The sequence below is a fragment of the Pseudomonas sp. H3_A02 genome (genome assembly GCF_054671965.1).
The window spans coordinates 806,495-861,529 of record NZ_CP162807.1; the positions used below are offsets into that span (position 1 = coordinate 806,495).

General features: G+C 60.7%; 55 protein-coding genes, 2 tRNA genes and 3 pseudogenes (2 of these 60 only partly in view). 34 read left to right on the forward strand and 26 right to left on the reverse strand.

Features of this window, described 5'->3' with window-relative positions; all coding sequences use genetic code 11:
• On the forward strand, window positions 1-401 hold the 3' portion of the coding sequence (trmL, locus tag AB4N80_RS03365; RefSeq protein WP_053117534.1) for a tRNA (uridine(34)/cytosine(34)/5-carboxymethylaminomethyluridine(34)-2'-O)-methyltransferase TrmL. 55 nt of this gene lie to the left of the window's left edge; the window shows 401 of its 456 coding nt (coding positions 56-456); the start codon falls outside the window, past its left edge; its stop codon occupies window positions 399-401.
• A gap of 166 nt (window positions 402-567) precedes the next feature.
• On the opposite strand, the gene secB is transcribed toward trmL, so the two are convergent.
• The 3 genes from secB to AB4N80_RS03380 are packed head-to-tail and all read right to left on the reverse strand — an operon-like array spanning window position 568 to window position 1,759.
• Window positions 568-1,050, reverse strand: a complete 483-nt coding sequence (gene secB / locus AB4N80_RS03370; protein WP_122565250.1) for a protein-export chaperone SecB — start codon at window positions 1,048-1,050, stop codon at window positions 568-570.
• Between the two features lie 39 nt (window positions 1,051-1,089).
• Window positions 1,090-1,344 carry a glutaredoxin 3 gene (gene grxC, locus AB4N80_RS03375; protein ID WP_305469301.1) on the reverse strand — a complete coding sequence of 85 codons (255 nt, stop codon included), beginning with the start codon at window positions 1,342-1,344 and terminating at the stop codon, window positions 1,090-1,092.
• Window position 1,345: 1 nt separating this feature from the next.
• On the reverse strand, window positions 1,346-1,759 hold the full coding sequence (locus AB4N80_RS03380; protein WP_109751986.1) for a rhodanese-like domain-containing protein: 414 nt from the start codon (window positions 1,757-1,759) through the stop codon (window positions 1,346-1,348).
• 152 nt (window positions 1,760-1,911) lie between these two features.
• On the opposite strand from AB4N80_RS03380, the gene gpmI reads away from it, so the two are divergent.
• The 4 genes and pseudogenes from gpmI to AB4N80_RS03400 all read left to right on the forward strand — a co-directional run bounded on the left by gpmI (window position 1,912) and on the right by AB4N80_RS03400 (window position 7,089).
• Window positions 1,912-3,441, forward strand: a complete 1,530-nt coding sequence (gene gpmI / locus AB4N80_RS03385; protein WP_460080688.1) for a 2,3-bisphosphoglycerate-independent phosphoglycerate mutase — start codon at window positions 1,912-1,914, stop codon at window positions 3,439-3,441.
• A gap of 227 nt (window positions 3,442-3,668) precedes the next feature.
• Window positions 3,669-4,959, forward strand: a pseudogene (locus AB4N80_RS03390) (murein hydrolase activator EnvC family protein).
• Between the two features lie 32 nt (window positions 4,960-4,991).
• Complete coding sequence (locus AB4N80_RS03395) at window positions 4,992-6,308, forward strand: S41 family peptidase (RefSeq protein WP_122565246.1); 1,317 nt, start codon at window positions 4,992-4,994, stop codon at window positions 6,306-6,308.
• A 1-nt stretch (window position 6,309) separates the two neighbouring features.
• The gene (locus AB4N80_RS03400; protein WP_460080690.1) at window positions 6,310-7,089 is read left to right on the forward strand and encodes a divergent polysaccharide deacetylase family protein; all 780 of its coding nucleotides are present in this window, start codon (window positions 6,310-6,312) and stop codon (window positions 7,087-7,089) included.
• Window positions 7,090-7,896: 807 nt separating this feature from the next.
• Here the strand turns inward: AB4N80_RS03400 and AB4N80_RS03405 are convergent.
• The 7 genes from AB4N80_RS03405 to AB4N80_RS03435 form a co-directional block, all read right to left on the reverse strand.
• The gene (locus AB4N80_RS03405; protein WP_122565243.1) at window positions 7,897-8,643 is read right to left on the reverse strand and encodes a substrate-binding periplasmic protein; all 747 of its coding nucleotides are present in this window, start codon (window positions 8,641-8,643) and stop codon (window positions 7,897-7,899) included.
• A 63-nt stretch (window positions 8,644-8,706) separates the two neighbouring features.
• Window positions 8,707-9,477 (reverse strand): imidazole glycerol phosphate synthase subunit HisF, encoded by a 771-nt coding sequence (gene hisF / locus AB4N80_RS03410; RefSeq protein WP_003196830.1) that lies wholly within the window; start codon window positions 9,475-9,477, stop codon window positions 8,707-8,709.
• 9 nt (window positions 9,478-9,486) lie between these two features.
• On the reverse strand, window positions 9,487-10,224 hold the full coding sequence (gene hisA, locus AB4N80_RS03415) for a 1-(5-phosphoribosyl)-5-[(5-phosphoribosylamino)methylideneamino]imidazole-4-carboxamide isomerase (protein WP_014336098.1): 738 nt from the start codon (window positions 10,222-10,224) through the stop codon (window positions 9,487-9,489).
• Between the two features lie 42 nt (window positions 10,225-10,266).
• Window positions 10,267-10,521 carry a DUF2164 domain-containing protein gene (locus tag AB4N80_RS03420; RefSeq protein ID WP_122565242.1) on the reverse strand — a complete coding sequence of 85 codons (255 nt, stop codon included), beginning with the start codon at window positions 10,519-10,521 and terminating at the stop codon, window positions 10,267-10,269.
• A complete protein-coding gene (gene hisH / locus AB4N80_RS03425; protein ID WP_024619262.1) occupies window positions 10,521-11,159 on the reverse strand; it encodes an imidazole glycerol phosphate synthase subunit HisH in 639 nt (212 codons plus the stop codon). Before hisH ends, AB4N80_RS03420 begins: the two co-directional genes overlap by 1 nt.
• Window positions 11,159-11,752, reverse strand: a complete 594-nt coding sequence (gene hisB, locus AB4N80_RS03430) for an imidazoleglycerol-phosphate dehydratase HisB (RefSeq protein WP_003186751.1) — start codon at window positions 11,750-11,752, stop codon at window positions 11,159-11,161. Before hisB ends, hisH begins: the two co-directional genes overlap by 1 nt.
• 287 nt (window positions 11,753-12,039) lie before the next feature.
• On the reverse strand, window positions 12,040-13,701 hold the full coding sequence (locus tag AB4N80_RS03435) for an OFA family MFS transporter (protein WP_122565241.1): 1,662 nt from the start codon (window positions 13,699-13,701) through the stop codon (window positions 12,040-12,042).
• A gap of 479 nt (window positions 13,702-14,180) precedes the next feature.
• Between AB4N80_RS03435 and AB4N80_RS03440 the strand changes: the two genes are divergently transcribed.
• From AB4N80_RS03440 to AB4N80_RS03485, 10 genes and pseudogenes are all read left to right on the forward strand, one after another.
• The gene (locus AB4N80_RS03440) at window positions 14,181-16,406 is read left to right on the forward strand and encodes an AsmA family protein (RefSeq protein WP_122565240.1); all 2,226 of its coding nucleotides are present in this window, start codon (window positions 14,181-14,183) and stop codon (window positions 16,404-16,406) included.
• Window positions 16,403-17,470, forward strand: coding sequence for an A/G-specific adenine glycosylase (gene mutY, locus AB4N80_RS03445; protein ID WP_305469290.1), 1,068 nt, complete (start codon window positions 16,403-16,405; stop codon window positions 17,468-17,470). The genes AB4N80_RS03440 and mutY overlap by 4 nt, the downstream gene beginning before the upstream one ends.
• Window positions 17,467-17,739: an oxidative damage protection protein gene (locus AB4N80_RS03450; RefSeq protein ID WP_122565238.1), complete on the forward strand. Its 273-nt coding sequence runs from the start codon at window positions 17,467-17,469 to the stop codon at window positions 17,737-17,739. The genes mutY and AB4N80_RS03450 overlap by 4 nt, the downstream gene beginning before the upstream one ends.
• A gap of 102 nt (window positions 17,740-17,841) precedes the next feature.
• Window positions 17,842-17,917, forward strand: a tRNA-Phe gene (locus tag AB4N80_RS03455).
• Between the two features lie 116 nt (window positions 17,918-18,033).
• Entirely contained in the window at window positions 18,034-18,363 is a 330-nt protein-coding gene (locus AB4N80_RS03460; protein WP_122565237.1) for a DHCW motif cupin fold protein, read from the forward strand.
• 61 nt (window positions 18,364-18,424) lie between these two features.
• Window positions 18,425-18,832, forward strand: a complete 408-nt coding sequence (locus AB4N80_RS03465) for a hypothetical protein (protein ID WP_460080696.1) — start codon at window positions 18,425-18,427, stop codon at window positions 18,830-18,832.
• Window positions 18,833-19,032: 200 nt separating this feature from the next.
• Window positions 19,033-19,389, forward strand: a pseudogene (locus AB4N80_RS03470) (DUF1016 N-terminal domain-containing protein); the annotation flags it as partial.
• Window positions 19,390-19,582: 193 nt separating this feature from the next.
• A complete protein-coding gene (locus AB4N80_RS03475; RefSeq protein WP_122565235.1) occupies window positions 19,583-20,188 on the forward strand; it encodes a biliverdin-producing heme oxygenase in 606 nt (201 codons plus the stop codon).
• Window positions 20,185-22,419 carry an ATP-binding protein gene (locus tag AB4N80_RS03480; RefSeq protein WP_354338019.1) on the forward strand — a complete coding sequence of 745 codons (2,235 nt, stop codon included), beginning with the start codon at window positions 20,185-20,187 and terminating at the stop codon, window positions 22,417-22,419. The genes AB4N80_RS03475 and AB4N80_RS03480 overlap by 4 nt, the downstream gene beginning before the upstream one ends.
• A 40-nt stretch (window positions 22,420-22,459) precedes the next feature.
• The gene (locus AB4N80_RS03485) at window positions 22,460-22,906 is read left to right on the forward strand and encodes a hypothetical protein (RefSeq protein ID WP_122565233.1); all 447 of its coding nucleotides are present in this window, start codon (window positions 22,460-22,462) and stop codon (window positions 22,904-22,906) included.
• A gap of 9 nt (window positions 22,907-22,915) precedes the next feature.
• On the opposite strand, the gene AB4N80_RS03490 is transcribed toward AB4N80_RS03485, so the two are convergent.
• Window positions 22,916-23,353, reverse strand: coding sequence for a flagellar hook assembly protein FlgD (locus AB4N80_RS03490; RefSeq protein WP_122565232.1), 438 nt, complete (start codon window positions 23,351-23,353; stop codon window positions 22,916-22,918).
• A gap of 377 nt (window positions 23,354-23,730) precedes the next feature.
• On the opposite strand from AB4N80_RS03490, the gene AB4N80_RS03495 reads away from it, so the two are divergent.
• From AB4N80_RS03495 to AB4N80_RS03525, 7 genes and pseudogenes are all read left to right on the forward strand, one after another.
• A complete protein-coding gene (locus AB4N80_RS03495; RefSeq protein WP_014336086.1) occupies window positions 23,731-24,504 on the forward strand; it encodes an ABC transporter ATP-binding protein in 774 nt (257 codons plus the stop codon).
• Between the two features lie 13 nt (window positions 24,505-24,517).
• Complete coding sequence (locus AB4N80_RS03500) at window positions 24,518-25,267, forward strand: ABC transporter substrate-binding protein (protein ID WP_122565231.1); 750 nt, start codon at window positions 24,518-24,520, stop codon at window positions 25,265-25,267.
• A 77-nt stretch (window positions 25,268-25,344) separates the two neighbouring features.
• Window positions 25,345-26,040 carry an ABC transporter permease gene (locus AB4N80_RS03505; RefSeq protein ID WP_122565230.1) on the forward strand — a complete coding sequence of 232 codons (696 nt, stop codon included), beginning with the start codon at window positions 25,345-25,347 and terminating at the stop codon, window positions 26,038-26,040.
• Window positions 26,037-26,726, forward strand: coding sequence for an ABC transporter permease (locus AB4N80_RS03510; RefSeq protein ID WP_122565229.1), 690 nt, complete (start codon window positions 26,037-26,039; stop codon window positions 26,724-26,726). The genes AB4N80_RS03505 and AB4N80_RS03510 overlap by 4 nt, the downstream gene beginning before the upstream one ends.
• A complete protein-coding gene (locus AB4N80_RS03515; RefSeq protein WP_305469278.1) occupies window positions 26,707-27,939 on the forward strand; it encodes a methyltransferase in 1,233 nt (410 codons plus the stop codon). Before AB4N80_RS03510 ends, AB4N80_RS03515 begins: the two co-directional genes overlap by 20 nt.
• A gap of 216 nt (window positions 27,940-28,155) precedes the next feature.
• Window positions 28,156-28,831, forward strand: a pseudogene (locus AB4N80_RS03520) (FkbM family methyltransferase).
• Between the two features lie 75 nt (window positions 28,832-28,906).
• Window positions 28,907-28,982, forward strand: a tRNA-Thr gene (locus AB4N80_RS03525).
• Window positions 28,983-29,148: 166 nt separating this feature from the next.
• On the opposite strand, the gene AB4N80_RS03530 is transcribed toward AB4N80_RS03525, so the two are convergent.
• Window positions 29,149-29,790, reverse strand: coding sequence for a BRCT domain-containing protein (locus tag AB4N80_RS03530; protein WP_460080704.1), 642 nt, complete (start codon window positions 29,788-29,790; stop codon window positions 29,149-29,151).
• A gap of 519 nt (window positions 29,791-30,309) precedes the next feature.
• Between AB4N80_RS03530 and AB4N80_RS03535 the strand changes: the two genes are divergently transcribed.
• The 4 genes from AB4N80_RS03535 to AB4N80_RS03550 all read left to right on the forward strand — a co-directional run bounded on the left by AB4N80_RS03535 (window position 30,310) and on the right by AB4N80_RS03550 (window position 34,265).
• The gene (locus AB4N80_RS03535; protein ID WP_460080707.1) at window positions 30,310-30,588 is read left to right on the forward strand and encodes a DUF3077 domain-containing protein; all 279 of its coding nucleotides are present in this window, start codon (window positions 30,310-30,312) and stop codon (window positions 30,586-30,588) included.
• 266 nt (window positions 30,589-30,854) lie between these two features.
• Window positions 30,855-31,106, forward strand: a complete 252-nt coding sequence (locus AB4N80_RS03540) for a helix-turn-helix domain-containing protein (RefSeq protein WP_122565370.1) — start codon at window positions 30,855-30,857, stop codon at window positions 31,104-31,106.
• The gene (locus tag AB4N80_RS03545) at window positions 31,099-32,364 is read left to right on the forward strand and encodes a type II toxin-antitoxin system HipA family toxin (protein ID WP_122565226.1); all 1,266 of its coding nucleotides are present in this window, start codon (window positions 31,099-31,101) and stop codon (window positions 32,362-32,364) included. The genes AB4N80_RS03540 and AB4N80_RS03545 overlap by 8 nt, the downstream gene beginning before the upstream one ends.
• A 293-nt stretch (window positions 32,365-32,657) precedes the next feature.
• Window positions 32,658-34,265, forward strand: a complete 1,608-nt coding sequence (locus tag AB4N80_RS03550; RefSeq protein ID WP_122565225.1) for a methyl-accepting chemotaxis protein — start codon at window positions 32,658-32,660, stop codon at window positions 34,263-34,265.
• A gap of 141 nt (window positions 34,266-34,406) precedes the next feature.
• Here the strand turns inward: AB4N80_RS03550 and AB4N80_RS03555 are convergent, their stop codons facing one another.
• From AB4N80_RS03555 to AB4N80_RS03570, 4 genes are all read right to left on the reverse strand, one after another.
• A complete protein-coding gene (locus AB4N80_RS03555; protein WP_460080710.1) occupies window positions 34,407-35,084 on the reverse strand; it encodes an RES family NAD+ phosphorylase in 678 nt (225 codons plus the stop codon).
• Window positions 35,084-35,494 (reverse strand): MbcA/ParS/Xre antitoxin family protein, encoded by a 411-nt coding sequence (locus AB4N80_RS03560; protein ID WP_354338003.1) that lies wholly within the window; start codon window positions 35,492-35,494, stop codon window positions 35,084-35,086. The genes AB4N80_RS03555 and AB4N80_RS03560 overlap by 1 nt, the downstream gene beginning before the upstream one ends.
• 96 nt (window positions 35,495-35,590) lie before the next feature.
• Window positions 35,591-35,905, reverse strand: a complete 315-nt coding sequence (locus AB4N80_RS03565) for a type II toxin-antitoxin system YafQ family toxin (protein WP_122565222.1) — start codon at window positions 35,903-35,905, stop codon at window positions 35,591-35,593.
• Window positions 35,871-36,161, reverse strand: a complete 291-nt coding sequence (locus AB4N80_RS03570) for a type II toxin-antitoxin system RelB/DinJ family antitoxin (protein ID WP_122565221.1) — start codon at window positions 36,159-36,161, stop codon at window positions 35,871-35,873. The genes AB4N80_RS03565 and AB4N80_RS03570 overlap by 35 nt, the downstream gene beginning before the upstream one ends.
• A gap of 447 nt (window positions 36,162-36,608) precedes the next feature.
• Between AB4N80_RS03570 and AB4N80_RS03575 the strand changes: the two genes are divergently transcribed.
• Complete coding sequence (locus AB4N80_RS03575) at window positions 36,609-37,535, forward strand: LysR family transcriptional regulator (protein ID WP_122565220.1); 927 nt, start codon at window positions 36,609-36,611, stop codon at window positions 37,533-37,535.
• On the opposite strand, the gene AB4N80_RS03580 is transcribed toward AB4N80_RS03575, so the two are convergent.
• From AB4N80_RS03580 to AB4N80_RS03620, 9 genes are all read right to left on the reverse strand, one after another.
• The gene (locus AB4N80_RS03580; protein WP_122565219.1) at window positions 37,452-37,769 is read right to left on the reverse strand and encodes an AzlD domain-containing protein; all 318 of its coding nucleotides are present in this window, start codon (window positions 37,767-37,769) and stop codon (window positions 37,452-37,454) included. The genes AB4N80_RS03575 and AB4N80_RS03580 overlap by 84 nt on opposite strands.
• Window positions 37,748-38,461: an AzlC family ABC transporter permease gene (locus AB4N80_RS03585; protein WP_122565218.1), complete on the reverse strand. Its 714-nt coding sequence runs from the start codon at window positions 38,459-38,461 to the stop codon at window positions 37,748-37,750. Before AB4N80_RS03585 ends, AB4N80_RS03580 begins: the two co-directional genes overlap by 22 nt.
• Window positions 38,458-38,895: a GNAT family N-acetyltransferase gene (locus AB4N80_RS03590; RefSeq protein ID WP_205929580.1), complete on the reverse strand. Its 438-nt coding sequence runs from the start codon at window positions 38,893-38,895 to the stop codon at window positions 38,458-38,460. The genes AB4N80_RS03585 and AB4N80_RS03590 overlap by 4 nt, the downstream gene beginning before the upstream one ends.
• A 13-nt stretch (window positions 38,896-38,908) precedes the next feature.
• Window positions 38,909-39,655, reverse strand: a complete 747-nt coding sequence (locus AB4N80_RS03595; protein ID WP_122565217.1) for a 2OG-Fe dioxygenase family protein — start codon at window positions 39,653-39,655, stop codon at window positions 38,909-38,911.
• 355 nt (window positions 39,656-40,010) lie between these two features.
• Complete coding sequence (locus AB4N80_RS03600; protein WP_122565216.1) at window positions 40,011-41,297, reverse strand: OprD family porin; 1,287 nt, start codon at window positions 41,295-41,297, stop codon at window positions 40,011-40,013.
• 249 nt (window positions 41,298-41,546) lie between these two features.
• Window positions 41,547-42,218 carry a DsbA family protein gene (locus tag AB4N80_RS03605; RefSeq protein ID WP_122565215.1) on the reverse strand — a complete coding sequence of 224 codons (672 nt, stop codon included), beginning with the start codon at window positions 42,216-42,218 and terminating at the stop codon, window positions 41,547-41,549.
• A 216-nt stretch (window positions 42,219-42,434) separates the two neighbouring features.
• Window positions 42,435-42,635: a hypothetical protein gene (locus tag AB4N80_RS03610; RefSeq protein WP_003196752.1), complete on the reverse strand. Its 201-nt coding sequence runs from the start codon at window positions 42,633-42,635 to the stop codon at window positions 42,435-42,437.
• Window positions 42,636-42,878: 243 nt separating this feature from the next.
• On the reverse strand, window positions 42,879-43,985 hold the full coding sequence (gene aguA / locus AB4N80_RS03615; protein WP_354337999.1) for an agmatine deiminase: 1,107 nt from the start codon (window positions 43,983-43,985) through the stop codon (window positions 42,879-42,881).
• A 259-nt stretch (window positions 43,986-44,244) separates the two neighbouring features.
• Window positions 44,245-47,157 carry an aminotransferase gene (locus AB4N80_RS03620; RefSeq protein WP_460080720.1) on the reverse strand — a complete coding sequence of 971 codons (2,913 nt, stop codon included), beginning with the start codon at window positions 47,155-47,157 and terminating at the stop codon, window positions 44,245-44,247.
• Window positions 47,158-47,365: 208 nt separating this feature from the next.
• Between AB4N80_RS03620 and rfbB the strand changes: the two genes are divergently transcribed.
• The 7 genes from rfbB (at window position 47,366) to AB4N80_RS03655 (ending at window position 54,500) form a co-directional block, all read left to right on the forward strand.
• Entirely contained in the window at window positions 47,366-48,448 is a 1,083-nt protein-coding gene (gene rfbB / locus AB4N80_RS03625; RefSeq protein ID WP_460080723.1) for a dTDP-glucose 4,6-dehydratase, read from the forward strand.
• On the forward strand, window positions 48,445-49,320 hold the full coding sequence (gene rfbA / locus AB4N80_RS03630; RefSeq protein WP_460080726.1) for a glucose-1-phosphate thymidylyltransferase RfbA: 876 nt from the start codon (window positions 48,445-48,447) through the stop codon (window positions 49,318-49,320). Before rfbB ends, rfbA begins: the two co-directional genes overlap by 4 nt.
• Window positions 49,317-49,862 (forward strand): dTDP-4-dehydrorhamnose 3,5-epimerase, encoded by a 546-nt coding sequence (gene rfbC, locus AB4N80_RS03635; RefSeq protein WP_122565209.1) that lies wholly within the window; start codon window positions 49,317-49,319, stop codon window positions 49,860-49,862. The genes rfbA and rfbC overlap by 4 nt, the downstream gene beginning before the upstream one ends.
• The gene (gene rfbD, locus AB4N80_RS03640) at window positions 49,859-50,743 is read left to right on the forward strand and encodes a dTDP-4-dehydrorhamnose reductase (RefSeq protein ID WP_305469241.1); all 885 of its coding nucleotides are present in this window, start codon (window positions 49,859-49,861) and stop codon (window positions 50,741-50,743) included. Before rfbC ends, rfbD begins: the two co-directional genes overlap by 4 nt.
• A 68-nt stretch (window positions 50,744-50,811) precedes the next feature.
• Window positions 50,812-52,620, forward strand: coding sequence for a sensor histidine kinase (locus AB4N80_RS03645; protein ID WP_122565207.1), 1,809 nt, complete (start codon window positions 50,812-50,814; stop codon window positions 52,618-52,620).
• A complete protein-coding gene (locus AB4N80_RS03650; protein ID WP_305491516.1) occupies window positions 52,617-54,008 on the forward strand; it encodes a sigma-54-dependent transcriptional regulator in 1,392 nt (463 codons plus the stop codon). Before AB4N80_RS03645 ends, AB4N80_RS03650 begins: the two co-directional genes overlap by 4 nt.
• Before the next feature lie 36 nt (window positions 54,009-54,044).
• Window positions 54,045-54,500, forward strand: a complete 456-nt coding sequence (locus tag AB4N80_RS03655) for a YiiD C-terminal domain-containing protein (protein WP_122565205.1) — start codon at window positions 54,045-54,047, stop codon at window positions 54,498-54,500.
• Window positions 54,501-54,651: 151 nt separating this feature from the next.
• On the opposite strand, the gene cysQ is transcribed toward AB4N80_RS03655, so the two are convergent.
• Window positions 54,652-55,035: the 3' portion of a 3'(2'),5'-bisphosphate nucleotidase CysQ gene (gene cysQ, locus AB4N80_RS03660; RefSeq protein ID WP_460080732.1), read on the reverse strand. It continues 444 nt past the right edge of the window; only the last 384 of its 828 coding nucleotides appear in the window; its start codon lies beyond the right edge, outside the window; its stop codon occupies window positions 54,652-54,654.

Sequence of the window (55,035 nt, forward strand, 5' to 3'; positions counted from 1 at the left end):
TCAGGCTGTGCGCCAACAGCGGCTGCCACCTGCATTTGATCGAACCGCTGGGCTTTGACATGGACGACAAGCGCCTGCGCCGCGCCGGCCTCGACTACCACGAGTATGCCACCTTGCAGCGTCACGCCGACCTCGCCAGTTGCCTGGAAAGCCTCGGGCATCCACGCCTGTTCGCGTTTACCACCAAGGGTTCGCGGCCGTTTCATGACGCCAGCTTCGTCGCCGGTGATGCGTTCCTGTTCGGCCCGGAAAGCCGTGGCCTGCCGGCCGACGTACTGGACGCCCTGCCCGCCGAGCAGCGCCTGCGCCTGCCGATGCGCGAAGGCTGCCGCAGCCTGAACCTGTCCAATACCGTGGCGGTGGCGGTTTATGAGGCGTGGCGGCAGAACGGTTTCGCCTGAGGCCGTCAGCCAGAAACACCTGTGGGAGCGAGCCTGTGGGAGCTGAGCTTGCTCGCGATGAGGTCGACACGGTTCAACTGCAAAACCGCGTCATCGTTCATCGCGAGCAAGCTCAGCTCCCACAGGGCTCGCTCCCACAGTTTTGTGCCGGGGCTGGCAGCGCCGCTTACTGAACGGTCGCGCCGCCTTCTTGTTGCATGCGCTGCAGTTCTTGCGCATACAGGGCATCGAAGTTCACCGGAGCCAGCATCAGGGCCGGGAATGAGCCGCGGGTCACCAGGCTGTCCAGGGTTTCACGGGCATAAGGGAACAGGATGTTCGGGCAGAAGGCACCCAGGGTGTGGCTCATCGAAGGAGCATCCAGGTTCTTGATCAGGAAGATCCCGGCCTGCTGCACTTCGGCGATGAACGCCACTTCATCACCGTTCTTCACGGTCACCGACAGGGTCAGCACCACTTCGTGGAAGTCATCTTCCAGGGCTTTCTGACGGGTGTTCAGGTCCAGGCCTACGCTCGGCTCCCACTGCTGGCGAAAGATCGCCGGGCTTTTCGGGGCTTCGAAGGACAGGTCACGTACATAAATGCGCTGCAAGGAGAATTGCGGTGCGGTTTCTTCTTCGCTGGCAGCTGTGTTCTGTTGGTCAGTCATCGCAGATCCTTCTTACTTTCAGGTTCTTTAGTGGGAAATTCAGGCCTTGAGCAGCGCGTCGAGCTTGCCGGCGCGGTCCAGGGCGAACAGATCATCGCAACCGCCCACGTGGGTGCTGCCGATCCAGATCTGCGGCACGGACGTGCGTCCGGCCTTCTGGGTCATTTCGGCGCGCAGTTGCGGCTTGCCGTCGACCTTGATCTCTTCGAAGGCCACGCCTTTGTTCTGGAGCAGGAACTTCGCTCTGGAGCAATAGGGGCAGTAATCGCTGGAATAGACAACAACGTGGGGCATTTCACTTCACCAGGGGCAGATTGTCGGCTTTCCAGCTGGCAACGCCACCGGACAGCTTGGCAGCGGTGAAGCCGGATTTCATCAGCTCGCGGGCGTGGGTGCCGGCATGCTGGCCCTGGGCGTCCACCAGGATCAGCGTCTTGGCCTTGTGTTTTTCCAGTTCGCCGATGCGGGCGATCAATTTGTCCTGGGGAATGTTAACCGCCCCGACAATGTGACCAGCGGCGTAATCCTTGCTCGGGCGGATGTCCACCACCACGCCGGCGTCCTTGTTGACCAGCGCGGTCAGTTCGCCGGTGCTCAGGCTGCGGCCGCCGCCCTGCATCGTGTGGGCAACCAGCAACGCCAGCAGCACGACGAAGATACCGACGAGAATGTAGTGGTTAGTGGCAAATTGAATCAGGTGAGCAACCATCGAAGGAGGTTCCAGGGCGTTAAAATGTCGGCCAGTATACACAGCACGCAAGGCCGGCCAAACCCCGCCCGGCGGTGACGCCGCCGGAACTTACCTTTAAACTGCCCGTCCCTTTTCCATCGTCTTCTTTTAACCCGCCACGAGTGGATTCCATGACTACCACGCCTAAACCTTTGGTCCTGATGATTCTCGACGGCTTCGGTCACAGTGAAAGCCACGAATCCAACGCCGTGTATTCGGCCAACAAGCCTGTGCTGGACCGTTTGTGGGCCACCGTGCCCAACGGCCTGATCTCCGGCAGCGGCATGGACGTCGGCCTGCCGGACGGGCAGATGGGCAACTCCGAAGTCGGCCACATGAACCTCGGCGCAGGCCGCGTGGTGTACCAGGACTTCACCCGCGTGACCAAATCGATCCGCGATGGTGAGTTCTTCGAAAACCCCACTATCTGCGCCGCCGTGGATAAAGCCGTGGCCGCCGGCAAAGCCGTGCACTTCATGGGCCTGCTGTCCGACGGTGGCGTGCACAGCCACCAGGACCACCTGGTCGCCATGGCCGAACTGGCTGCCAAGCGCGGCGCCGAGAAGATCTACCTGCACGCGTTCCTCGATGGCCGCGACACCCCGCCGAAAAGCGCCACGTCGTCGATCGAGCTGTTGGACACAACGTTCCAGGCCCTCGGCAAGGGGCGCATCGCCAGCCTCGTCGGCCGCTACTACGCCATGGACCGTGACAACCGTTGGGACCGCGTGTCCCAGGCCTATAACCTGATCGTCGACGGCAACGCCGAATTCAACGCCGCCACCGCCCAGGAAGGCCTGCAAGCCGCCTACGAGCGCGGCGAAAGCGACGAATTCGTCAAGGCCACCACTATCGGCGAGCCGGTGAAAGTCGAAGATGGCGACGCCGTGGTGTTCATGAACTTCCGCGCCGACCGCGCCCGCGAGCTGACCCGGGTGTTTGTCGAAGACGATTTCAAGGAATTCGAGCGCGCCCGCCAGCCAAAACTGGCCGGTTTCGTGATGCTGACCCAATACGCCGCCAGCATTCCCGCGCCATCGGCCTTCGCCGCCGGCAGCCTGGAAAACGTGCTGGGCGACTACCTGGCGAAAAACGGCAAGACCCAACTGCGCATTGCCGAGACCGAAAAATACGCCCACGTGACGTTCTTTTTCTCCGGCGGCCGTGAAGAACCTTTCCCGGGTGAAGAACGCATCCTGATCCCTTCGCCGAAAGTCGCCACCTACGACCTGCAACCGGAGATGAGCGCGCCGGAAGTGACCGACCGCATCGTCGACGCCATCGAAAACCAGCGTTACGACGTGATCGTGGTCAACTACGCCAACGGCGACATGGTGGGCCACAGCGGTGTGTTCGACGCGGCGGTCAAGGCCGTGGAATGCCTGGATACCTGCGTTGGCCGCATCGTCGATGCCCTGGAAAAGGTCGGCGGCGAAGCATTGATCACGGCTGACCACGGCAACGTCGAGCAGATGTCCGACGAATCCACCGGCCAGGCCCACACCGCCCACACCACCGAACCGGTGCCGTTCATCTATGTCGGCAAGCGCGGCTTCAAGGTTCGCGACGGTGGCGTGCTGGCCGATGTCGCACCGACGATGCTGATGTTGCTGGGCATGGAGAAGCCGGCAGAGATGACCGGGACTTCGATCCTGGTCTGATTGATCCATCAATCACCGCAAACCCTGTGGGAGCGAGCTTGCTCGCGATAGCGATCTTCCAATCAACATCTTTGTTGAATGTGCTGGCGCCATCGCGAGCAAGCTCGCTCCCACATTGGTTTCTGGTGTTTTTTGGGCCAGTTATCACACAGTCCCAAATGGGCGTTTTTTTTGCAGCCTGGGGCGGGCATACTAGGCCGTCCCTTTCCCTGGTGTCGCCCGCCTCTATGCTTCGCGTCCTGATAGCCCTCGCTCTGACTTGCTTGCTCCAACCGGCCTTTGCCGACGAGCGCGCGCAAACCCAACAGCAGTTGGAAGCCACGCGCCAGGACATTGCCGAGCTGAAAAAGCTGCTGGGCAAGTTGCAGGAAGAGAAATCCAGCGTGCAGAAAGACCTGCGCGGCACCGAAACCGAGATGGGCAAGCTGGAGAAGCAGGTCGACGCCCTGCAAAAAGAGCTGAAGAAAAGCGAATCCGAGCTGCAGCGGCTCGATGGAGAGAAAAAAACTCCAGAGCGCGCGCACTGAACAGCAAAAGCTGATCGCCATCCAGGCCCGGGCCGCCTACCAGAACGGCCGCCAGGAATACCTCAAGCTGCTGCTCAACCAGCAGAACCCCGAGAAATTCGCCCGTACCCTCACCTATTACGACTACCTGAGCCAGGCCCGCCTGGAACAGCTCAAGAACTTCAACGAAACCTTGCGCCAGCTGGCCAATGTCGAAAAAGACATCGAGCTGCAGCAGGCCCAGTTGTTGGTGCAGAAAAGCAGCCTCGACACCCAGCGCGAAGAACTCGAGAAGGTTCGCAAGGAACGCCAAGTGGCCCTGGCCAAGCTCAACGACGACGTGAAGGCCCGCGACAGCAAGCTCAAGGCCCGCGAGCAGGACCAGGCCGAACTGGCCAATGTGTTGAAAACCATCGAAGAGACCCTGGCCCGCCAGGCCCGAGAGGCGGAAGAAGCGCGCCAGAAAGCGCTGATCGCCCAGCAGGAAGCCGAAAAAAAGCGTTTGCGTGAAGCCCAGGCCGACGCGGACGCCGGCGACGCACCGCGCAAGCCGGCAAAGTCCAGCCCCGGCGCACTGGTTTCCAGTGACGGCGAAACCTTCGGCGGCGCTTTTGCTTCGGCACGAGGCAAACTTCCATGGCCGGTCAATGGTCGATTGCTTGCACGCTTCGGTGAAACCCGCGGCGACGACACCCGCACCAAGTGGGACGGGGTGATGATCAGCGCCTCCGCCGGCAGCCAGGTGCATGCCGTGCATGGCGGGCGCGTGGTATTCGCCGATTGGTTGCGCGGTGCCGGCCTGCTGGTGATTCTGGATCACGGCAACGGTTATTTGAGCCTGTACGGCCACAACCAGACGCTGCTCAAGGCCGCGGGCGATGTGGTCAAGGCCGGTGAGTCCATCTCCACGGTCGGTAACAGTGGCGGGCAGGATACGCCCGCACTGTATTTCGCTATTCGTCAGCAGGGTCGCCCCAGTGACCCGGCCCAATGGTGTCGTGCGCAAGGATAAGCGCGCCCATCCTATTAAGGAGTTCGTTCGACATGCTGCATTTGTCCCGCCTTACCTCGCTGGCCCTGACGATCGCCCTCGTGATCGGTGCGCCCCTGGCTTTCGCCGCCGAACCGGCCCCGTCGGCCCCCGCCGCCACGGCGGCGACCACCAAGGCCCCGCTACCGCTGGACGAACTGCGCACCTTTGCCGAGGTCATGGACCGGATCAAGGCCGCCTACGTGGAACCGGTGGATGACAAGGTGCTGCTGGAGAACGCCATCAAAGGCATGCTCAGCAACCTTGACCCGCACTCGGCCTACCTGGGGCCAGAAGACTTTGCCGAGCTGCAGGAAAGCACCAGCGGCGAGTTCGGTGGCCTGGGCATCGAGGTCGGCAGCGAAGACGGCTTCGTCAAGGTGGTCTCGCCGATCGACGACACCCCAGCTTCCAAGGCCGGCATCCAGGCCGGTGACTTCATCGTCAAGATCAACGGCCAACCGACCCGCGGCCAGAGCATGACCGAAGCCGTGGACAAGATGCGCGGCAAGATCGGCCAGAAGATCACCCTGACCCTGGTCCGCGACGGCGGCACACCTTTCGACGTGACCCTTACGCGGGCGGTCATCCAGGTCAAGAGCGTGAAGAGCCAGTTGCTGGAGTCGGGCTACGGCTACATCCGCATCACCCAGTTCCAGGTCAAGACCGGCGAAGAAGTCGCCAAGGCCCTGGCCAAGATGCGCAAGGACAACGGCAAGAAACTCAACGGCCTGGTCCTGGACCTGCGTAACAACCCCGGCGGCGTGCTGCAGTCGGCGGTGGAAGTGGTGGATCACTTCATCACCAAGGGCCTGATTGTCTACACCAAGGGCCGCATCGCCAATTCCGAACTGCGCTTCTCGGCCACCGGCAACGATTTGAGCGAGGCTGTGCCATTGGTGGTGCTGATCAACGGCGGCAGCGCTTCGGCTTCGGAAATCGTTGCCGGTGCCCTGCAGGACCAGAAGCGCGGCGTGGTCATGGGCACCACCAGTTTCGGCAAGGGCTCGGTACAGACCGTGTTGCCACTGAACAACGACCGCGCCCTGAAGATCACCACCGCGCTGTACTTCACACCCAACGGCCGCTCCATCCAGGCCCAGGGCATTGTCCCGGACATCGAAGTGCGCAAGGCCAAGATCACCAACGAGCAGGACAGCGAATACTTCAAGGAAGCCGACCTGCAAGGTCACCTGGGCAATGGCAACGGCGGCGCCGACAAACCGACCGGTTCCGGCGCCAAGGCCAAGCCAATGCCGCAGGATGACGACTATCAGTTGGCCCAGGCCTTGAGCTTGCTCAAAGGGTTGAACATCACGTCCGGCCGCTGAGATGGGCCTGCGTTTCACCGTCGTCCTGCTGTGCCTGCTGGCAGGGGCCGTTAACGCGGCGCCCGCCACACCCTCTTCACCACACAAGGCGTACCTGAGCCTGATCATCGACGACCTGGGGCAAAATCTGCCCCGGGATCGCCGGGTTCTAGCCCTCCCCGGTCCGGTCACCGCCGCGATCATGCCTGACACCCCTCACGCCGCCGAAGTCGCCCGCGAAGCCCATCGCGCCGGCAAACTGGTCATGCTGCACATGCCCATGGACCCGGCCACCGGGCCATTCGCCTGGCATCCGGAACTGTCCATCGAAGAACTGGGCAAGCGCCTCGACGCCGCGTTCGCGGCCGTGCCCTACACCAGCGGGATCAACAACCACATGGGCAGCCGCATGACCGCCCAGCCCCAGGCCATGGCGTGGCTGATGGCGAACTTGCAGCAGCGCCATAAGTTTTTCGTCGACAGCCGCACCAGCGCCCAGACGGTCGCTGCCGCCGAGGCCCAGAAGATTGGCCTCGCCAGTGTGTCGCGGGATGTGTTCCTCGACGACGAGCGCACCGAAGCCGCCATCGCCCAGCAGCTGCAAACCGCCATCGACCTGGCCCACCGGCAAGGCTCGGCAGTGATGATCGGCCATCCCTACCCGCAGACCCTGGCGGTGCTCGAACGCGAATTGCCCAAGCTCAAGGCCCAGGGCATTGAATGGATCGATATCAAATCGATGATCAGCCTGCGCAGCAATCGGGCGATGGCTGGGCATGGGAAAGATGGGGTTTATCGGTAGCGGCTGAGCGCTATCTCAAACCGCGCTGCCGCCATCGCGAGCAAGCTCGCTCCCACAGGGATCCAGGCTGGCTGCAGAATTAGCGCTCACCACAAATCCATTGTGGGAGCGGGCTTGCTCGCGAGAGCGCTGGGTCAGCTTGCATCGATGTTGAATGGGCTGCCGTCTTCGCGAGCAACCCACTCCCACAGATTTCCGGGCTGGCTGCAGAATTAGCGCTCACCACAAATCCATTGTGGGAGCGGGCTTGCTCGCGAAAGCGGTGGGTCAGCTTGCATCGATATTGAATGTGCTGCCGTCTTCGCGAGCAAGCCCGCTCCCACAGATTTCCGGGCTGGCTGCAGAATTAGCGCTCACCACAAATCCATTGTGGGAGCGGGCTTGCTCGCGAAAGCGCTGGGTCAGCTTGCATCGATGTTGAATGGGCTGCCGTCTTCGGGAGCAACCCACTCCCACAGATTTCCGGGCTGGCTGCAGAATTAGCGCTCACCACAAATCCATTGTGGGAGCGGGCTTGCTCGCGAAAGCGCTGGGTCAGCTTGCATCGATGTTGAATGGGCTGCCGTCTTCGCGAGCAACCCACTCCCACAGATTTCCGGGCTGGCTGCAGAATTAGCGCTCACCACAAATCCATTGTGGGAGCGAGCTTGCTCGCGAAAGCGGTGGGTCAGCTTGCATCGATGTTGAATGGGCTGCCGTCTTCGCGAGCAACCCACTCCCACAGATTTCCGGGCTGGCTGCAGAATTAGCGCTCACCACAAATCCATTGTGGGAGCGAGCCTGCTCGCGATGGCGGCGGGACAGCGCTCAGAGATACCGCGCCATGATCGCGTCCACCGCACCTTCCTTGCGCAATTCATCCAGGGCCTTTTGAAGCCGGGCGACCACCTCATCAGGCACGTCTTTGTTCAACGCCAGGTACAACTCGGCACTGTTGAATCGCAACACGGTCTTGAGATCGTCCACCCCTTCCTGTCGCGCCAGGTAACGCCCGGCGGGATCCCCGGTGGCCCACAGGTCGATCTGGCCGCTGACCAGTTTTTTAGCGTTGTCCTGATCACGCAATACGACAATCGGGTTCAGCCCTTGTTTGGCCAGCGTCTCGGCAATCGCGTCGCCCTTATACGCACCGATCTTGTATTGGCGCGCCTGCTCCAGCGAGTCGAGGGCGATCTTGCTGTCGGCCTTGGCGAGCATGATCCAGTCGTCCGGACCGATGGGGCCGACCCATTTGAACAGCTTCTCTCGCTCCGGCAACCGCGCCATGACAAACACACCGTAACCCGGATTTTCCAGGGCGAGTTTATAGATACGTTCCCAGGGGAAACGTAGCGTCAGGCTGTAGGAGATATCGGCGCGCTTGAATATTTCGCGGACGATGTCCACGGCAATGCCATGGATATTCTCGTCCTGGGCGAAGTTCTTGCCGTTCTTGGCCATGTTGTACGGCGGGAAGTTTTCCGTCAGCAACACCAGCGGAGCATCGGCGGCGCGGGTGGTGCCTGCGAGCAGCAACGTGGCGCCCGCAAAGGCAAGAACGAGACGTTTGAGCATGTCGGACTACCGCAATCCATGGTGTGCCCAAGAGTGCCTTGGGCCCGCCATGGTGTCCAGCGATCAGCGAATGCAGATACCGCGATGCGCCATGTAGGCCTTGGCTTCCGGCACGGTGTATTCGCCGAAGTGGAAAATGCTCGCCGCCAGTACCGCACTGGCGTGGCCTTCAAGAATGCCATCGGCCAGGTGCTGCAGGTTGCCGACGCCGCCAGAGGCGATGACCGGAATGCCCAGGGCATCGCTGATGGCGCGGGTGACGCCCAGGTCGAAACCGTTTTTCATGCCGTCCTGGTCCATGCTGGTCAGCAGGATTTCCCCGGCACCCAGGCCTTCCATCTTCTTCGCCCACTCGACGGCGTCCAGGCCCGTGGGTTTACGCCCACCGTGGGTGAAGATTTCCCAGCGCGGGGTCTCGCCCGGGCCAGAGACCTTCTTCGCATCGATGGCCACGACGATGCACTGCGAGCCGAAGTGCTGGGCCGCTTCACCGACGAATTCCGGGTTGAACACCGCCGCCGTGTTGATCGACACCTTGTCCGCCCCGGCATTGAGCAGGTTGCGGATGTCCTGCACGGTGCGCACGCCGCCGCCCACGGTCAGCGGGATGAACACCTGGCTGGCCATGCGCTCGACGGTATGCAGCGTGGTATCGCGGCCATCGACGCTGGCCGTGATATCGAGGAAGGTAATCTCGTCCGCACCCTGTTCGTCGTAGCGACGGGCGATTTCCACCGGGTCGCCGGCATCACGGATGTTCTCGAACTTGACGCCCTTGACCACCCGGCCGTTGTCCACGTCCAGGCAAGGGATGATGCGTTTGGCCAGCGCCATGGTCAGTCCTCAGCCTTTGTACGAATCGCAGAAAGCTTGCGCTTCAGCGACGTCGAGGGTGCCTTCGTAGATCGCGCGGCCGGTGATTGCGCCGATGATGCCCGGCGCCTTGGCGTCGAGCAGCGACTTGATGTCACCCAGATTATGGATGCCACCGGAGGCAATCACCGGGATCTTGGTGGCTGCGGCCAGCGCAGCGGTGAACGGCACGTTGCAGCCCTGCATCATGCCGTCTTTGGCGATGTCGGTATAAACAATCGAAGACACGCCGTCGGCTTCGAACTGCTTGGCCAGATCAATGACCTGCACGGTGCTGATTTCAGCCCAGCCATCGGTGGCGACGAAACCGTCCTTGGCATCCAGACCGACGATGATCTTGCCAGGGAACGCGCGACAGGCTTCGGCGACAAAAGCCGGGTCTTTCACGGCCTTGGTGCCAATGATCACGTAGCTCACGCCAGCCTTGACATAGTGCTCGATGGTTTCCAGCGAGCGAATGCCACCGCCGATCTGGATCGGCAGGTTCGGGTAACGCTTGGCAATGGCCGTGACCACTTCACCGTTCACCGGCTGCCCTTCGAAAGCGCCGTTCAGGTCGACCAGATGCAGGCGACGGCAGCCGCCCTCCACCCACTTGGCGGCCATGCTCACCGGGTCATCGGAAAACACCGTGGAGTCTTCCATGCGGCCCTGACGCAGACGTACGCAAGCGCCGTCCTTGAGATCGATAGCGGGGATAATCAGCATCTGGCAAACCTTCAAATACGAATATTCAGCTTGGCTCGAAAATCAGTTTTTCTCGAGCGCCCACAAGTCGCTTTCAATGCTTTCGAACCTTTCTTTAAGGTGCGTCTGCACATCGAAAATCGCCCTGTTGTAATAGTGCGGAGCAATTTCGCGGGTAAACAGGTCAAGAATTTCCGCCGCTTCGAACGAACCCAGCTCCAGTTCGAAACGCTCCTCCATGAACCGCTGGATCTTGCGGTTCGCTTCACTCTCCTGCTCGGGCGTGAGAGTGAGGATCGGCGGTTTCTTGCGGGCCATTACCAGCGCCCGTCCCACGCCGCGAAGTTCTGCAACAGTTGCAGGCCATGGGTATGGCTCTTCTCCGGGTGGAACTGCACGGCGAAGCGCGAACCATCGGCCAGGGCCGCGGCGAAATCGACGCCATAGTGACCGCTGCCCACCACCTGCCGCGCATTGCCGGCGGCGATGTAGTAGCTGTGCACGAAGTAGAAGCGCGCCAGGTCCGGAATGTTGTGCCACAGCGGGTGATCCACCGTCTGCTTCACTTCGTTCCAGCCCATGTGCGGGACCTTCAAGTGCTCGCCGTCTTCATGCAGGCCCTTGCCAAAGAACTTCACTTGGCCTGGGAACAGCGAAATGCAATCGACACCGTCGTTCTCTTCGCTGCGATCGAGCAAGGCCTGCATGCCCACGCAGATGCCAAGGAACGGACGGTCCTGGCTGACTTCGTGCACCAGCTTGTCGAAGCCCAGGCGACGAATCTCGGCCATGCAATCACGAATCGCACCAACGCCGGGGAACACCACCCGGTCGGCTTCGCGAATTACGTCGGCATCGCTGGTGATCAGCACTTTGCCGGCGCCCACGTGCTCGAGGGCCTTGGCCACCGAGTGCAGGTTGCCCATGCCGTAGTCGATAACCGCGACCGTCTGCATTACAGGACGCCCTTGGTGGAAGGCATCTGGCCGGCCATGCGGTCATCGAGCTCCACGGCCATGCGCAGCGCGCGGCCGAAAGCCTTGAACACGGTTTCGATCTGGTGGTGGGTGTTGTGCCCGCGCAGGTTGTCGATGTGCAGGGTCACGTTGGCGTGGTTGACGAAGCCCTGGAAGAACTCCTGGAACAGGTCAACGTCGAAGCCGCCGACAGTGGCACGGGTGTACGGCACATGCATCTGCAGGCCCGGGCGGCCAGAGAAGTCGATGACCACCCGCGACAGCGCTTCATCGAGCGGCACGTAGGCATGGCCGTAGCGACGGATGCCCTTCTTGTCGCCGATGGCTTTGGTAAAGGCTTGCCCCAAGGTGATACCGACGTCCTCCACCGTGTGGTGGTCGTCGATATGCAGGTCGCCCTTGCTGACGATGTCCAGGTCGATCAGCCCGTGGCGGGCGATCTGGTCCAGCATGTGCTCAAGAAAAGGTACACCGATATCAAACCGGGCCTTTCCGGTGCCATCCAGGTTGATCGAGGCTTTGATCTGGGTTTCCAGAGTGTCGCGCTCGACAGACGCCTTACGTTCGGCCATCACCAGCTCCGCAAAATCATTGGGCGAAAAAGGCAGCCATTATAGGGGCGCGAGCGGCAAACAGAAACACAAGAGGTGACATCACTGACGGGCTGAACCCCGGGCTGTCGGTGATAGACATGTCCATACAAGCAATTTTTGCCATCACCCAGAATCAAATGTGGGAGCGGGCTTGCTCGTGAAGGCGGTGTATCAGTCGACATCATCGTCAACTGACACACCGCTTTCGCGAGCAAGCCCGCTCCCACACTAGGTTTGCCCTTACCTTGAAGGTTCGGGCAACGGTCTTAGCGGAACAACACCGCCGTTTTCTGCAGGGTCACCCACACACCCCACGCCAACGGAATGCCCACCACCAGCCAGGCGGCGATCGCCAGGGGCTTGGTGCCTGGTGCAGCTTTCCACTCCAGCGACGTGGTGCTGTCAGCACCCTTGTCATGACCCAGCGCCTGTTCGGCGGCCAGTTCGGCGTCGGTCATGAAGTACTTGTCGGCGACCGGACGGACCATCAGGTTGCACAGGAAGCCCAGCACCAGCAGACCGGCGAGGATGTACAAGGTGATGTCATAGGCCGCGGCACGTTCAACGCCGATGCTCAATTGATATTCACGCAGGTAGTTCACCAGTACCGGACCCAGCACGCCTGCCGCAGCCCAGGCGGTCAACAAGCGACCGTGGATTGCGCCGACCATTTGCGTACCGAACAGGTCCGCCAGGTAGGCCGGCACGGTGGCGAAGCCGCCGCCGTACATCGACAGGATGATGCAGAACGCCGCCACGAACAGCGCGACGCTGCCCAGGTGACCCAGGTTCGGGATCAGCGCGTACAGGGCAAAGCCCAGGGCGAAGAACACGAAATAGGTATTTTTACGACCCAGGTAATCCGAGAAGGAGGCCCAGAAGAACCGGCCGCCAATGTTGAACAGGCTCAACAGACCGGTGAAGCCGGCCGCGATGGCCGCGATCTGGCCCAGTTGCACGGCGTCCAGTTGACCGAAAGGCAGGTCATTGCCGAGCAGCTTGCCGCCGAACACTTCCTGCAACAGGGGCGAAGCCATGCCCAGGATGCCGATACCGGCGGAGACGTTCAGGCACAGCACCAGCCAGACCAGGCGGAACTGCGGGGTCTTCCAGGCTACGTTCACGTGAACGTGGCGATGGGTGATCATCGCGTTCGCGGCTTTCTTCGGTGCCGGGGTCCAGCCTTCAGGCTTCCAGCCGGTCGGCGGAACGCGATACGACAAGGCGCCACCGATCATGAAAACGAAGTAGATCGCGGCCATGACCAGGAAGCTCTGCCAGACGCCCACGCCCGTCGGCGAAGCGAAATGGTTCATCAGCGCCGCGGCCAATGGAGCACCGACCATCGCACCACCGCCGAAGCCCATGATCGCCATGCCAGTCGCCATGCCGCGCTTGTCCGGGAACCACTTGATCAGGGTCGACACCGGGGAGATGTAGCCCAGGCCCAGGCCAATACCACCGATCACCCCGGAACCGACCCACATCAGCCAGATCTGGTGGGTATAGATACCCAGCGCGGAAATCAGCAGGCCACCGCACCAGCACAAGGCCGATACAACGCCAGCCTTGCGTGGACCGGCGTGTTCCAGCCAGCCACCCCAGATGGCTGCCGAGCAACCCAGGAAGATGAAGAACAGGGTGTAGATCCAGCCGAGCATCGAGATCGGCCAGTCACATTGGGACGAAAAGACTTGCGAGATGAAGCTCATATCCGGTGCACAGGCCACAGGCTTGGTGACACCCAAGGCCTTGGACAGTGGCAACCAGAACACCGAGAAGCCATAGGCCATGCCGATGCACAGGTGAATGGCCAGTGCGGCCGGTGGAACCAACCACCGGTTGAAACCGGGCTTGGCGATGATGCGTTCCTTGGAGAGGAACGCTGGCTGGTCGGCGATGCCGCCCGCCGTGATGCTCGTGCTCATTGTGTATCCCCCAATTATTGGAATGGTCCGTCAGCCACGCGTCACCCTCAGCCTTCATTGCACGCAGGCATGGCTGTATTTTCTGGTGAAGCTCCATAGTGTGCGACATCAAGTCGCAGAAGGACGGACGAACGGGCAAAGGTTACCATTTGATCGTGGCAGAGAAACCAAAGTGATATCACCTTTTTCGTGCCATCTGTCTTATCGCACGCTTGCTGGCTTTCTGTAGGGGGCTAACGATTTATTTTTTCAGGAGCTTTCATGCCCATCCGTTGTAGAACCACTGTGTGGGAGCGAGCTTGCTCGCGATGGCGGTCGCCCGCTCAGCATTTTCATTGACGGTCACACCGCTATCGCGAGCAAGCTCGCTCCCACATTGATCTACGGACGGGACTTATAACGAGCACCCGACGCACCACCACCAATCCACAGCGTTATACTCCCGGCTAAATTTTGAACTCACCTACAAGGATTCGCCCATGAAAGCGTTCGGCAAAATCCTGGGTCTGGTACTTCTCGGGCTGTTGCTGATCATTGTGGCCCTGGGCTTTGCCCTGACCCACCTGTTCGATCCCAACGACTACAAAGAAGAGATCCGCCAGATAGCCCGCGACAAGGCCCACATCGAGCTGACCCTCAATGGCGACATCGGCTGGAGCCTGTTCCCTTGGCTGGGCCTGGAGTTGCACGACGCCAGCGTCGCGACCCTGGCCAACCCGACCCAACCTTTCGCCGACCTGCAGATGCTTGGCCTCTCGGTCCGGGTGATACCGCTACTGCGCCGGGAAGTGCAGATGAGCGATGTGCGCGTCGAAGGCCTGAACCTGCGGCTCAACCGTGACAAGAACGGTCACGGCAACTGGGAAGACATCGGCAAGGCGCCAGCCTCCACGACGACGGCGAACACCCCAGCACCAACCGAACAACCGGCCCCGCCCGCCAGCACCCCGGCAGAAAAACCTGCCCAGCCGACCCGCCTGGACATCGACAGCCTGACCGTGAACAACGCCCGGGTCGAATACACCGACGAGCAGACCGGCAAGCTGTACACCGCCGAGAGCATCCAACTGAGCACCGGCCCGGTCCACGATTCCACCAACATTCCGGTGACCCTGACCGCCTTCCTGTCCAGCAACCAGCCGGCCGTGCGCGTACGCACCGAAGTGACCGGCGAACTGCGCTTCGAGCGGGCCCTGCAACGCTACAAGTTCGAAGACCTGAAACTGTCCGGCGAAGCCACCGGCGACCCCCTGCAGGGCAAGACCCTGAATTTCGCCGCCCAAGGCCAACTGTTCCTGGACAAGGCGGCCAACGTCGCCGAATGGACCGGCATCAAGCTGTCGCTCAACCAACTGCGCGCCCTGGGTGAACTGAAGGTCAACGACCTCGACAAGACCCCGCAATTGAACGGTGGAATATCGATCGCCCAGTTCGATCTGGCGAAGTTTGTCGACAGCATCGGCCAGACACTCCCGGCCATGGCCGAAGGCAGCCTGAGCAAGGTCGAATTGGCCAGCCGCATTGCCGGCACGCCGACCAGCGTCGCACTCAACGACATCAACCTGAAGCTCGACGACAGCAACTTCAGCGGTCGTATCGCCGTGGAAGACTTTGCCAAACAGGCCCTGCGCGTGCAGCTCAAGGCCGACACGTTCAACGTCGACCGCTACCTGCCGCCAAAATCCGCCGAAGCCGACAGTTCCAAGGCGGCCCGTGAGGCCGAAGTCAGCAACACCGAAGCCAGCGCCCTGGCCGGCGCCGGCAGCACACCGTTGCCGAGCGCTCCAACCCAGGGTGCCTGGAGTAACGATCGGCTGTTTCCGGTGGAGCGCCTGAGCAAGCTGGACCTCGATGCCGACCTGACCTTCGGGCAACTGACCTTGGATAAACTGCCGATCCAGAACGCCGCGCTCAAGGCCACCGGCCTGGGTGGCCTGCTGACCCTGGAAAATCTGCGGGGCGATCTGTACAGCGGCAACTTCGAAACCAAGGGCACCCTGGATGTGCGCCAACCTACCCCACAGTTGAGCCTGCAAACCCGCATCAACCGGGTCCCTGCCGAGAAGATCATCGAAAGCCAGGGCAAGAATCCGCCGGTCAAAGGCCTGGTCACGCTCAACAGCGCGATCACCGCCACCGGCAATAGCCAGAAGGCTCTGATCGACAGCCTCAACGGCAACGCCGGGTTCGTCATCAACGATGGCGTGCTGCTCAATGCCAACCTCGAACAGCAACTGTGCAAAGGCATTGCCACCCTCAATCGCAAGTCCCTCAGCGGCGAACCCCGGGGCAAGGACACGCCGTTCCAGCAACTCAACGGCAATCTCACCTTCACCAATGGCGTCGCTCACAACCCCGACCTGAAAGTCCGCATCCCCGGCATGAGCGTCAACGGCAACGGCGATATCGATCTGCGGGTGCTGGGCATGGATTACCGCGTCGGCGTCATCGTCGAAGGCGATAAGAGCGACATGCCCGACCCGGCCTGCCAGGTCAACGAACGCTACGTCGACGTCGAATGGCCGTTGCGCTGCCGCGGCCCACTGGAGTTGGGGGCGAAGGCCTGCCGCCTGGACAACGACGGGCTGGGCAAGGTCGCGGCGAAACTGGCCGGCGACCGGCTCGGCGACAAGATCGATGAGAAACTCGGCGATAAGGTCAGCCCGGAGCTGAAAGACGCGCTCAAGGGGCTGTTCAAGCGATGAGAACCGAGCAATTTTCCACCGCCGTCCTGGACTGGTTCGATCGCCACGGGCGCCACGACTTGCCCTGGCAGCAGGACATCTCACCCTATCGGGTGTGGGTCTCGGAAATCATGTTGCAGCAGACCCAGGTCAGTACTGTGCTCAACTATTTCGACCGGTTCATGGCCTCACTGCCCACCGTCGAAGCGCTGGCCGCCGCGCCGGAGGACGAAGTGCTGCACCTGTGGACCGGGCTGGGCTATTACACCCGTGCGCGCAACTTGCAGAAAACCGCGAAAATCGTCGTCGAGCAGTACGATGGCGAATTTCCCCGGGACGTGGAAAAACTCACCGAGTTGCCGGGGATCGGCCTGTCCACCGCCGGTGCCATCGCCAGCATCAGCATGGGCCTGCGGGCGCCGATCCTCGATGGCAACGTCAAGCGGGTGCTAGCGCGCTTCACCGCCCAGGAAGGCTACCCGGGCGAACCCAAGGTGGCGAAACAGCTATGGGCCACCGCCGAGCGCTTCACGCCACAAGACCGGGTCAACGCCTATACCCAGGCGATGATGGACCTGGGCGCCACGCTCTGCACCCGCAGCAAGCCCAGTTGCCTGCTCTGCCCACTGAAGCAAGGCTGCGAGGCCCACATGCTGGGCCTGGAAACCCGCTACCCGATTCCCAAGCCTCGCAAGGAGGTGCCCAAAAAACGCACCTTGATGCCGATGCTGGCCAACCACGAGGGCGCGATCCTGCTTTACCGACGCCCTTCCACCGGGCTATGGGGCGGGCTGTGGAGCCTGCCGGAACTCGACGACCTCGACGACCTGCAACACCTGGCCCTGCAGCACTCGCTGGAACTGGGCAGCCAACACGAAATGCCAGGCCTGGTGCACACCTTCAGCCACTTCCAGTTGGCGATCGAACCCTGGCTGGTCCGGGTCCGGGAAACCGGCCATCACGTGGCCGAGGCCGACTGGCTCTGGTATAACCTCGCCACCCCGCCGCGCCTGGGCCTTGCCGCCCCGGTCAAAACCTTGCTCGAACGCGCGGCCGCCGTAATGAACGCAGGAGAGTTGCAATGACCCGCACCATCATGTGCCGCAAGTACAAAGAAGAACTCGAAGGCCTGGAACGTCCACCGTTCCCGGGCGCCAAGGGCGAAGATATCTTCGACCACGTCTCTGCCAAGGCCTGGGCCGACTGGCAGAAACACCAGACCCTGCTGATCAATGAAAAACGCCTGAACATGATGAACGCCGAAGATCGCAAATACCTTCAGGGCGAGATGGACAAGTACTTTTCCGGCGAAGATTACGCCAAGGCCGAAGGCTACGTACCGCCATCCGAATAAGCTGTTCAGTGCGGGGGCGAATCGTAAGCGACGGTAATAGTTAAATATTTTTTGAAAACTTGCTTGACGCCCCCCTGAAAAACCCGTTTAATGCGCCCCGTTGCCCAGATAGCTCAGTCGGTAGAGCAGGGGATTGAAAATCCCCGTGTCGGCGGTTCGATTCCGTCTCTGGGCACCAAATACCGAAAACCTCGATCAAGCAATTGATCGGGGTTTTTTATTGCCTGGGATTTTCTTCCTGTGCATTGTCGACTCAGCTACATTCGTCCGCTCCCCTCTGGCAAACGAGTCGACATGGACATCACCGGCATCCCCTTCGGCACCACCGATTGGTCAACCATCGAACCTACCGAGCACAAAGGCGTCACCGGAACCGCCTATTGGCGCACGCAACAATTCGGGAACATTCGGGTACGGATGGTGGAATACACAGCCGGGTATCTGGCCGACCATTGGTGCACCAAGGGCCACATCCTGTTTTGCCTCAAGGGCGAGCTCAATACTGAACTCGAAGACGGTCGGCAATTTTTGCTCAAGCCCGGCATGAGCTATCAGGTCGCCGACCAGGCCGAGCCCCATCGATCCTCCACCTCATCGGGGGCTACGCTTTTCATAGTGGATTGAGATTCGAAGCGTGCGCGTTGAAGCTGTAGGATAGATGGCCTTATCCATCAGGAATCCGACCATGTCATCGGCGAACAAACAGCACAAGCGCAGCCAGCGCGCCAAGGCGAAAGCCAAGCAGAACCGTACTAAGCGTGCTGCTGCGCCGAACGATTTCCTGGACCCGAACGACGAGCGCATTGATCTGGAAACCGTGGACCTGACGGAGTTGTTCCAACTCATGAGTGCCGCTGAAAAGGTCAGCCAGAAGGCGATGTGCGAAGCGTTCCTGGCCCATCCCCTGCTGGCGCTGGTACTGGAGCAGGAAGGTGAGGAAGAAGCGACCGACTTCATCATTACCGCATTGATCGAATACCGCCGCCTCACCACCGGCGCGGATGAGCAGACCGCGCTGGATTGGGTGGAAAGCAAGCAGTTCCAGGCCGACTATGTGGCTGCGTCCCAGGCACTGACACAAGGCCAGGACTGACTGTCTGGCCGGGACCGCGGTGGATGACGCCCTCCGGGGATAATTTCCACAATCCAAGGTTAACCAACATGGGGCGGCGTCATACCCGTCCTGCGTCAATCAGCTATTTTTCCTCCCAAGCAATCAGCCTCGTCCGGCATCATCGAAACGTCGCCCGGAGCATCCTTGCGGTCTGCCCCTCTCAATGGCTGGACACTGCGATGACGCCACTGCTGCCCCAAGATGACCCTCAGCTCGCCCCCTTGATCAACGAACTCGGCGAGCTGATTCGCCAGGCACGCCAGAAGGTTCTGCGTGCCGTCGATACGCTCCAAGTGCAAACCTGCTGGCAGATCGGCCGGCATATCATCGAATTTGAACAAGGCGGCGCCGAACGGGCGGCCTATGGTGCAAGGTTGCTACCGTCGTTGGCGAAGGTGTTGACGGCGCGGTTTGGGAAAGGGTTTGATGCTTCAAATTTGCGCTACATGCGCCTCTTTTATCAGGCGTTTCCAATCTGTGACGCACTGCGTCACGAATTGAGCTGGACTCACTATCGAACGCTGCTACGCGTCGAAGTATCAGCTGGTGCTCCCCACCGAAGAAGAACTGCGCAACGAGCTGGACCGTGAACAGGCGCGCCTCGAGGAAGGGGCGATCGGGCGCAGCGACTTGAAGGAGTAAAAGCCAATGACCGCGCACTCAAAAAACCCATGTAATATTCATGCGCTTTTTTTCCAGCAATGCTTCAGTCAATGAGCTTCATCCTGCATGTCACCGGCCGCGCCTCACCCTTCCCTGATCCAGGCATTGCGGACCGAAACCGCTGAACTGCACGTAGCCCTGGAAAAACGCTTGCCGTTTTTCTCGCAACAGTTGGACCTGGATCTGTACCGGCGCCTGATGGCGGCCTACTACGGTTTTTATCAGCCGCTGGAGCAACGGCTTCATGTGCTGGCGTTGATTCCAACCGGGCTGGACCAATCCTTGCGCATCAAACTCCCGGTATTGCGGGCCGACCTCGCGGCACTGGGCCTGGATGAAGCGGCTATCGAGGCATTGCCCCTTTGCCAGGCACTGCCGCGAATCGACTCCCGAGCCGCCGCGCTCGGCGTTTCCTACGTGCTGGAGGGCGCGACCCTCGGCGGGCAGATCCTGCGGCGCAGGGTGGCCGAGCAGCTCGGCCTTGATGCTTCCAGCGGCGCGGCCTTTCTCAATGTGTATGGCGAACTCACCGGCAGACGCTGGAGGGATTTCCTCCAATACCTGGACGACAGGAACCTTGGCGAGGCCCAGGTGTTCGAAGTCACACGCGCCGCCAAGGCGACGTTCTCTCATTTTGAACACTGGCTGGACAGCCAAAAGGTACTGTTATGACCCCGGAAAACCAGGAAGCCTTCGAAGAACTGCTGGCCAATTGTGCAGACGAACCGATTCGCTTTCCTGGGGCCATCCAACCTCACGGCGTGTTGTTGATGCTGTCCGAGCCCGATTTCGTGATCCGTCAGATCAGCGCCAACGTGCTGCAATTGATGGCGCAAGATCCCCACAGGTTGTTGGGCCAGACACTCGATGCACTGTTGGGGCTGGAACAGGCCGAGGCGATCCTCATCGCCTGCCGCGCCGCGCCGGAAAGCGACAACGCGCCCGTGGCCATTGTCGTGAATCAGCAGCGTTTTGATGCCCTGGTGCATCGCCACCAGGGCGCCCTGATCATCGAACTGGAACAGCATCTGAGCGACTATCGCCCCGAAGGCGTCAGCGGCGAGGCCAACATGGGCCGCATGCTGCAACGCCTGCAAAGTGCGAAAACCCTTCAGGCCCTGTACGAAATCAGCGTGCGGGAAATCCAGGCCATGACCGGTTACGACCGGGTGCTGATCTACCGCTTCGAGGAAGAAGGCCACGGCCAGGTGATTGCCGAGGCCAGCGCGCCGTCGATGGAGCTCTACAAAGGCCTGTTTTTCCCGGCATCGGATATTCCCGAACAGGCCCGCGAGCTGTATCGCACCAACTGGCTGCGGATCATCCCCAACGCCGACTACGCGCCGGTGCCGCTGGTCCCGGAACTGCGCCCCGACACCCAGGCACCCCTGGACCTGAGTTTTGCCACACTGCGCAGCGTCTCGCCGATCCACCGCCAGTACATGAAAAACATGGGCGTGCTGTCGTCCATGAGCATCTCGCTGATGGAAGGTGAACGCTTGTGGGGACTGATCAGTTGCGGCAATCGCCAGCCGCTGCTGGTTCCTCATGAAATGCGCATGGCCTGCCAGACCATCGGCCAGGTGCTGTCATTGCAGATCAGCGCCATGCAGGCCCTGGAACTGACCCGGCAACGGGACGCCAAGCTGGAAGACCTCAAGGTCCTCGCCGCGGTCATGGCCGAATCCAGCGATAACGTATTCGACGGCTTGTCCCACGAGCCGCAACGGCTCATGGACCTGACCGGCGCCAGCGGCGTGGCGATTTTCGAGAACAACAAACTGCATCGCCATGGCCAGTGCCCGGAACCGGAGCAGATCCGCGAGCTGCACAAATGGATCCTGGAAACCGGCAAGCCCGTGTTTTCCCACCACAACCTGAGCAGCGTCTTCGCACCTGCCCAGACTTATCAGGACGTGGCGAGCGGCGTGCTGGCGATCCACCTGCCCAAGCCTGTGGAAAACGGCGTGCTGTGGTTCCGCCCCGAGGTGAAGCAAACCCTCCAATGGAGCGGCGACCCGCAAAAACCCCTGGACCTGGAAAACAGCGAGACCGGCCTGCGCCTACGGCCCCGGACGTCTTTCGAGATCTGGAAAGTCGAAATGGCCGGCATCAGTGCCAAATGGACCCATGGCGATCTGTTTGCCGCCAACGACCTGCGCCGCTCGGCCTTGGAAAACGACCTGGCCCGCCAGGTGCACAAAGAGCGCCTAGCCGTACAAGCGCGCGATGAACTGGTGGCCGTGGTTTCCCATGACCTGCGCAGCCCGATGACGGTCATTTCCATGCTCTGCGGCATGATGCAGAAGGCCTTCAGTTCCGACGGATCCCACAGTTCCAAGCGAATTTCTTCCGCCATCGACACCATGCAACAGGCCACCAGCCGCATGAACACGCTGCTGGAAGACCTGCTAGACACTTCACGCATCGATGCCGGGCGCTACACCATCAATCCCCAGCCGATGGACGTCAGCCAGATCTTCGACGACGCCTGCTCGCTACTGACGCCGCTGGCCACTGCCAAGGCAATCGACATTTCCTTCCATGCCGAACCCAACCTGAGGATCAACGCCGACCCCGAGCGGCTGTTCCAGGTGCTGTCCAACCTGATCGGCAATGCCATCAAGTTCACGCCGCAGCAGGGCTCGGTGGGCATCAGTGCGATGTCCGTCGGTAACGAGATCGTGTTCAGCGTCCGCGACACCGGTGAAGGGATTGCGCCAGAGCAATTGCCCCATGTTTTCGAGCGCTACTGGACGACCAAGGAAGGCAACCCGAACGGCACCGGGCTGGGGTTGTACATTTCCAAGGGGATTGTCCAGGCCCATGGCGGTAAACTGCACGCCGAAAGCCAGCCAGGCCAGGGCAGCGAATTCCGCTTTACCGTGCCGAAAATCGACTGAGCCGGGCACCGTCCCCTAACGAATTGGAAACCGAAGCCCAATGGCCTCACTGAACAAACAGCAAAAACGCGCCAAGCGCGCCAAAGACAAAGCCAAGCAGATCCGCATGACCGGGCGCAAATCCATCCCGATGTATGGTGACCCGGCCCACGCCACAGCTCAGCCACCGGTCTACGTGCTGGAACTGTTCGCCAAGCTGCGCGAAGCCGAGGCCGTCAGCCGCAGTGAAATGCTCGATACGCTGCTCACGTCCCTGAGCGTGATGATCATCGAACGCCCAGGCCTGCTCGACCTGAAAAACGCCGAAAACGAAAGCATGGCGGCGACCAACCTGGCCGCCGACATGCTGGTGGATTACCGCATGTGGGTCGATGACATGGACCGCGAGACCGCCCAACGCTGGCTCAGCACACCGGAGTTCATCAAGGACTTCAGCGAGGCGCTGGACCGCTATCGCCAGACCCTGGAAGAACCCGCCAGCGAATAAGCCGACCGGCTATTCGTCACTGTTCCAATGGAACACCAGGTTGCGTGCGGCCCCGCTGCCTACCTCAGTGGTGTCGCGCCGCGCCTCACCGTTGCGCGTCGCCACCACGTTGTACTTGCCCGGCGGCAGTTGCACATAAACCAGCGGCCCGGCATCGCTGAGGGTCAGCACTGTTTGTCCCGATGCGTTCTGCACGGTCACGTCCACATCCGGGACGTACTTATTTTCCGGGCCGATCGCAAAGGTCATGTGCACGTTGTAACCCTGGGCCTGCCCGATGGCCCGAGCTTCGTCCTCGCCGATACCGCCGGACAGATACGTGATGCCGTTCTGCTGCATGGGGTGGACCTGGACGCCTGTGTTGTCTACAGGGGCGAGGTTGGTGGCGTTGAGCATGACGGGAAAAAGCAGCGCGCCTAACACGATGAGGCAAAATAGCGACTTCATGACCACAACTCCTGATATTGGACGCCACCTCGTTTGATCGATTTATGAACATCGATGTTCAGACCGATTGGAAGTTGAGTCGAATGCCAATCGGAATAGCACGCTCATCCGGTTAACCCTTCCAACCCCCGCCCAAAGCTGGCACCATCGCGCCTTTTTTTACGCGACTCCCCGGGTTTTTCACCGGCAAACAGGGTTCAAACGGCCGTTCGGTTGTTGATGGCGCGACAGTCTGCTGTACCGATGCGACAACCTGCCGCACATCACCGGTTTACCGCCCGTAGCGCTGTTGGCTGCCATTCGGACGCATGCTAGCTTGGCCGCCTCGCCAAGGAAGGCAGCCAACAGCAAGGGAGCACATACCATGAGGACCGCACATGGCCCAGGCCACGCCCGCGCTTGAAATCCGCAATTTGCACAAACGCTACGGACAGCTGGAGGTGCTCAAAGGCGTCTCGCTGACCGCCCGCGACGGCGATGTGATCTCGATCCTCGGATCCTCCGGGTCCGGCAAGTCCACGTTTCTGCGTTGCATCAACCTGCTGGAAAACCCCAACCAGGGCCAGATCCTGGTGGCCGGCGAAGAACTCAAGCTCAAGGCCGCCAAGAACGGTGAGCTGGTGGCCGCCGACGGCAAACAGATCAACCGCCTGCGCAGCGAGATCGGTTTTGTTTTCCAGAACTTCAACCTCTGGCCGCACATGAGCGTGCTCGATAACATCATCGAAGCCCCGCGCCGGGTGCTTGGCCAGAGCAAGGCTGAAGCCGTCGAAGTCGCCGAAGCACTGCTGGCCAAGGTCGGTATCGCCGACAAGCGCCACGCCTACCCGGCCGAACTGTCTGGCGGCCAGCAACAACGCGCGGCCATCGCCCGCACGCTGGCGATGCAGCCCAAGGTGATTCTGTTCGACGAACCCACCTCCGCCCTTGACCCGGAAATGGTCCAGGAAGTACTTAGTGTGATCCGCGCCCTGGCCGAAGAAGGACGCACCATGCTGCTGGTCACCCATGAAATGGGCTTCGCCCGTCAGGTTTCCAGCGAAGTCGTGTTCCTTCATCAAGGCCTGGTCGAGGAGCAAGGATCGCCACAGCAGGTCTTCGAGAACCCGCTTTCGGCGCGCTGCAAACAATTCATGTCCAGCAACCGCTAACGGAGCAGTACACATGCAGACCTACAAGAAATTCCTCGTGGCCGCAGCGGCCAGCCTGGTCTTCTCGGCCAGTGCCATGGCGGCCGAAAAGCTGAAGATGGGCATCGAAGCAGCCTATCCGCCGTTCAACAACAAGGACGCCAGCGGCCAGGTCGTGGGTTTCGATAAAGACATCGGCGACGCCCTGTGCGCCAAGATGGAAGTCGAGTGCGAAGTGGTCACCTCCGACTGGGACGGCATCATCCCGGCCCTGAACGCCAAGAAGTTCGACTTCCTGATTTCTTCGCTGTCGATCAACGAAGAACGCAAGCAGGCCGTGGACTTCACCGACCCGTACTACTCCAACAAACTGCAATTCATTGCACCGAAAGACGTCGATTTCAAAATCGATAAAGAATCTCTCCAGGGCAAAGTCATCGGGGCACAGCGCTCCACGCTCGCCGGCACCTGGATGGAAGACAACATGGAAGGCGTCGAACTGAAACTCTACGACACTCAGGAAAACGCCTACCTGGACCTGACCTCCGGCCGTCTCGACGGAATCCTGGCAGACAAATACGTGAACTACGACTGGCTGAAAACCGACGCTGGCCGTGCTTACGAATTCAAAGGTGACCCGGTGGTAGAGGGCGACAAGATCGGCATCGCCGTGCGCAAGGGTGACCCGCTGCGCGACAAGCTGAACGCTGCCTTGAAAGAAATTGTTGCCGACGGCACCTATAAAAAGATCAACGACAAGTACTTCCCGTTCAGCATCTATTGATGCTGGCGTGCCTGGCCGGTGCGGCTCCCAGCAGCGCCGGCCCTTAGCAAAGCCTGCCGCGATATGAACTCTTACCCATGATGATCGATCTCTACGGATTCGGCCCGGCGCTCGCCGCCGGCGCGCTGATGACCGTCAAGTTGGCGCTCACGGCCCTCTGCCTGGGGCTGGTGCTCGGCCTGCTCGGCGCCTTGGCCAAGACCTCGCCCTACAAGCCGCTGCAATGGCTGGGCGGCACCTATTCGACGCTGGTTCGCGGCATCCCGGAATTGCTCTGGGTGCTGCTGATCTATTTCGGCACCGTCAACCTGATGCGTGCCCTGGGTGAGTATTTCGGCAAACCCGACCTCGCCCTTGACGCCTTCGCCGCCGGGGTCATTGCCCTGGGCCTGTGCTTTGGCGCCTACGCCACCGAAGTGTTTCGCGGCGCGATCCTGGCGATCCCGAAGGGCCACCGTGAGGCCGGTGTTGCCCTGGGCTTGTCGAAGTGGCGGATCTTTACCCGGTTGATCATGCCGCAGATGTGGCGCATCGCCCTGCCTGGCTTGGGCAACCTGTTCATGATCCTGATGAAGGACACCGCGTTGGTCTCGGTGATCGGCCTGGAAGAAATCATGCGCCATGCGCAAATCGGCGTGACCGTGTCCAAACAACCGTTCACCTTCTATACGGTCGCAGCGTTCATGTACCTGGGCCTGACGGTGCTCGCCATGATCGGCATGCACCTGCTGGAACGACGCGCCGCCCGTGGATTTACCAGGAGCACCCAATGAACTGGGACGTCATCATCAAGTGGCTACCGAAGCTGGCCCAGGGCGCGACACTGACCCTGGAGCTGGTGGCCATCGCCGTGATCGCCGGGCTGCTACTGGCGATCCCACTGGGCATCGCCCGCTCTTCGCGCCTGTGGCAGGTGCGGGCATTGCCCTACGCCTACATCTTCTTTTTCCGTGGCACGCCGCTGTTGGTCCAGCTGTTTTTGGTCTACTACGGCCTGGCGCAATTCGATGCCGTGCGCAGCAGCGCGCTGTGGCCGTATCTGCGAGACCCGTTCTGGTGCGCTACGGTCACCATGACCCTGCACACCGCCGCCTACATCGCCGAGATCCTGCGCGGCGCGATCCAGGCCATCCCAAAGGGCGAGATCGAAGCCGCACGGGCCCTGGGCATGTCGCGACCCAAGGCGCTTTTCTACATCATGCTGCCCCGCGCCGCGCGCATCGGCCTGCCGGCCTACAGTAACGAAGTGATCCTGATGCTCAAGGCCAGCGCCCTGGCGAGCACCGTGACCCTACTGGAACTCACCGGCATGGCCCGCACCATCATTGCCCGGACCTACCTGCCGGTGGAGATCTTCTTCGCGGCTGGCATGTTCTACCTGCTGATGTCCTTCGTGTTGGTGCAAGGCTTCAAGCAGCTGGAACGCTGGTTGCGCGTCGATGCCTGCCAAGGACGCTGACAGCGGCCTGCTGACGGGCGAGGCATTGCTCGCCCGCTTCACGGCACTGGACGTTTTTCTCACGGCGCACCAGGCACTGTGGAAACCGCGCCCGTTCACCCATCTGCAGTTGCCTTGGGAAACGTCTCACCCAGAATTGGCCCGATGGCTACGCCAGCGTTCGCTGGAAGCTGCGGAAAACGACCATCATCAGCCGTGGTTGATGGAAGACGCACCAGCGCCCTTCCCGGAATTGGCCACAATCTCCCGCGCATTGAGCGCTGTCGCAGAATTGCCTGCCAGCACGCTCGAAGCGCCAAGCCACCGCCTGAACGTCGACGTGCCCGGGCGTAAATGGCAGCAGATCGAAGCCTTCGCCAGTCGCCTGCGCTTCACCACCCGGCCAACCCACTGGCTGGACTGGTGCGCCGGCAAAGGCCATCTCGGTCGACGCCTGCTGCACAACGAACAGCAACTGACCTGCCTGGAGTACGACCCCGCACTGGTCGCCAGCGGCCAACAACTGAGCCTGCGCCATCGCCTGCCTGCCACGCACCTGCAACAAGACGTGCTAGCGGCAGACGCCACCCAGGCGCTCCACCCCGAACATACGCCCGTGGCTCTGCACGCCTGCGGTGACCTGCATGTGCGCTTGATACAGCTGGCCAGCGCCGCTGGTTGTGCACAACTGGCTATCGCGCCGTGCTGTTACAACCGCATCAACACCGAGCGCTATCAAGCGCTGTCCGACGCCGCCAAGGGCTCTGCCCTACAGCTGTCGCTCGACGATCTCAGCCTGCCCCTGACCGAAACCGTCACCGCCGGCGCGCGCGTCAGAAGACAACGGGACCACTCCATGGCCTGGCGCCTGGGCTTCGATTTGCTGCAACGGCAAATCAGAGGGTGCGACGACTACCTGCCCACGCCGTCACTGCCCACCGTTTGGCTGGAAAAATCCTTCGCCCAGTACTGCACCGATCTGGCGGCCCTGAAAGACTTATCCACAGTCGGCACGCCTGATTGGCTCGCCTTGGAAGCAGCGGGCCACCAGCGCCTGGCCGAGGTGCGCAACCTGGAGTTGCTGCGAGGCCTTTTCCGACGGCCGTTGGAGCTTTGGCTGGTGCTGGACCGGGCGCTTTTCCTCACGCAAAAAGGCTACGACGTTCGCCTCGGCACCTTCTGCGAAACACCGCTGACGCCACGCAATCTGTTGTTGCTGGCAGAGCGTTACTGAGACGAAATAGCCTGTGGATAACTCTGTTGATGAAATAAACTCGGATCCCAGAAATCCGTGATTTCCTGACCGAATCAGCATTGGTCATTTTTTGTTCACATGGATAAAAAACCATGAAAACAGGCATTTGCGACTAAACGCGAAAGCGGTCACAAAATCGCAAGATGTACCGCGACTCATCCTGCCCGTTGTGCATAAGCGTCTAAGCAAAACGACATAACCGCCGAATTCAGTGCCCGCCCTTCGGTGGAAAACGGCTTTTACCTCGACGTCGGCGCCAACCATCCGACAGATGATTCGGGCACCCGAGCGTTTTAAGACCGCAGCTGGCGCGGCAAACATCGAGCCAGTGTCGGCCTACTACGACGCGCTCTGCCAACAACACCGCGACGCCGGCATGGACGTGCGCAACCAGACCGTCCAGTCCCGCACCCTGGCCGCCATCTGCGAGCAATACGCCCAGGACCGCCCTATCCACTTCCTGAAAATCGACGTCGAGAGCCACGAAGAAACCGTGCTGCGCGGCATGGACTTCAGCCGCTGGCGCCCCTGGATCATCCTCATCGAAACCCCATGGGCCCGCGACCAGGTCTGGGAAACCCTGGTGACCGACACCGGCTACCAGTCCATCCTGTTCGACGGCATCAACACCTACTACCTCGCCGAAGAACACCTGGCCCTCAAACCCGCCTTCGACATCCCCCCGTGCAACCTCGACGGCTTCCAACTCTGCAAAGGCCACAAATTCAGCCACCCCGTCGACGACACGAACCAACAACTCAGTGCCGCCCTGCAACGGGCTGAACAAGCCGAAGCCCAACTCCACGCCATGCAAAACAGCCGCACCTGGCGAGCCCTGAACAAACTGCGCAACCTGCTGCACCGCGCCTAAGCCGGACCTGCGCAAAAATAGTCAGAATTCAGGGGTTTACAGAACGCACCCAATCGCTATAATCGTCGCCCACACGCCGGTATAGCTCAGTTGGTAGAGCAACTGACTTGTAATCAGTAGGTCCCGGGTTCGACTCCTGGTGCCGGCACCATACAAAACAAAGCCCTCGCAGAAATGCGGGGGCTTTGTTGTTTCTGGGGTGTTCACTTTTCGTCCAAACCCTGAAAAACCTGTGGGAGCGAGCTTGCTCGCGATGAGGCGCCAAACCCACCGACAATCTTTCGGCCAAGACAACGGGGTGCGTTTCCTAGACCAGCTCAACCAAACAACATCTTTTGCCAGTGATCCTCACCCACAATGGCAATCGAAGCACCCGCCTCCCGCAGTTCCACTGCCTTCATGATCTTCGTTCCGTAGGTGCTGTGGCGCCACTGTTCATTACCCACGCTGCCGACCACTAGGTAATGCACCTTCTTACTCACCCCGCCCCCAATCAAACCGCCACGCTCCTCGACCAATGCCTGGCAATCTTTGCGCGGCCCAAAAGCCATGACGCCTGTAAATACAAACATTCGGCCATCCCATAGCAAATCAGGGGCTGGGGAGTTGAATGGAAGGTCAGTAGGAGTAACGGCGGCAACTCCGCCGATCTGCGATCTATCAACGCCTACGCCAGAAAAACCATGCAGGATGTTAAGCAGCTCAAGAGACTCGTCCTGGTCCAGAATATCGTCCTGAAGCATGCACGCCAAACGCGAATACAGCAGGTTGATCACCGGATCGTTCAGATGCGCCAGATTGCTTTCCAACCATTGCTTCAGGAAAACCGCTTCGGTGGTATTCACAACACCATCTGCCGCAATCCCTGCCGCCAGCCCGACCAATGCATCAGCAGCGCGTCGATCGATGCGGGCACGATGGAAGAATTTACTGTTTTCGAATTCATTGTGTAGGTCCATTACGAGCTTTCCTTGGATGGTGTGGCTCGGAAGCGGCAATGTCATAAAGCTAGCACTCCGCCACACAGCTGCAAGCTCGCTCTGCCCGACCTTACCTCGTACCGTTGATCACAGATGCGTTAATCCCGGACACACAATTTAACCCGGCCAGCATCGCGCCACGCTTTTCCCCCATCCAATCGCCCGCTACTCTCTGAACGTCGCTGCCTATTCAGCGACCGGGCCTGAGAACCCGAGTAAGATGCAGGCGCTACAGCGCCCGAACCACGTTTTGCGGCGTTTTTTTACGTCCGCATTCCGTGCAATGGCGGCTGTGCGTGGGAGACCTTCGGGTCTGCCGGGTTCCTGTATCTCCGGTTTCTCAGCCTGCGCACAGCTGCCACCCATTCGCCTGAGAACGAACGTGGCAGCTCTCATTTGATATGGGAGTTTATCGATGCACGCCATGGATCTGCTGCAATCTCGCTTTATCGCTTTGCTAGTCGCCGTCCGCCGCCAATTGGCAAAAGGAGGTGCGCAATGACCCATCCCAAAGACCTCAAAACCCCAGGCCTAACCCCCTTCTGCTACCACTCCGACCGCCCGCTATTCCGTGTCAACAGCGGCATCCCCATCGGCGAAGCCCTGTCCCACGCCTCTGACCTGCTCCACGTTGCCAAGGTCCTGGCCGAGGACGCGGCGATGATCCGCAGTACGGACCGGTATGCCTGGGCGTCGTGTTATTTGCAGGATATGAGCAAGGCCGTCATCGATGACGTGGTGAAGGTGCTGGAGGCGCCAGGGAGCAATCCGAATTAAGGGCCGCCGCTGCAATGCTGCTCCGAGCGGGCAGCATTGAATTTTTTATTTACAGGAGCGGATTAAAGAAGGGCTGCTTCAGCCCAGCGGGAGCAAGTTCCCTCGCCACAGGAAGCAAATTCCTACGAGATTTTCAGAAGCAGAGTTTCAGGTAGTGTGATCAGTCCCTTTCCCACTCTGGGATGCCCGTCATAAGATGCTTGAAATGTCCGCCATTAAGGACATACTTGGGGCTCACTCGGAAAAAGTCCGTTATGGTGGACATCGTGCTTATTCTCAATCCCTCAGCTCTCGGCGAAAGAATGCGTGCGCTACGCCGTGCAAAAGGCTACAGCCAACAGCGTCTTGCTGAAAAAGCCCACTGCAACCGCAAGACAATCATCGACCTCGAAGCCGGTGAAAACGTGGCCATATACACCCTGTTTCGGGTCGTGTCGGCATTGGGGATGGCACTGGAAGTCGTCGATAAACGCATCGATCTCAAATCCCTAGCGGATCTGGTGGAACATGATGAGTAGGGTCAAGCTGCTCAATGTCATGACACCACAAGGCTATAGCGGAGACTTGTCCAAAGGTTCGCAACTCTCGTTTGCTTATGCCAGTGCCGAGGCGCCTCGGGAGGTTTCGCTGGTCATGCCCTATGACCCTACGCCTTCAGTCAGCAGTGTCCTTCATCCGATATTTGACATGAATGTGCCTGAGGGTTTTCTGGTGGACCAGATCAAGCGTCGGATGGCTAGGCATATGCAGGTCGACGATATGCGCCTGTTGTCGGTAATAGGCGGCAATCAAATCGGGCGACTCAGCTATATAAATCCTGTCGAGGCTTCGGTGCCTGTTCGTGCTCAGGTCGGACTGCAGGACATTCTGTCGGCGGACATTTCACAAAGCGTTTTTGATTTTCTGGTCGATACGTATTTCGAGTCAGGTATTTCGGGTGTGCAGCCCAAGGTACTCGTACCTGACTTGGACAAGCTGACGGGTGATCGAAAAACTATGCTCAGCTCCGATCTGATCGTTAAATCCGGTGCCGATGAGTATGCCCATTTGGCGCAAAACGAATTCCTTTGCCTGGAGGCGGCTCGCCTGGCAGGTCTTGAAACGCCGCCATTCTGGCTCTCGGAAAACGGCGAGTTGTTTGTTATGGAAAGGTTCGACCTGACCCCTTCCGGACGGCTGGGGTTCGAAGACATGGCGGTGTTGCTCGGCCTGCACAAAGACCCCCACGACAATTACAAATACTCCCAAAGCTACGAAATCCTTGCCGCAGTAGTGGAACAGGTATGCCGTCATGCTGAACCGGTTCGCGAGTTGGAGCGCTTTTTTTCCTCGGTGTGCCTCTCGGTCATGGTGCGCAACGGCGACGCCCATCTAAAAAACTTTGGTGTTATCTATACGCATCCGGACGCGCCGGAAAGCGTGCGGTTGGCGCCGGTTTTTGATGTCACCACCACCACGGTTTATGAACACTACAACCCCAAGTCTGGCCGCTCGCTGGTAGATCGCACATTGGCGATCAAGATGAACAAGGTAAAAAATTATCCTGATCGCAAGCAATTGATCGAGTTCGGTCGTAAGCATTGCAAAGTTGATAAGCCCGCTTTGATCATCGAACGAATCGCCGATGCGATGAGCCAGGCGCTGGCGAGCAGCGGGTATCGAGTTGATGGAGGGTTGCTGGAGGGTATGCGAGGAGAGTGGGACGCGGGTCGGTTTGCCGCACTTTATGACTCGGCACCGTTGCGGTTCAGGGGGAATCCATTGGCGCAAAAATGAACTCGACTTATGTTCGCAAGGACCTTGAGCCTGCCGGCCCCCGTGGCGAGGGCGCCTGCTCCCGCTCGGAGGCGAAGCCGCCGTAAAACCGATGCGTGCGGTAGAGCTGATAAAACGAACGAGCTACCTGTATCGCAGCCCAGCGGGAGCAAGCTCCTCGCCACGGGTTTGCGGCGTATTCATCTAATCAATTCCCCCGCCGATAGCTTCGGATAAGAGCATCGCCTGACCCAAGGCTCGGCTGGCACTCGACTACACTTTCCCAGAATTCCCCGCTCCAGGAGCAGTAGGCAATGAAGATCCGCACCAAGGTCATAGGCTCGGGGTTGGTCAGTCTTTCTTTTGCGCTTTTGCTCGGCGGTATCGGGCTGTGGGGTTATCACTCCATGACCGAGGCCCTGGTGCAGAACGAGACCAGTATTTCGGCCATGCGCAAGCACATGGAGGCGGACATGATGCATGACGCCATTCGTGCCGATGTGCTGGCCGCGCTGCTGGTGAAGCCGGGGGATGCCCAGGGGGCCAAAGAGGTGCTGGAGGCGTTCGATGAGCATACGCAGCGGATGCGCAAGGTCATCGCCGAAAACGCCGAGGCGAAGTTGCCGGGGGATGTCGCCAAGGCGATTGGCGAGCTCAAGCCACAGGTCGAAACCTACATCGATAAAGCCAAGCAAGTGATCGGCAAGGCGCTGAATGGCGCCCAGGATGGCCAGGCGTTGCGGGCGGAGTTCGACGGGGCGTTTTCGGCGTTGGAGGAGCGCAACGAGGCGGTGAGCGAGCTGATCGAAAACCAGGCGCAGTCATCGCGCGAGCATCAGGACCACAGCATTCACACCTCGGAGCGCTGGCTGATCGCGACGTTGCTGGCCACCTGCGTGGCGCTGGCGCTGTTGTCGTGGAGTCTGCTCAAGGCGGTGCTGACGCCGCTGAACAAGATCATCCTCAATACCCAGGCGATTTCCCAAGGGGATTTGCAGCGCTCGATGGGGGCTCAGAGCAAGGATGAACTGGGTCAGTTGCAAGGCGTGATCGAGCAAATGCAGACCAATCTGCGGCAGATGATCGCCACCATCCGCAACCAGAGCGATGAATTACACGGCACGTCCCAGAATTTGGGCGATACGGCGCGGCAGATTGTGTCCAGCGCCGATCAGCAGGCCCAAAGCGCGACCAGCATGGCGGCGAGCATGGAGCAGATGATGGCGAACATCAGCCAGATCCATCAGCACGCCGACAGCGCCCGGACGATTTCGGCGCAGTCCGAACATTTGGCGAGCAGCGGCGGCCAAGTGATTCTCGGGGTGGTAGAAGGCATGAACCGGATCGCCGAGGTGGTCAACCAGTCGTCCAGCAAGATCACGGCGCTGGACGCCTCGTCTGAAGACATTCACTCCATCATCCAGGTGATCAAGAGCATCGCCGAACAGACCAACTTGCTGGCCCTCAACGCCGCCATCGAAGCGGCCCGCGCCGGTGAGGCGGGTCGCGGTTTTGCGGTAGTGGCCGACGAAGTGCGCAACCTGGCGGCGCGCACGACGCAGTCCACCCAGGAAATCACCGCGATGATCGAGCGCATCCAGTCCAGCGCACGGGACGCGGTGGCGAACATGCAGGCGTGCGTCAGCCGCGTGGACGAAGGCGTCAACCTGGCCCAGCAGGCAGGGGTCTCCATCAGCGAAATCCGCACCGGCGCCCGGCATGCGGCCGAAGTGGTGGAGGAGATTTCCCAGACGATTGCCGAGCAATCCAAAGCCAGTGACGAGATGGCCCAGCGAGTGGAGTCGATTGCCGAGCAATCCCGTGAGAACACCCGCTCGATTCACAACCTGACGCAAACGGCGGATCAATTGAACGATGCGGCGGGATCGATGCAGGCTTCGGTGCAGCAGTTCAAGATTTGATCAGTCGACACTTTTGTGGCCAGGGAGCTGGCTCCCGCTGGGCTGCACAGCAGCCGCCAGTTTCAATAATCGTCAATTATTGAAAATTATGGCTGGGCAATAATTATTGCCCAGCCATAAAACGCGATAAAAAGCCCTGGCTCACACCTGACTCACCTCAAACACAAACGAAATCTCCCGCTTCTGGGCGCTCCAGACGTATCGAATATGCTTGCCCTGCACCGGAATCGACACCGCCGGGGGGCGAAACGCGGCCACGCATTCATGGCCGGGCAGGCGGACGCTGTTGTACAGCAGCCCCCAAGACAAGGTTTCCCGCAGCTGTCGGGCGAACACCTGGGATGGGCCGTAGGCCGTAGGGTCCGGATTGTGGAGGTGGGGGTAGTCGTGGCGGATGTCGTGCAGGGGTTTGACGACCTTGTTGACGTAGGTGCGCATGGTCAATTCCAGGTCTGGCTCGTTCGTCGCCCCGAGAAATCGTGTCTGGTGGTAGCAAGTTTCGGCAATGGCGGCTTCCTGGCTGCTGGCGGCGTAGTAGACGCCGAAGGTGCCGTCGCTGAAGCGGCTGCTTTTGCCGATGTGGGTAAACGCCGCCATCACCGGCGAGGAGCCGGGCCCGGAAACGCGGTCCTCGGGGCGGACCCGGGACAGCACGCCGGCTTGTTCCATCAGCCGGTCATTGGTCAGCGCCTCCAGGGCGTAAGCCGTGGGCAGGTCTTCAGGGTCGAGTACGTCTTCAAACAGCGAAATCGGGGGGAAGCTGCTGTTGACGATCCGATAGGCCCGTTTCCATTGCGGGTCCGTCAGTGGTGGCACCATCAGCCGCGCACTCCGTCGAGGTATCGCCGCACATCAGCGATGTCCACCACCCGCCCGGTCAACATGTAGGACAGCGCCGACTGGCCGTTGAACGGTGCCGCGGTATTGGGGCTGCTGACCCAATGATAGGCCCGGTCCCGGCTGTTGCTGAAGATGATGCTCAGCGCCTTGTGAATACCCATGAGGTAGGAAATGCGCTCGAGCGTATCGCGAGGTAGCTTCACGTTTTCCGGCAATTGTTTGTATTTGTAGAAAGTCGTATTTCCCACCTTGCCCAGCAATGTGCGTTGCTGCTCGATGCTGCAGCCCCAGAGCGCCATGAGATTGAAGAAAAACTTCAACGCGACTCGACCCGCGTCCGGGGAGTCCAATTGTTGCTGTGCGTTGAGGGTGATGGAGGAAGTCGCCATGGGTTTGGGCTCCTTTTTAGCGGGGTGGTGCCTAGAGGATAGTACACATATGGATTATTTTTAAGTTTTTATTCGCATGCGTACGTCACCAATACCCTATTTGAACAATTCGGAATGACTCCCCAAGTCAACAAACGTAACCAGGTTCGGGCGCGAATGCTCATAAATCAAAAGGAAGTCACCGCCAATATGGCACTCTCGAAATCCAACCCAGTTACCCGTCAAGGCATGATCCATGTATTCGCTCGGTAGCTGATCACCCAAAAAAAGCATGACCATCACACGACGCACTTCATTCATATCGCGTCGCCCTGCCCGCTTGTAACGCTCCCAGGACTTTTTGAATTCAGACGTATAAGCGCATTGCTTCGGCAATTCAGCGCGTTTTTGCTTTTCTCCCGGTTTCGCCATCAGCCTCTCTCAGCATGTCGTCTATCGAGTTGAATCGTTGACGGATATCCCGTGCCTCAAGCATGGCCCGGGCGGTCTTGTCCGACGGCACTCGCACCTCGAATGGAAGTCCCTGAGTCTCAACAACCTGGCGCAGGAAAAGACGCATCGCGTCGCTAACACTCAATCCGCAAGCGTTCAAAACCTCGGTGGCACGGGCCTTCAAGTCCTCATCAATGCGGCAACGCACGTCGGTGGTTTTTAATAATGCACCCATGAAATAAACCTCATCATTAATTTTGTAGCTACATTAGCGCTACCTCAAGAAACATTGTGGTGGGGCTGCCGCCATGGGTCAACGTCAGGTGGATAAGCGGCCTGCATGGATAAGGGCAGGTTTGGCAACGTCTGCATTAAGGGTGTATTTCAACCTGAGTTTCCAAGGACGGATATCAGAGCGATCAGCCATGAGACTGGGAATGCTCCGAGACACATGCAGGACTTTTCGCAAGACCGCCCCATATGCCCCGTTAACGGGTCTTGGTCAGCATCGACTGGGCAAAATCCCCAAATCCCGCATAAGCTCCAACCATCGCCAGCCAGCGCTTTTCGGCACAAAATCGCGACAAGCGTGGCAAGGTGCATGATGATAGCCAGCATGACCACCTGGCCCGGCCCAGGTGCACAACAATAGCGAGCCCACTTAAGCAGAGGGCATTACCTCATGGATAGCAGAACCCTACGCAACCTTATGCGTATCGTGCAGACCGGCTCGTTGTCGGCAGCGGCCGAGCATTCGTGCCTCACGGTGCAGGCGTTGGCGGCGCAGTTGAACAAGGTCGAGGAGCAGTTCGGTTTCCGGTTGTTCCGGCGTTCGAACAAGGGCCTGACGTTGACGAGCCAGGGCACGGAACTGACCCCCTTCATGGATCAGGTGCTGGTTGCCACCCGGCAATTGGAAGAAAAAGTCGCGGCGCTCAAGACGCCGCGACAGCGCACGCTCAGAGTGGCGCTCAATACCACCCTGCCGGCGGAGTTCAACCGGCGGATGATTGATCGGTTGATCGCCGTGTTCCCCCAATATCAATTGGAATTCAGCTACGCCGAGTCGATGGAGAACCTGAGCAAGCTCAGGAACGAAGATTTTGACCTGGCGATCCTTATCGGGCAGCAACCGGGCGGCTTTACCAGCATCACTATGCCGGATGTGCAGGTGCAGGTGGTTGGCGCCCATTGTGGCGACGAAGACGATTCCCTTGGCCTGCTGGGTGGCAAGTTTCAGGTGCGTCCGGCAGAAGAATGTCCGTATTCCCACAGTTTCCTGCGCTTTCTCGACGCTGGCCTGGGCGAATACGGGTCGAGCCAGCGGATGGTGTATTCCTGCAGTGAAACGCTGACGTTGTCGCTGATCACCCAGCTCGATGGCTTGGGACTGGTGTCCCGGGAGGCAGCGTTGCGCAACGGCCTGGCGATTTTCCCGGACTTCGAGGATTTCCTTGAGGTCCGCCTGGCCGTGAATAATCCGGAGCTGTCTGGCCAGGCGCTGCATGATGTGGTGGACCTGACGCTACAGCAACGAACCGAGCGCTATGTACGCCGCCGTGCCCAGCGCCACACTGAGAAACAGGTTGCGGCTGAAATACGCACATAACAGCGTCGGAATCGCGGCATAAAACTCAGGGCGATCGAGCTGTATCTGCTGGTCCTTGATCAACAACGGGGTCAGGCTGATGGCAGCGACGATCGCCACTGGCAGGTATTCCAGGGCACGGGCGACGAAGGGCGGCCAGTGGTCGGTATTGATCTGCAGCGGCAGGGCCCGCGGCAGGAAGGTCACCGCCATCATCAGGACCACGACCAGAATCAGGAACGTTTGGTCAGGCATACGCCCACCCCGCAGCCAACGAACGTGGCAATGAAGACATTGAACGGCGAGCTGCCCAGCAGGCTCAGCCCGCCCATGCAGAGGACAGCCGCCAGGGCTGCGATCAGTTTGTTACGGGTGTCGCACAACGAAACCAGCACATAGAGCATCATCGCCGTCAGCGCATAGTCGAGCTGGTATTTGATGAGGTGCGCCGCGTATTGCGCGCACACCGCGCCCAGCAAGCCACCGAGCACCCAGGACGTATGGCAGAACAGGTTGAAGCCGACCAGGTAGCGCACGCTCACCGGCGCCCCGCTGCCAAGCTTGACGCTGTGGAAAGCGAATGACTCGTCCGTCAGCCCTGCCGCGTAGCACCAGCGCTCGAAACGACTGAGCCCCAGCGCACGCAGGGCCTTGGCCATGTAGACCGACATCAACATGTGCCGGGCATTGATCAGGAACGTAGTGAGCACGATGGTGGTCAGTGACGCTCCGCTGGAAATCAACGCCAGCGCCGCGAATTGCGAAGCGCCCGCGTAGACGAACAGGCACATCGCCACCGGCAACCACAGGGGCAGCCCGGCGTTGACCGCCATCAGACCGAACACAAACGAAACCGTGAAATAACCCGCTACCACCGGACTGGCTTCAGCAAAGGTACGCGAGGCTTGTGGTTCGACCGCCAGCGGCTGGCTGGAAGTCTTGTTCATAAATCCCTCTCGAAGGTGATTTCACCCCGGGGCTCACAGAACCCCTGGGCGGCCCAGAAACGCTTGCCGGCCAGATTAGCATCGTCGACGAAAAGGAACATGCGCAGCACGCCGACCCGCTTCATGTCCGCCGATGCGGCCTCGACCAGGCGCTGGCCCAGGCCTCTGGTGCGATGCCGCGGGCTGACCGCCAAGTGATTGATCGTGCCACGGGTACCGAGCATGCCGCCGATCACCGCGCCCACTACTTCGCCGCTCGCATCGATGGCCAGGTAGGCGGTGGTGGTTTCCTGTAATAACACACCACGCAAGAATCGGGCGTCCTGCCACTCGCAGAAAGACACTTCGTCGAAACCGCGAAAGAACCGCTCCAGTCGCTCGGCGTCCCGGATCATCGCCCGGCGCAGCAGGACTTGCTGCGTCGGCTCGTCCATGGGTTCGAGCCGTTCAGCGAACAATGTCGAAAGCGGTCCCGGGCCGCGAGAAGGAAATGGCCAGGATCTGCCGGTACGCCATGTCATGGCTATGGGTGTTGCGTGCCGGGGTCACGTAATGACGCATGTCGCGATCCAGGAAAAACGTGGTGTCGAGGATGTCCTCGTAGGTCGTCGCCGCCAGCTGTTCTTCCTGGGCGGTGTACAAGCGGCTTTCCGCACCCGCCACATTCTGGCGGCCCCAGAAGTGCACGCCGCTGAACGGATAGCCGTCGCAGTGAATCCCTTCGGGGGTGATTTCCAGTTGTTTACCCGGCTTGATCTCGATGCGGATCTGATGGATCTGGCACTGCCAGATTTCATCGTGCAGCTCCTGCGGCAGAACGTTCTTGTACACCTCGAAGTCCGTGTCGATCAGGCTGCGCATCACCGGCGAATTGATCACTTCGTTGGAGAAATCCTGGAAGTGCCGCTCCAGTCCGCCGACATAGCTGTTGTTGGCCTTGGACTGAACGTAGGCCCGGTGTTCGAGCTGCTTGAGCTCACGCGTCGTAGGGTTGTATTCGAAGTCGCTGTAGCGGCGAAAACGCATGCCTGACTCGGCCTGGCCGTAGTAACTGTCGGGCTCCATGTTTTCCCAGCTTTTGGTCAGCCGGACAAAATCGCCGAAATGACCGTAGAGGTTGAAGTCCCCACCGCGAACGTTGACGAATTTGTCACGTCTCAGCGCTTCGCCCACTTCCCTGTTCAGAACGATCATTTTTCATAGGTCTCCACTGCATTGAGCGGCCTAATCTAGTAGGTGCAGGATTTACGTCCATGAGAAAGTATTTGAGGCATTTCAAGCGACGCTTGAAACGGTGGGCAGCGTTGCATTAGTACGACTTTTTCTCGGGAAAACAGGTGGTTTCAGTGGCTTTTCTGGCGCTAAAGGCCAAAAAAAACCCGAGTTTGGCGACACAACCCTATTCACTTCAGGCAGGTATGAATCAATTGTGGCGAGGGAGCTTGCTCCCGCTTGAGTGCGCAGCGCTCACCCAAGAAGGGCTGCTGCGCAGCCCAGCGGGAGCAAGCTCCCTCGCCACGGTTTTATACGCTCGTAACCTGATCAGGCATCAGAAGACGCTGATCGGGTAATCCACGAACACCCGCAGCTCATTGCCGCTGACGTTGTACTCGCTGGACTTTTGCGACACCCGCAACACGGAGCTGCGCAACCTGACGCTCAAGTCCTTGGCCGGGCCGTTCTGGACCACGTACTTGAACTGGTTGAAGATCTCGCGCTCGGTACCGCCTTCGCTGGTGGAGGTGGTGATGTTATCGCCACGCACATAAGCGACGTTGTAGGTCAGGCCCGGTACGCCGAAGGTGGTGAAGTCCAGACCGTAGCCCAACTGCCAGCTGCGCTCATCCTCAGCATTGAAGTCGGACCAGTAGGAGTTGGCCAGGTAGATGGTGTTGCCGCCATCCCCCACACGGTTCTGCCCACGCTGATAGCCGCCGTAGGCGTAACCCAGGTTGCTGTCGCCGGTGCTGCGCTGATGGGCGAGCGTGAAGCTGTGCGGGCCGGTGGCGAAGGTGGCGGCCAGGCTCCAGATCTTGTTGTCGTCGCCAGTGACGTTGTTTTCGCGAACGTAGCTGTTGTCCAGCTTGGTGCGATAACCGTTGAAGTCCAGGGTCAGGGATTGATCCTTGGCCAGCGGAAACACGTAGTTGGCGTTCACGTATTGCTTCTTCAGTACGTCCTCGACATCCGAGGCGTAGAGCGAAGCCTTGAACTGCTCGGTGAACTGATAGCTGCCGCCCAAGACGTTGATCGACTTCAGGCCACCGCTGTCACGGCCCTCGGCGCTCTTGCGCGATTCGGCGGTGAAACGGCCGGCATTCAGTTCCAGGCCCTTGATCTCCTTGGAGGTGATCAGCGTGCCGGTGTAGCTTTCCGGCAGCAAGCGCGAGTTGTCATAGCTCAGCACCGGCAGGGCCGGCATCTGGTCACCGTAGGCCAATACAGTATTGGAGACACGGAACTTGACCGCCGCACCGAACTTGGACAAGTCATCGGCCGCGTTGCCGCTGTCACCTTTCTTGAAGAAATCGATGCCTTGCGCACCGCTACGCCCCTTGCCGCCGTCCAGACGCAACGCGTACAGGCCGAAAGCATCTACACCCACGCCCACTGTGCCTTGGGTGAAACCGGACGAGAACGTACCGATGGCCGCCTGGCCCCATTCGGCCTTGTCCTTGTTGCCGTCTTTGTAGTCGCGGTTGATATAAGCGTTGCGCAGCAGCACTTTCAGGCTGCTGTCTTCAACGAACCCCTTTGATTCCGCCTGGTCGTTGGCCATGGCGTGTGTCGTGCTCAAGATCCCCAGTGCGATCAAACTAATGCGCTTGTTCAACATGATTATTTTCCTTGTACGGGTTGATACGCACCGCGGCGAGCAGCCGAAATGGCGCTTTGCGCTCTTTTTCGGACTCTTGCTCCTGAAAATAATGAAAAGGCCCGCCCACGTCTGATCGTGTCGGGCCTTTTTATTATTTAAGAGTCATGGCTGTCAGCCACAGGCGTAGGGCGAATCCTAGTCGCGCCCTCAACGGTGTGTCAATTTCGTGAATTGTCTGTAATTAGGCGAAAAATGTCTAAGAACCGATCAAAACGAACAACCATCCAAACCGCAAGTCGCTGATGGCGCAGCGGCCTGCTCCGGCAGGGTTTGCTTCAGCCATTGGGCGAAGGCCTCGGGCTTGCCCAGCCAGGGGCCGATGTCGATCAGCGTGAACCGGCCGTCCTGCTCCAGGGCCAGGGTTGGGAAGCCCTGGCCGCCGACCTGGGCCAGCAAGGTGCGGCTGGCCTTGATGTGCCCTTGCACATCAGCCGCACGGAACGCCGCCAGGAATGCCTCGGCCGGCAGGCCGACGGAGTGAGCGAGTTCCAGCAGGACGGCGTCGTCCGCGATGCGCCGGCCTTCGACGTAGTGCGCGGTTTGCAAGCGCCCCAGCAGTTCCAGGCCGTGGCCGCCGAGCTGTTCGGCCGCCAGGACGGCGGCGGTCGGCGGCGTCGAATCGAACACCGCGCTGTGGTCTCGCAGCAAGCCTTCGAAATAGGCCTCGCCAAATGGCTGCCCGGAATATTCGGCGATGCGCCGGTCATGGGGCATCACATAATTGCGCAACTGCGGTGAGACCTGCTGGCGATTGGTGCCGGTCATCATGCCGCCGCCATGCAGGGTCACCGGCAATACGCTCCGGGCCGCCTGCACCAGCGGCTTGGCGCCATAGCACCAGCCGCACAGCGGGTCGTAGATGTAATGAAGAGTGGTCATGGAAACTCCGCTAGCCATGAGGGTTCGATGGCAGCAGGTTAGTCTCTGGAGTGCTTTGGAAAAACGCTGGAACGGTTTTCAGTGTGTTTCGTGGATCGGGCGAATGCCCACTTGAATTGAACACCCTCCCACAGGGATTTAAGTGAATTCGACATCCAGCGGGCACAAAAAAAGCGCTGCCATCCCGGCCAGCGCTTTTTATCAATCCGTCGAATTCTATCCTTGCATTACATCCCACAACGCTTCCAGCTCTGCCTCGCTAAACAGGCCAACGGGATAACGCTCAACGATCATCCGGCGCGGATCAGGTTCTCTGATCTGACGCGTTCCGTTGGACTTCAACCACTGCGCCAAGGCTTGAAGCGACTCACCATTAACGGCCAAGGGATGGCATGTGCGCTCGCTTGTCATATTCATTCCAGCGCCCTCTCCTGGTTGATGAGCGGCTAATTTATCCAAGGTTTATGACAAAACAACTCAGCTCCACTCCCCGGAACTGCCACTGATCCGATACAAGAGCTATGCCAATGTAACCGCGCCCCCCATTAACAGACACAAAAAAACCCACGGCCCAATCGGGCCGCGGGCTTGCCGGGATGGATCCAAAATCGCCGAGTTAGAGCCGGCGCAGGCGCTATCAGCAGGCTGTTACATCGCCACTCATTTTACGTATGGCGCGGGTTGCTGTTGGGTAAGGCAATGGATATTCCCGCCGCCCAGTAACAGTTCGCGCCCTGGCACCATGACCACTTCGTGCTCCGGGAACAGGCTCTGCAGAAGCGCCTGGGCCGGGCCATCCAGCGGATCGTCAAAGCTGGGCGCAATGATGCCGCCGTTGACGATCAGGAAGTTCACATAGGAACCGGCCAGTCGCACGCTCGGGTTGCGTTCCTGGGATCCCTCCACCGCATCCACCCCCGCACATTCCTCTTCGGTGGCATACATCGGCCCCGGAATCGGCATTTTGTGCACTGTGAACGGGCGACCCTTGGCATCAGTGCTGTTTTCCAGCACGTCCATCGCCGCATGGCAGCGGGTGTAGTTCGGGTTTTGCGGGTCGTCGGTCCAGGCAAGCAGCACCTCGCCAGGACGCACGTAGCAGCAGAAGTTATCCACATGACCGTCGGTTTCGTCATTGAACAGACCGTCCGGCAGCCAGATGACCTTGTCCACGGCCAATTGTGCGCTGAGTACCGCCTCGATTTCTTCACGGCTCATGTGCGGGTTGCGATTGCGGTTGAGCAGGCATTCCTCGGTGGAGATCACGGTGCCTTCGCCGTCCACATGGATCGACCCGCCCTCGAGCACAAAACCTTCGGTGTGATAACGCGGGCTGCGCTCGATCTCGAGGATCTTGCTGGCCACTTGCGAATCGCGGTTCCACGGCGCATACAGGCCGCCGTCAAAACCGCCCCAGGCGTTGAAATCCCAGTCGACACCGCGCACTTCACCGCGGTCATTGATCACGAATGTAGGACCGGTATCGCGGACCCAGGCATCGTCGCTGGACATTTCCACTAGGCGGATATTAGGCACGTCGAGGCGCGCCCGGGCATTTTCGTATTGGGCCGCAGAGACCGCCACGGTCACCGGTTCAAAACGGGCGATGGCCTTGGCAACCGCGACATGGGCAGCCTGCGCGGGCTTGCCGCCCAGGCGCCAGTTATCCGGGCGCTCGGGCCAGATCATCCAGACCTGGGTCTGGGGCGCCCATTCGGCTGGCATGTGGAAACCATCCGCGCGCGGAGTGCTGTGCAACGTTGTCATGGGTCATCTCCTGGGCGATGGGCAGTGACACCTTTATAGACGATAAATATCGACTAATAAAGTCTAATAACCTAAAAACTACCAGAAGGAAGGCAAAAACATCGACAAAAATCGATTTAAACACGCTAAGCCCCTGTGGGAGCGAGCTTGCTCGCGATAGCGGTGGGTCAGCCATATTAATAGTGGCTTGGACACCGTCATCGCGAGCAAGCTCACTCCCACAGGGGAAACAGCTTCACAGCTTGACGTTCCCGATCGGTTACAGCCCCTCGTCCAATACCTTCGCCAGCATATCGACAAAGAAATCCACACTCTGACGCGTGGTCACCATCGGTGGTTTGATCTTGAGGATGTTCAGATAATCGCCCGTCGGTTGCATGAAGATTCCCAATTCTCGCAGCCGATCGCACAGCGCCATGGTTTCTTCGGTGGCCGGCTCCAAGGTCTCGCGATCACGGATCAGCTCCACGCCCAGGTAGAACCCGGAGCCATGCACCGCACCGACCAATGGATACTGGTCGATTAAGGCCTCCAGTCGAGCCTTGAAATGCCCGCCAACCTCCCGGGCATTTTCCCAGAGGTTGTCTTCTTCCATGACATCCAGCACGGCCATGCCGATCTGGCAACTGACCGGGCTGCCACCGGCCGACGAGAAGAAATACCCCTCGGCTTCCAGCGCTTCGGCGATTTCCCGGCGAGTGATGACGGCTCCCAGCGGCTGGCCGTTGCCCATGCCCTTGGCCATGGTGATGATGTCCGGCACCACGCCTTGCTCTTCGAAGCCCCAGAAAAACTCGCCCATGCGCCCGTAACCGACCTGCACCTCATCGGCGATGCAGACCCCACCGCGCTCGCGCACCATCGCGTAGACCTGCTTCAGGTAGCCAGGCGGCAGTGCGATCCCACCAGCATTGCCGTACACCGGTTCGCAGATGAAACCGGCGAGCTGGCGCTTGCTCTCGGCAATTTTCGCCAGATTGTGCTCGACGCTACGCACGTAGTCCGGCGCACTGTCGGGGCCACGGAACTCGCCGCGATAGGTGTTCGGGGCGGTCACCGGGTGCACCCACTCCGGGCGACTGCTCAGGGCCTGGGGGTTATCGGCAATGGACGTCGACACCGCATCGGCGGCCACCGACCAGCCGTGATAGGCCTCCAGCACACTGAGCATGTCCCGTCCGCCGCTGTAGGCCCAGGCCAGGCGGATCGCCAAGTCGTTGGCCTCGGTGCCGCTGTTGACCAGGAATACCCGGTCCATGTTGGACGGCGACAGCGCCAGCAGGCGCTCGGAAAACTCGGCGATCGCCGCATAGTGGAAACGCGAGTTGGTATTGAGCAGCGACCATTGCCGGGCAGCCACCGTCGCCATGCGTGGATGGCCGTGGCCCAGCACGGCGACGTTGTTGAGCATGTCCAGGTACGAGCGGCCCTGCATGTCGATCAGGTGGTTGCGCCAGCCACGCTCGATGCGCGGCGGATCGACGTAGTAGTGTTTCTGCGAACGGGCGAAGCTCGCATCGCGGCGGGCCAGCAGTGCCTCGGGATCGACGTCTGGCTCGGCATCGCACGCCAGCCCCAGCAGCACCGCCGGCGAAGGGCAAAGCGCCTGCCAGGCCAGGGCCCTGGAGGGCGTGCAGAACAGCGGCGGATTCACCTGGGCGCCCCGGCACAACTGGACCTGCAACGGCCCTGTCACTTCACCCAGCACCTGCCCCTTGACCAGCGCCGCGCCGGAATGCAGCGGCGATGTCACGCCCCACAAGCGCACGCTCAGTTGCGCGCTGTCCAGTTGCAACATGCCGTCGGCGGTCTTGTGCACAACCCCGGCGAACGGTGATTCGAGCGGCGTGCCCTGGGGAACACTCAACGCCACGTGCAACGGATAAGTGTCGGGTTCGACGGCGCTGTCCGGACGGGTGCGAGACAAACGGTACTGCCCGTAGCGGCTGGCGGCCAGGCCGTGAAGCCCGGCGGCTTCATCCAGCAGGCGCTGGTCGATCCCCGGCTGCTCCCAATTGCCAGCCTCGAAATGCGGGCTCAGCACACCCAGGTCAATCAAGGCGAACTCACGCCCTACCAGGGTCGGCAAAAGCGGCGCAAAGCCCTCGCTGGCAATGGCCGGAAGGCTGTGGCCGACGGCGGTGAGAATCGCCGCTTCCATCAGTTCTAAGGGCACCGAGTGGGCGACGCGGAAAATTTCCCACTCATGGGCCAGGTTGTCGCGGCTGTATTGATTATCCGGGTCGATGGAAACCTGCTGTTCACCACTGAGCACCAGCACCGCGGCGCGCGCCACGATCAGCGGCCACAGGGCCAACAGCTCCTGGCGCTGCAAGGGGTTGACCGCATGGTAGGCCTTGATCGCCGGCAAGATGAAGAACGGGTCGCCGTCGGCGTGATGCAGCAGGGCCGCGCACGTCACCGACAAGTCAGTGATGCGCCACGTACGGACCAGGTCGCCGAAATCGATGACGCCCTGCAAGTGCCACTGGCGCTGGGCATCGCGCTGCCAGACCACGTTGTCATCGGTGATGTCCATGTGGATCGCCTGCACCGGCAGGCTGGCCTTGAGCGGCTGCAAGCGCCGCTCGGCCTGTTGCGCGACCTCGGCAACCAGATGGCGCCGCTGTTCATCCTCGATGACAGGCAACAGGTACTCGACCAGGGCCGGGGCGTGGCGTGCGTCCCATTGCAAGGTGCGCTCCAGGCCCGGGTGATCGAATGTCGCCAGGGCCAGGTCCATTTCCGCGCACAGGCGGCCCAGGCCGGTCACCAGCTCGGGCGTCAGGTGCTTGAGCTGCGTGAGGGACTGGCCGTCTATGTACTCCAGCAGTCGCATGTGAACCGCTTGGCCGTCGACGTCCAATGTCAGCAGGTCCTGGCCGTTGGCGGCCGCAATGACCCGCGGCACTTTCACCGCGTCGTGTCCGGCCAACTGCTTGAGGGCGGCGTGTTGGGCCTGGATTTCCTGGACGGCGTAGTCGCCGTGGCAAATTTTCAACACAAAGCGCCCGCGCTCGCTGTCGACGCGGTAGTTGAGGTCCTGGTTGCTGCCAAGGGGTCGCAGGTCACCGCTGAGTCCGTAATTCGAGCGCAGCAGCACCAGCGCTTGCTCGGCGCTGATCTGTGGGCTTGGCAAACTGGCACGGTGAACCAACGTAGCGAATGGCATACAAGGACCCCTGAGGTGGTTTTGTTCGGATGCCTATCTCGCCACTGAGTCGGAGGATAAGCAACCCCCCTGTTCAAAAATATGCACAGCCCTCCTGAGAAGCTATGTCGGGAGGGGGTGTCCATGGGATATTCGCTTGCACCGCCCCCGCCATGCCGACAAGCTATGCTTCTATATTTTCTCGTCCCATGGAAAAAGGCTTAACTGGATGCGCATTCTCATCACTGGCGGTGCTGGCTTCATCGGCTCGGCGCTCATACGGCACCTGATTCTCGATACCGAGCACCAGGTCCTGAACCTCGACAAGCTGACCTACGCTGGCAATCTCGAGTCCCTGAGCAGCATCGATCACGACAGCCGCTACGAATTCGTCCAGGCCGATATTGTCGATCAAGCGACCGTCAGTGCGGTGCTGGCGCGATTCCAGCCTGAGGCCATCATGCACCTGGCGGCCGAGTCCCATGTGGACCGCTCCATCGATGGCCCGGCGGACTTCATCCAGACCAACATTGTGGGCACCTACAGCCTCCTGGAAGCCACCCGAGCCTACTGGCAGGCCCTGGCCGAACCGCAGCAACGCGCGTTTCGCTTCCACCACATCTCCACCGACGAAGTGTATGGCGACTTGCACGGCGTGGATGATCTGTTCACCGAAACCACTGCCTATGCCCCAAGCTCACCGTATTCGGCGAGCAAGGCGGCGTCCGACCACTTGGTCCGCGCCTGGCAACGCACTTACGGCTTGCCCGTGCTGCTGACCAACTGCTCGAACAACTACGGGCCGTTTCATTTCCCCGAAAAATTGATTCCCCTGGTGATTCTCAACGCGCTGGCTGGTAAACCGCTGCCGGTCTACGGCAACGGCCAGCAAGTGCGCGACTGGCTGTTCGTCGAAGACCATGCCCGTGCGCTGCTCAAGGTCGTCACCCAAGGCGCGGTCGGCGAGACGTACAACATTGGCGGGCACAACGAGCAGAAAAACATCGACGTGGTGCGCAGCATCTGCGCGCTGCTCGAAGAACTGGCGCCACGCAAACCAGAGGGCGTCGAGCACTATGCCGACCTGATCAGCTTCGTCCAGGATCGCCCAGGCCATGACCTGCGCTACGCCATCGACGCCAGCAAGATCGAACGGGAATTGGGCTGGACACCTCAAGAAACCTTCGAGACCGGGCTGCGCAAGACCGTGCAGTGGTACCTCGAGAACCTGCTGTGGTGCCAGCGTGTCCAAGACGGCACTTATCAGGGCGAGCGTCTGGGCTCGCTCGACAACAAGGATGCAATTGCATGATGAAGGGTATTGTTCTGGCCGGCGGTTCCGGCACCCGCCTGCACCCGATTACTCTCGGGGTTTCCAAGCAGCTGCTGCCGATTTATGACAAGCCGATGATTTATTACCCGATCTCGGTGCTGATGCTCGCGGGCATCAAGGACATCCTGATCATTTCTACCCCTCAGGACCTGCCGCAATACCGCAACCTGTTGGGCGACGGCCAGCAGTTTGGCGTGCAGTTCAGCTACGCCGAGCAGCCATCGCCCGATGGCTTGGCCCAGGCGTTCCTGATTGGCGAGCAGTTCATCGGCGGCGACCCGGTGTGCCTGATCCTGGGCGACAACATTTTCCACGGACAGTATTTCGGCGAACAACTGCAGACGGCCATCAACCGGCCAAGTGGTGCAACGGTGTTCGGCTACTGGGTCAAGGACCCTGAGCGTTTTGGCGTGATCGATTTCGATTCGCAAGGGCGGGCGATGTCCATCGAAGAAAAACCCACCGCGCCTAAATCCAGCTACGCGGTGACCGGCCTGTACTTCTACGACAACGACGTGATCGAGATCGCCAAGGCCATCAAGCCATCCAAACGCGGCGAATTGGAAATCACCGACGTCAACAATGTGTATCTGCAACGCGGCGACCTGCACGTCGAGCGCTTCGGCCGTGGGTTTGCCTGGCTGGACACCGGCACCCACGACAGCCTGCTGGAAGCCTCGCAGTACGTGCAGACCATCGAACATCGCCAAGGCCTGAAAGTGGCGTGCCTGGAAGAAATTGCCTACCAGCAAGGCTGGGTCAGCCGCGAACATATCCTTGAGCGCGCCCAGTATTTTGGCAAGACCGGCTACGGCCAGTACCTGTTCAAGATCGCCGGAGAAACACGTTGAACGTCATCGCCGCCCGTTTGCCGGACGTCCTGATCATCGAACCGAAAGTCTTCGGTGACGATCGGGGTTTTTTCTACGAAAGCTTCAATGCCCGGGCGTTTGCCGAGGCGACCGGCTGCACCCTGCAGTTCGTCCAGGACAACCATTCACGCTCCACCCGGGGCGTGCTGCGGGGCCTGCACTACCAGATCGAACAGGCCCAGGGAAAACTCGTGCGCGTCACTGCCGGGGAGGTGCTGGATATCGTGGTGGACATTCGCCGCAGTTCGCCGACCTTCGGCCAATGGGCAGGCGTTCGCCTGTCGGCGCAGAACCATCGGCAGTTGTGGGTACCACCAGGATTTGCTCACGGCTTCGTCGTGCTGAGCGAATCGGCGGACTTCCTCTACAAGACCACCGATTACTACGCGCCCTCGGCCGAACGCTGCATTCGCTGGGACGACCCGCAACTGGCCATCGACTGGGAGCTGGAAGGCGCGCCGATCCTCTCGGCCAAGGACCAGAACGGCAAGGCCTTGCACGAGGCAGACCTGTTCCCATGAATACCCCCCTGCGCATCCTGATTATCGGCCAGAATGGCCAGGTTTCCCGGGCGCTTCAATCGCGCCTGAGCGGCATGGGCGAGTTGCTCGTACGCGGCAGCGACCAGCTCGACCTGGCGCAGGCGGATTCCCTGCGCGCGCCCATCGAGGCCCTGAGGCCCGGCCTGATCATCAATGCCGCCGCCCACACAGCCGTCGACCAGGCCGAGAGCGAGCCGGAACAAGCCTTTGCCATCAACGCCACGGCACCGGGCATCCTGGCCCAGGCCGCGGTCGAACTAGGCATACCGTTGATTCACTACTCCACCGACTACGTCTTCGATGGGCTCAAGCCCGCTCCCTACACCGAAGACGACACGCCCAACCCGCTGAGTGTCTACGGGCGCAGTAAACTGGCCGGCGAAAATGCCATCCGCCAGGCTGGCGGCCAGCACCTGATCCTGCGCACCAGTTGGGTCTACTCCACCGAGGGCCGCAACTTCCTGTTGACCATGCAGCGCCTGCTGCAGGAAAAACCGCAACTGCGGGTGGTGGCCGATCAGATTGGCGCACCAACCTGGGCCGGCACCATTGCCGACAGCACCGCCCAACTGATCGAGCGCTGGCAGGCCGGTCAACCCGGAGCCTGGGGCACCTATCACCTGACGGCCCGGGGCGAGACTTCCTGGTTCGGTTTCGCCCAGGCCATCGGCGAAAACCTGCTCGAACGACACAAGCCGTGTGCGCTGCTAGAGCCCATTGCATCCAGCGACTATCCGACGCCGGCCCCTCGGCCGTTGAACTCGCGCCTGGATTGCAGCCGCCTGCTCAAGGAATGGGCGGTGAGCCAACCCGACTGGCGAAACGCGCTGCAACAGTGCCTTGCCGGACAAGCCTGGTAAGGCCTTACAAATAGTATTTGCGAAGCAACTAGGCATAATACGCCTGTCACCACAGGCTCCCGATGCTCATGAATTCCACCCTTCCCCGCAGACCCCGTTGGCGCAGCCTGGCCTTGCTCGCGCTGTGCCTGGCGCCGTTGCTGTGGCCGTTGGAGCACCTGGCCGAGCGTTATTACCGCAGTGAACTGGCTGGGCAGAACCGCCAGACCCTGGACCTTTACGTCGCCAACCTGTTGGGCACGCTGCACCGCTATGAGGTGCTGCCACAGATTCTCGGCGAGCTGCCGGCCCTGCGCGCCGCCCTGTCGGCCCCGGACGACGGCGTGACCCAAGGCAACGCCAACCGGCTGCTGAAAAACATCAGCACCCAGACCGGCGCCGAAGTCATGTACCTGATGGACCCTTCCGGTAAGACCCTGGCCGCGTCGAACTGGGACAAACACGACAGTTTCGTCGGGCGTAATTTCGCCTTCCGACCGTACTTCATCGAAGCCATGGCCGGGCGCCTGGGTCGCTTCTTCGGCTTGGGCACCACGTCGGCCAAGCGCGGTTATTTCTTCGCCGCCGCCGTGCACGACCGCGAAAAAGTCATCGGCGTGCTGGTGGTCAAGGTCGACCTCGACCACACCGAAAGCCTGTGGGGCAAGACCCCGGAACAGTTGCTGGTGACTGACCATAATGGCGTGGTCATTCTCACATCACGCCAGGAATGGCGATTTCGTGCGACCCGGCCGTTGGGTGACGATGAGCGCAAGGCCATCAGCGCGGTACAACCTTATCCAACCCGCGATCCCAAGCCACTGAACCTGGATGCCAACGCCTGGCTGACCCAGACCCAATCCATCGAAGAAACCGGCTGGAGCGTGAGCATTCTCGCCCCGCGCACGCTGATCGACCGTCCGGTGCGCACCGTGGTCGCCATCGGTGGCGCGGCGTTGCTGGTCTTGATGCTGTTGCTCGGGTTGATGATGCAACGCAGGCGCCATTACCTGGACCGGATCGCCTTCGAAGCCAAGGCCCGTCAGGAACTGGAGGGCCGGGTGGCCGAACGGACCAGTGACCTGGAAGGATTGAACCGACGTTTGAAGCAGGAAGTGCTGGAGCGCGAGCAGGCCCAGCAGGAATTGGTCCGTGCCCAGGATGATCTGGTGCAGGCCGGCAAGCTGTCGGCTCTGGGCACCATGTCGGCGAGCATCAGCCACGAGCTCAACCAGCCGCTGGCGGCGATTCGCAGCTACGCGGAAAACGCCGAGATATTGCTCGATCACCAACGCACCGAGGATGCCCGCGGCAACCTCAAGCTGATCAGCGAACTGACCGGGCGCATGGCGTCGATCATCGCCCACCTGCGCGCCTTCGCCCGCCGCGACCGCCACGCCCCGGAAAGCGTCGCCCTGCAACCGGCGCTGGACGATGCCCTGGCGCTGCTCGCCAAACGTCGGCGCAGCATGGAAGTGGAACTGATCCGCGACCTACCGGCCGCCACGCTGTGGGTCGAGGCCGGCGAAACCCGCCTGCGCCAAGTACTCGGCAACCTGCTGGCCAATGCTCTCGATGCGCTCACCGAAAAAGGCCCGCCGCGCAAGCTCTGGCTCAGTGCCCAGGCCACCGAAACCGGCGTCAACCTGTACATCCGCGATAACGGCCCGGGGTTTTGCATGGAAGCCCTGGGCCGCGCCGGCGAGCCCTTCTACACCACCAAGACGCGCACCCAGGGCCTTGGCCTGGGGCTGGCGATCTGCGACACCCTGATGCGCGCCTTCGGCGGCGAACTGTCGTTCGCCAACCACAAGGAAGGCGGCGCCCTGATCACCCTGAAGCTGCGCGCCGGCGCGCCCGGGGTGAGCCTGCAACCGTCCGAGGACCGAAGTGTATGACCATCGATAACCGGATTGAGGTGGTGCTGATCGATGACGATCCCCATCTACGTCAGGCCTTGAGCCAGACCCTCGACCTGGCTGGCCTGAAAATCCTGCCCCTGGCCGAAGCCAAGGGCGTGGCCGGACAACTGCCCCGTGACTGGCCGGGTGTGGTGGTCAGTGATATTCGCATGCCGGGCATGGACGGCCTCGAATTGCTAGGCGAACTCCACGCCCAGGACCCGGAGCTACCGGTGCTGCTGATCACCGGCCACGGCGACGTGCCGCTGGCGGTACAGGCGATGCGCGCCGGGGCCTACGACTTCTTGGAAAAACCTTTCGCCAGCGATCATCTGCTCGACAGCGTACGCCGCGCCCTGGCCTTGCGCCGCCTGGTGCTGGACAACCGCAGCCTGCGCCTGGCCCTGAGCGATCGCCATGAACTCAGCGCCCGCCTGGTCGGCCAGTCGACCCCAATGCTGCGCTTGCGCGAGCAGATCGGCGCACTGGCCGCCACCCGCGCCGATGTGCTGATCCTCGGTGAAACCGGCGCCGGCAAGGAAGTGGTCGCCAGGGCCTTGCACGACCTCTCAAGCCGGCGCAACGGCCCCTTCGTGGCGATCAACGCCGGGGCCCTGGCCGAGTCGGTGGTGGAAAGCGAGCTGTTCGGCCACGAACCCGGTGCTTTTACCGGCGCGCAGAAACGCCGCATCGGCAAGTTCGAGTTCGCCAACGGCGGCACGCTGTTTCTGGATGAAATCGAAAGCATGAGCCTGGATGTCCAGGTCAAGCTGTTGCGTCTGCTGCAAGAACGCATGGTGGAACGGTTGGGGGGCAATCAACAGATCCCGCTGGATATCCGCGTCATCGCCGCGACCAAGGAAGACCTGCGCCAGGCCGCCGACCAGGGGCGTTTTCGCGCCGACCTCTATTACCGCCTGAACGTCGCGCCGCTGCGCATACCGCCGTTGCGCGAACGGGGCGAGGATGCGCTGATGCTGTTCCAGCATTTCGCCAACGAAGCCAGTGCTCGCCATGGCCTGCCGCCTCACGAACTGCAGCCGGCACAACGGGCGTTGCTGCTGCGTCACAGCTGGCCAGGCAACGTCCGGGAACTGCAGAACGCCGCCGAACGCTTTGCCCTGGGCCTGGAATTGGCCCTGGACAACAGCGCGCCCGACGGCAGCCCGGGCGCGCCGGTGGAAGTGGTCAGCGGCGGCTTGAGCGAGCAGGTGGAAAACTTCGAGAAAACCCTCATCGCCGCCGAACTGGCCCGCCCCCACAGCTCGGTGCGCAGCCTGGCCGAAGCCCTGGGCATCCCCCGCAAGACCCTGCACGACAAGTTGCGCAAGCATGGCCTGACCTTCGGCGACAGCGGCCAGGGTTCGGCCGATGAGCCTGATTGAATTATCGTCATTTCCCGTCAAGCAAGAGGCCCCGCAATGAACCGCGACAGTCGTTACCTGGAATCGATCCTGCACCACGACATCCCCTTGACCCGGGACATGGGCCTCAAGGTGCTCGATTGGCAGGCCCGGCAACTGCGCCTGTCCTTGCCGCTGGCGGCTAACGTCAACCACAAGAGCACCATGTTCGGGGGCAGCCTGTACTGCGGCGCCGTACTCGGTGGCTGGGGCTGGCTGCACCTGGCCCTGCGCGAGGAAGGCATCGAAGACGGGCATATCGTGATTCAGGAAGGGCAGATCAGCTATCCGCTGCCAGTGACACGCGATGCGACTGTGGTTTGCCAAGCGCCCGAGGAAAAGCTCTGGAAGCGCTTCCTGGCCACCTACCGGCGTTATGGACGGGCGCGGCTGGCGTTGCAAACGCAGGTGTTGAATAGCGGGAGCGAGGACGTGGCGGTGCAGTTTGAGGGGCAGTACGTATTGCACCGCTGAAACAGCGCATGACCCCGTGGCGAAGTACTTCTGTGTGGGAGCAAGGCTTGCCCGCGATACAGGCGCCGCGGACTTTCAGGAACCGGGGCGCCTGTATCGCGAGCAAGCTTTACTCCCACAATCCCCTCTGCCACAAGGGATCGAGCCGGGCTCAGGAGCGAGCAAGCTCCAACAACTTCCCACGCCACGCCGCTTTCGCCGGCAACGCCAGGAACGACGCATTCAACAGCGACTCACGCGGTGGATAACAGAACGGCTCACCGCTCAAGTCCAACACCTCGCCACCCGCGCCTTCCAATACGCCCTGGGCAGCGGCCGTGTCCCACTGGGAGGTCGGCGCCAGCCGGGGATAACAATCCGCCGCGCCTTCGGCCAGCAGGCAAAACTTCAACGAACTGCCGATACTGGTCAGTTGCAGTTCGCCCAGACTCCCACTCAAGCCCTCCAGCAGGCGCTCCTGCTCAGGGCTGGTGTGCCGGCGACTGGCGACCACGGTGAACGCCTCGCCCGGCGCCAATACATCACGAACCGCGAT

What these genes read in the sequence shown, in the direction of transcription:
- secB (WP_122565250.1), bottom strand. Translation starts at nt 1,050, where the DNA reads ATGACTGACCAACAGAACACAGCTGCCAGCGAAGAAGAAACCGCACCG.
- grxC (WP_305469301.1), bottom strand. Translation starts at nt 1,344, where the DNA reads ATGCCCCACGTTGTTGTCTATTCCAGCGATTACTGCCCCTATTGCTCC.
- AB4N80_RS03380 (WP_109751986.1), bottom strand. Translation starts at nt 1,759, where the DNA reads ATGGTTGCTCACCTGATTCAATTTGCCACTAACCACTACATTCTCGTC.
- gpmI (WP_460080688.1), top strand. Translation starts at nt 1,912, where the DNA reads ATGACTACCACGCCTAAACCTTTGGTCCTGATGATTCTCGACGGCTTC.
- AB4N80_RS03395 (WP_122565246.1), top strand. Translation starts at nt 4,992, where the DNA reads ATGCTGCATTTGTCCCGCCTTACCTCGCTGGCCCTGACGATCGCCCTC.
- AB4N80_RS03400 (WP_460080690.1), top strand. Translation starts at nt 6,310, where the DNA reads ATGGGCCTGCGTTTCACCGTCGTCCTGCTGTGCCTGCTGGCAGGGGCC.
- AB4N80_RS03405 (WP_122565243.1), bottom strand. Translation starts at nt 8,643, where the DNA reads ATGCTCAAACGTCTCGTTCTTGCCTTTGCGGGCGCCACGTTGCTGCTC.
- hisF (WP_003196830.1), bottom strand. Translation starts at nt 9,477, where the DNA reads ATGGCGCTGGCCAAACGCATCATCCCTTGCCTGGACGTGGACAACGGC.
- hisA (WP_014336098.1), bottom strand. Translation starts at nt 10,224, where the DNA reads ATGCTGATTATCCCCGCTATCGATCTCAAGGACGGCGCTTGCGTACGT.
- AB4N80_RS03420 (WP_122565242.1), bottom strand. Translation starts at nt 10,521, where the DNA reads ATGGCCCGCAAGAAACCGCCGATCCTCACTCTCACGCCCGAGCAGGAG.
- hisH (WP_024619262.1), bottom strand. Translation starts at nt 11,159, where the DNA reads ATGCAGACGGTCGCGGTTATCGACTACGGCATGGGCAACCTGCACTCG.
- hisB (WP_003186751.1), bottom strand. Translation starts at nt 11,752, where the DNA reads ATGGCCGAACGTAAGGCGTCTGTCGAGCGCGACACTCTGGAAACCCAG.
- AB4N80_RS03435 (WP_122565241.1), bottom strand. Translation starts at nt 13,701, where the DNA reads ATGAGCACGAGCATCACGGCGGGCGGCATCGCCGACCAGCCAGCGTTC.
- AB4N80_RS03440 (WP_122565240.1), top strand. Translation starts at nt 14,181, where the DNA reads ATGAAAGCGTTCGGCAAAATCCTGGGTCTGGTACTTCTCGGGCTGTTG.
- mutY (WP_305469290.1), top strand. Translation starts at nt 16,403, where the DNA reads ATGAGAACCGAGCAATTTTCCACCGCCGTCCTGGACTGGTTCGATCGC.
- AB4N80_RS03450 (WP_122565238.1), top strand. Translation starts at nt 17,467, where the DNA reads ATGACCCGCACCATCATGTGCCGCAAGTACAAAGAAGAACTCGAAGGC.
- AB4N80_RS03460 (WP_122565237.1), top strand. Translation starts at nt 18,034, where the DNA reads ATGGACATCACCGGCATCCCCTTCGGCACCACCGATTGGTCAACCATC.
- AB4N80_RS03465 (WP_460080696.1), top strand. Translation starts at nt 18,425, where the DNA reads ATGTCATCGGCGAACAAACAGCACAAGCGCAGCCAGCGCGCCAAGGCG.
- AB4N80_RS03475 (WP_122565235.1), top strand. Translation starts at nt 19,583, where the DNA reads ATGTCACCGGCCGCGCCTCACCCTTCCCTGATCCAGGCATTGCGGACC.
- AB4N80_RS03480 (WP_354338019.1), top strand. Translation starts at nt 20,185, where the DNA reads ATGACCCCGGAAAACCAGGAAGCCTTCGAAGAACTGCTGGCCAATTGT.
- AB4N80_RS03485 (WP_122565233.1), top strand. Translation starts at nt 22,460, where the DNA reads ATGGCCTCACTGAACAAACAGCAAAAACGCGCCAAGCGCGCCAAAGAC.
- AB4N80_RS03490 (WP_122565232.1), bottom strand. Translation starts at nt 23,353, where the DNA reads ATGAAGTCGCTATTTTGCCTCATCGTGTTAGGCGCGCTGCTTTTTCCC.
- AB4N80_RS03495 (WP_014336086.1), top strand. Translation starts at nt 23,731, where the DNA reads ATGGCCCAGGCCACGCCCGCGCTTGAAATCCGCAATTTGCACAAACGC.
- AB4N80_RS03500 (WP_122565231.1), top strand. Translation starts at nt 24,518, where the DNA reads ATGCAGACCTACAAGAAATTCCTCGTGGCCGCAGCGGCCAGCCTGGTC.
- AB4N80_RS03505 (WP_122565230.1), top strand. Translation starts at nt 25,345, where the DNA reads ATGATGATCGATCTCTACGGATTCGGCCCGGCGCTCGCCGCCGGCGCG.
- AB4N80_RS03510 (WP_122565229.1), top strand. Translation starts at nt 26,037, where the DNA reads ATGAACTGGGACGTCATCATCAAGTGGCTACCGAAGCTGGCCCAGGGC.
- AB4N80_RS03515 (WP_305469278.1), top strand. Translation starts at nt 26,707, where the DNA reads ATGCCTGCCAAGGACGCTGACAGCGGCCTGCTGACGGGCGAGGCATTG.
- AB4N80_RS03530 (WP_460080704.1), bottom strand. Translation starts at nt 29,790, where the DNA reads ATGGACCTACACAATGAATTCGAAAACAGTAAATTCTTCCATCGTGCC.
- AB4N80_RS03535 (WP_460080707.1), top strand. Translation starts at nt 30,310, where the DNA reads ATGACCCATCCCAAAGACCTCAAAACCCCAGGCCTAACCCCCTTCTGC.
- AB4N80_RS03545 (WP_122565226.1), top strand. Translation starts at nt 31,099, where the DNA reads ATGAGTAGGGTCAAGCTGCTCAATGTCATGACACCACAAGGCTATAGC.
- AB4N80_RS03550 (WP_122565225.1), top strand. Translation starts at nt 32,658, where the DNA reads ATGAAGATCCGCACCAAGGTCATAGGCTCGGGGTTGGTCAGTCTTTCT.
- AB4N80_RS03555 (WP_460080710.1), bottom strand. Translation starts at nt 35,084, where the DNA reads ATGGTGCCACCACTGACGGACCCGCAATGGAAACGGGCCTATCGGATC.
- AB4N80_RS03560 (WP_354338003.1), bottom strand. Translation starts at nt 35,494, where the DNA reads ATGGCGACTTCCTCCATCACCCTCAACGCACAGCAACAATTGGACTCC.
- AB4N80_RS03565 (WP_122565222.1), bottom strand. Translation starts at nt 35,905, where the DNA reads ATGGCGAAACCGGGAGAAAAGCAAAAACGCGCTGAATTGCCGAAGCAA.
- AB4N80_RS03570 (WP_122565221.1), bottom strand. Translation starts at nt 36,161, where the DNA reads ATGGGTGCATTATTAAAAACCACCGACGTGCGTTGCCGCATTGATGAG.
- AB4N80_RS03575 (WP_122565220.1), top strand. Translation starts at nt 36,609, where the DNA reads ATGGATAGCAGAACCCTACGCAACCTTATGCGTATCGTGCAGACCGGC.
- AB4N80_RS03580 (WP_122565219.1), bottom strand. Translation starts at nt 37,769, where the DNA reads ATGCCTGACCAAACGTTCCTGATTCTGGTCGTGGTCCTGATGATGGCG.
- AB4N80_RS03585 (WP_122565218.1), bottom strand. Translation starts at nt 38,461, where the DNA reads ATGAACAAGACTTCCAGCCAGCCGCTGGCGGTCGAACCACAAGCCTCG.
- AB4N80_RS03590 (WP_205929580.1), bottom strand. Translation starts at nt 38,895, where the DNA reads ATGGACGAGCCGACGCAGCAAGTCCTGCTGCGCCGGGCGATGATCCGG.
- AB4N80_RS03595 (WP_122565217.1), bottom strand. Translation starts at nt 39,655, where the DNA reads ATGATCGTTCTGAACAGGGAAGTGGGCGAAGCGCTGAGACGTGACAAA.
- AB4N80_RS03600 (WP_122565216.1), bottom strand. Translation starts at nt 41,297, where the DNA reads ATGTTGAACAAGCGCATTAGTTTGATCGCACTGGGGATCTTGAGCACG.
- AB4N80_RS03605 (WP_122565215.1), bottom strand. Translation starts at nt 42,218, where the DNA reads ATGACCACTCTTCATTACATCTACGACCCGCTGTGCGGCTGGTGCTAT.
- AB4N80_RS03610 (WP_003196752.1), bottom strand. Translation starts at nt 42,635, where the DNA reads ATGAATATGACAAGCGAGCGCACATGCCATCCCTTGGCCGTTAATGGT.
- aguA (WP_354337999.1), bottom strand. Translation starts at nt 43,985, where the DNA reads ATGACAACGTTGCACAGCACTCCGCGCGCGGATGGTTTCCACATGCCA.
- AB4N80_RS03620 (WP_460080720.1), bottom strand. Translation starts at nt 47,157, where the DNA reads ATGCCATTCGCTACGTTGGTTCACCGTGCCAGTTTGCCAAGCCCACAG.
- rfbB (WP_460080723.1), top strand. Translation starts at nt 47,366, where the DNA reads ATGCGCATTCTCATCACTGGCGGTGCTGGCTTCATCGGCTCGGCGCTC.
- rfbA (WP_460080726.1), top strand. Translation starts at nt 48,445, where the DNA reads ATGATGAAGGGTATTGTTCTGGCCGGCGGTTCCGGCACCCGCCTGCAC.
- rfbD (WP_305469241.1), top strand. Translation starts at nt 49,859, where the DNA reads ATGAATACCCCCCTGCGCATCCTGATTATCGGCCAGAATGGCCAGGTT.
- AB4N80_RS03645 (WP_122565207.1), top strand. Translation starts at nt 50,812, where the DNA reads ATGAATTCCACCCTTCCCCGCAGACCCCGTTGGCGCAGCCTGGCCTTG.
- AB4N80_RS03650 (WP_305491516.1), top strand. Translation starts at nt 52,617, where the DNA reads ATGACCATCGATAACCGGATTGAGGTGGTGCTGATCGATGACGATCCC.
- AB4N80_RS03655 (WP_122565205.1), top strand. Translation starts at nt 54,045, where the DNA reads ATGAACCGCGACAGTCGTTACCTGGAATCGATCCTGCACCACGACATC.